The sequence below is a fragment of the Dethiothermospora halolimnae genome, from assembly GCF_037577855.1.
GTDB classification, from domain to species: domain Bacteria; phylum Bacillota; class Clostridia; order Tissierellales; family VENL01; genus Dethiothermospora; species Dethiothermospora halolimnae.
In genome coordinates this window covers 1-48,587 of sequence record NZ_JBAKFX010000030.1, presented here as the reverse complement: position 1 = coordinate 48,587, position 48,587 = coordinate 1, and the positions used below count along the sequence as shown (strand labels likewise).

The window sequence follows — 48,587 nt, the reverse complement described above, 5'->3', positions numbered from 1 at the left end:
ATTTTTGCAAAAATAATATATATTATAAAATAATTTTAAGTATTTTTAAAATTCATCTGTTTAAATTTTCATTTTTTTGTATGCTTGTCCCATTTTAATATATTAAAAATAAATTTCAGTATCTTTCTCTTAATTTTTCACCTTAAAATAAATTTACATTATTAAGCACAGTGCTTTAAAAAATCATCAATAATATTTTTATATTCATTTTTATTAAATAATATTTCTACTCCTAGAGAACATAGGCTAGATACCCTTGATTGAGTTATATTACCAAAATAATTACATACATCCTTAATCTTATATTCACAAAATCTTACCATAAATAACATAGTTATAGCCTTAGCCTCGGTTATATTTCTTACATATTTTATTTTTATCTTATCTCTATCTTCACCTATGTAGTCTGCTACGAATTGAGCTACCTCATCTGCAGTCATATTCCTTACTATAATATTCTTTTCACTTTTATATTGGCATTTTTGATTCATAAATCCATACTCTGCTTCCTGTTGTTTCTCCTCTTCTTCAGAATTAGGTACTAACATAAAGTCTAGATACTCTTTTACGGCTTTTTTCTTATCATTGTTGCTATATAGCTTCAATATAAAATCACAATCTAATATCTCAAAGCTATCATCTAAATCCCCTAAATATATTGGTCCACTGGAATAGGGATACTGAAAAACTTTATCGCTCCATCCCCTTAGTTTTCTAGGGTTCTTATGAATATACTTTGATGCTTGGAGTATATAGTTATCCTTATCTATTATTTCACTTCTAAATCTATCCCCAAATACATGTCCCCTTCTTTTATATCTCCTGTTGTAATACTTAGCATAGGAAAGATTTATGCCATGCATTACTCTGCTTATATCAGATCCAAAAGCATCTATTATCATATGAACATGATTATCCATGAGACAATAAGCATATAATTTAAAACCATATTTTTTCTTATATCTTTTTAGTGTTATTAAGAATCGCTCCCTATCTTTATCGTCTTTAAATAGCATAATACCATCTACACATCTAATCATGATATGATAAACTGAAAAGTTTGTTTTTAATCTAAATGGACGTGGCATAACAATACCCCTTTCGTTAATATATTATGATTTCATTATTAGCAAAAGGGAGATTTTTTATACTGTATTTATAATTTTTTTACTGAACCGGTTTTAAATTTTTTTCATTTTAATTACTCTATTATAAATCATACAACTCTTTATACTTCTTATAGTTGTTTTCAACTATTTCCACATGTTTTTCAGTCTCTTTATATGGAATGTAGTGCAAGGTTACCCCGTCCTTAGAATATTTACTATCCTTTAACCATTTACTAGTAATATTCATCCCTGCATTATATGCAGCTGTAATAGTTTTTCTATGGGGGAATCTCTCTTGTAAGAGAGATATAAAATATATAGCATATTTAATATTTGTATCTGGGTCAAACATATCGTCAAATGTAGTATCTTTATCCCCTAGCCTAAATTTTAACCAGTTAAAAGTATCTTCTGTTATTTGCATTAAACCCCTTGCTTCATCTACCGATACTGCATCTTTATTAAAATGGCTTTCCTGTTTCATCATTGCGTATACTAAATATTTATCTACATTGTATTTTTCAGCATGTTTATTTACATAATTTTCATATTTAATTTCAAAGTTTTCTTTCTTATATTCTTTTTCATTTATGAATACGGCAAAAACTATTGTAATACAAATAATAAATATTAAATTTAAAGAAAGCCTTTTAAAATTTATCTTTATCCTTTTCAAGTTTATCCCCCTCAAAATTGTTTTTTAAATAACATTTTATCTTATAACTAAAATACTTGAATTAATTATTAGTTTAAAATGAAACCTTCAAAGCAATTCGAAGCTACTTATACTCAATTGTAAGTATTTAGTTAGAATATTGTCAGTTCCTTAATAACTCTTATAAAGCTATTTATGCATATGTTTAAACTAAAGGTTTTTATATGTAATTTTAATTATATATTTAATTTACATATGAAAAATATATTCTTTGTAACTTAATTGTAAAATCAATCATTTTTATTGCATCAATCAAAATACCTAAACTCAATATCTTTAACAATACATTTATCGTCTTCAAATCCATATACTATTTTGATTTCACCGAAATATCCAACTAAAAATCCAATATTTAATCCTATTGTCGATACCAACTCTTCACCTTCAACACCAAAAGTTATACGGGTTTTATACATTACCGAATCAGCCCAATTTTTAGGATCCATATCTGTTTGATTTTTAGATACAATATAATTTTTATTATTAACTTCAATCTCAATTTTATCTAAATAAACTTTAGTTTTTACATTTTCTTCATATATATCTAGTGGACTCTCTATTTTTATTTCCTCAAAAGTATTAGGATTTATGATATGTATTTTTTGAATATATACCCCCGTTCCTGTAGCCTCTGTTAATATTATAATTAATTCTTTTTGATCATCATTATTTATATCTTTATATATTAGTTCTGGATAAAATGCACTGGAATAGCTTACACTTTTCCAGCTAAACTTTTTAGAATTTCCTTTTATATTTAACAATAATTCTTTATATACCCCTCCTTCATCTGAAGATTTTATAGGGTATAATGATATATTTTCTTTAGATATAGTAGCAATAGGTTCCATATCTGGTTTCTGTATATTATATCTTGCGTTATTTTCTGTAATCGGTGGTTTTATTATAGTTAAGCTAATAAATATTAAAAATATTTTTTGCCATGTCACTTAAGTACCCCCTTAAGATATATTTAGTTCCTTTTAAACTTATACTAACTCAGTTTTATATGGGTTTCCACTTATATTATTCAATTGAAATTAAATATTTAATTTTATTAATCAGTTTCCATAAAATATAACTCTAATCCAGGATTTTTACTAATATCATCTGCCACAATAGCTATCCCCTCAACCATTGTTCCCCGCTCTAATTTTGGTTGTACCGATGGATTACTTGGATATGTATTACCATCGTATTTAAGAAAAGCATAAAAACTTTTTACACCCCCACCAGCTACATGCATAATAATATCTTTATATCCATTAGTCTTATTATTACTTATAATAACAGGGTTATTTACAAGACTAAACTTTGATAATAGTATATATTCATCATCTTCTTCTCTATAGATAACAGCACTACAGCCACCAGTGCCACAAACTATAGGTCCTACTAGATAAACAAATATTTCATCCTTACCATCACCATTAAGATCTACCTTATTATAATAATATCTTATATTATCCTTGTATTCATATAGTTTAAATTCCCTTATTAAAGCCTTTTCAAGCTTTAAATCTCTTTCCTGTTCAGAACATATATATTCTATAGATGAAAGGTCTATTCCTTCTTCTTTTGGAAGTGGTATATAGTCACATAACTGCGCCTTTAAACTTAATAGCTTTTCTTTAGATGGATATGGATATTCAAATGACAAAGCCTTATCTATTGATTTTAATGCTCCTTTAGTGTCTCCTATTTTTATTTGGGCACTGGCTAGATAATACCAATAGGTAGCTGAGTCCTTTTCTTTTAAAACATTTTTATAATAATTAGCCACCTTTTTAAAGTAGTAGGGATATACATCTAATGCCATGGTAAATTTATACCCTGACCATCTATATACTTCAACTTTATAAGCTTCTCCTGTGTCATGTATCCATAGAGCTATTTCATATAATCCATCTTTCCCGTACTTATTCTTAATATCTTCAACTTCTATCATACTATAATACTTATTTCCATCAATTAAATCTATTATTCCTCTGTATGTCCACTGATAAATACTGAGATCTGACCATATTGAAGCCACTTGCCAACCTACTATTAAGTTGTACTTATTACAACTGGTAATTGGAGCCACATCAAAATAAGTTATATTATACCCTTTTCCCTTTATAGTAGCCATTTTATGCCAAGCTCCACAATAATATTTTAATACAATAATATAATTTTCCCCTTTCCAGTTATAGGCGCCTAATATTTCTAATATGCCATCTCCATCTATATCGGCCATAATTATCGCTGGTCTTTTATAAGGTGAATCTAATATCAGTATTTCAGCCATCGGTGGTAAAAACGTATATATTGTATTTATTAAATCTTTAATGCCCCACATATTATAACCCCACTTTAATTTCATTATAGGATTATTATATGTAAAAATTTTTAATGGGTGTCTACTATAAAAACTTCTAATTAGTGTTACTTTTCTATTTTCATAAAAGACCAATAAATATTTATTCTAATTTATAATAAATTAAGAAAGTTTTTCGATATATTATTTCCCCAAAATATACCCGCTTTTGTTAAAAATATATTATCATCTTTTTTAACCGCTAGACCTTTATCTATGGTATCGTCTATAAAGCTTAATATTTTTTCTTTATTTTTAACTAAGCTATAATCCGTTGGTAGTATACCTCTTTGTATGTCTCCCTTTATCTTTATATATTCATTATATTTAGGATTAAATAACATTCCTTTTTTTTCAGCAAAATTATAGATTGACTCCTTATATTCATCTAAATCTATAGGATTCATTATTAATAAATTATTGAAATTTCCACCAGCTCCAGCTCCTAAAGGTAAAGTATCTTCTCCATTATGTCTGTTTATAATATATTTATATTTATCTCTTTTTGTCATTTTAGTTAGTTCTAAAAAGTTATATCCCTGTTTTTCACTATTATAAGCTATAGTATCAAATAATATTTTATCAATATCTAGGTCTTGTTTTTCAGTTGATTTTAATTTTCCCATGTTAATAAGAGAATATAAAGAAAAACCAGCTAAATCTAAATCATAAATTCTATACAAATCTTCTAAAAGTTCTTCTTTACTTTGATTATTATAATTATATATAATATCTATATTTATATTTTCAAATCCTTCTTCTACTAACTTTTCAAGTTTTTTATATGCTATATCTCCTCCACCTTTTCTTCCAAGTATTTTTCTTCCTCTATCTGAAAAAGTTTGAACTCCTACACTAAATCTATTTATTCCTTCAGTTTTAAACATTTCTATCATGTCATCTGTAAGTTCTGTTATAGTGGTCTCTATAGAAAATTCAGCATCGTCAGTGAAATTTAAATTTTTCTTTAATGCTTTAAGAATTTGTTTTAGAGATTCTTTCTTTAAAGTAGTAGGAGTACCTCCTCCAAAATATACAGCATCAAAAACCCTATTATTTATATAATCTATTTTACTATAGTTTTCAATTTCCTTTATCAAAAGTTTATGATAATCAATAGTAGGTTCCCGTAGATTTCTTCTTAAACTACAAAAGGTACAGATTTTACTACAAAAGGGAACATGTATGTATATACAAGATTTTTTATTTTTTTCACTTATATCAGAAATTTTATCTAAATACTCCAAAACATTTCTTGGTCCCATTGCTAGCTTTCCCATAACTCCCATAGAATCATGATGAGTTTTTGATCTCTTCTTTGTCTGCATAATTTGTTAATTCCTCCTTAAAATATCTATATATTTTATTGACCCCTTTCTGGTATTAAAAATCTAATGTTTGTTTGATATCATAACCCATAGATTTAAATTTGCTATATGTAAATTCTATTTTATTTATCTTAACTTTTAAGATATTTAACATAACAGGCAATTTATCTATTTTTTCCTTTGTTACTTTCTTTAAATGTAATACATCATAGTATTGGCGACTTTTATATTCTACTATAGTAGCTTCCCCAAGAATCTGCATCCCTCCAAGGTTATTCATAGCAGTGAATTGATCATATATGCTTATAGAAATATTATTATTTTGCAATAAGTGAGCAAACTTTTCCCCACCTTCTGTTATAAAGTATAAATGTCCATCTTTATAGTTATATTCTATCGGAGTGCTTCTCACCCTTTTATTAAATCCTGTGGCTAACGTGCATGTATTATGGGTCTTAATAAATTTTTCTGCCTGCTCTTTTATTAATTCTTTAGGAGCTTTAACTATATCTTTATCTTTAATTTTCTTTATATCTAATGCAAAACCAATTATAGTTTCTAAATTTAATTTTTCTACATCTTCTATAGGTTTTTTAATTTTTTCATAAAATTTTTTTATACTATTGTAATCTTCTTTAGATAGCCTGTCTAATATTAAATTTCCATACAGTACTTCATCGTATACTAAATTATTTCCTAGTAAAGTCTTTAACTGATTTAAATACTTACTGCCACACTCTTTTGAAAGGCATGTACAAAAAATAACTACCTTCTTTTCCTTAAGCCAATCTAAATTATTTTTTATAAACTCTATAATCTTTTTATTAATTTGTTCTTTATATACCGGTGAGCCTATAATAACATATTGAAACTCCTTATACTCTTCTTTAAATTCATCTACTTTACAATATCTTGAATGTCCTATTATAGGAGCCATACTTTTCACTATTTTCTCCGTTGAACCATACTTAGATTCATAAATTATTAGAGTATTTTTCATTTTATACACCTCTTTTTTATGATTATAAAGATATAATATTACTTCTATTAATATTTAACATTATATCATATTTATTATTTTTTTATAAATTATTGTAAAAAATAATAAAACTTTCGCTTATAAATAAGCGAAAGCTTTATATAAATTTTGTTCTCTTAAATTAAGTGCCACAAAACGTTCTATAGGGAATATCTGATGGTGGAGGTAGTTTAGTATATTCATTTTGTTTAGATGAATGGGCATAAGGTCTTAAAAGAACTTTAACAAACTTATTCATCACACTATAATCCCCTTTTCCTGCCGACTCTAAAGCTTCTTCTACTCGATGATTTCTGGGAATTATTGAAGGATTAGAATTTCTCATCAATTCATGGGATGAATCTTTTGTTTCTTTTTGTTTTTCTAATCTACTTTTCCACTGTTTATACCATTTAGAAAATTCTTCTTTGTCATGTAAAGGTGTATCCTTTGTATTATCAAAGGTCAAAGCTCTAAACGTATTAGTATAATCCACTTTATATTTATCCATCATACTAAGAAGTTCTTTAATAAACTTTTCATCTTCAGGCTCTTCATTAAATAGCCCCAACTTCCTTCTCATTCCATTTATCCAATTACAATGGTAGATATCATGAAATTCTAAAATAGTATCTTGAGCTAATTTAATAGCCTTTTTTTCATCATCATGTAAAAGTGGCAATAGGGTTTCAGCAAACCTAGCTAGATTCCAAGCAGCGATACTTGGTTGATTTCCATAGGCATAGCGTCCTTGTCTATCAATAGAACTAAATACCGTTTTAGGGTCATAGGTATCCATAAAAGCGCAAGGACCGTAATCAATAGTTTCACCACTTATAGCTATGTTATCAGTATTCATAACACCGTGGACAAATCCAACTAACTGCCATTTAGCTATTAGTATTGCTTGCCTTTTTATTACTTCTTTAAGCAAAGAAATATAAGGATTGCCGTCAGTATCAATATCTGAGAAATGTCTTTTTATTGTATAATCGGCTAGGGCTTTTAGTTCATCTATACTCCCCCATTGGGATATATATTCAAAGGTTCCCACACGAATATGACTAGAAGCCACTCTAGTTAATATGGCTCCCGGTAACTCAGTTTCACGGATTATAGTATCCCCTGTTGTTACAACAGCTAAACTGCGGGTAGTGGGAATACCTAATCCATACATTGCTTCACTTATAATATACTCCCTAAGCATTGGGCCTAGAGCTGCCCTACCATCTCCCCTTCTAGAGTAAGGGGTTCTTCCCGAGCCTTTAAGCTGAATATCAAATCGTTTTCCATCTGGAGTTATCTGCTCTCCTAATAATATGGCACGGCCATCACCTAACATAGTAAAGTGTCCAAATTGATGTCCTGCATAGGCTTGAGCAAGGGGTGAAGCTCCTTTAGGAATTTCATTACCAGCAAATATCGATGCTCCATTATTTTCTAGTGCTTCAGTATTTAATCCTAAAGATTTTGCCAAGGGACAGTTGAGAACAATTGACTTTGGTGATGGTACAGGTGTTGGATTGGTATTGGTAAAAAATAATTGTGGTAAGTGAGTATAACTATTATCTAAATTCCACCCTACTTCCATTCCCGACTTTCTCTCTATCATGTTATCCCTTCTTTTATTTTTTATTTTAATACTATAGTTTTTGATATTAAATATAAGTTTAATCTTTTTTAGTTTTTGTTCTATTTATTTTATTATACTTATTCTTTACAAATACAAAGAGTTAAATATAATCCTGCAGTAAAAAGTATATTAATGGATTATTTATTCTTTATCTTCTATATCTTCTATTAATCTCTTCATTTCATCGATTTCTCTACGTTGAGCTTTTATAATCTCATCAGCAAGCTCTCGAACCCTTGGATCTGATATTTCAGCCCGCTCACTGGTTAATATAGCAATAGAATGATGGGGAATCATTGCTTCCATATAATCAGTATCATCTACAAGATTTTGACTACGTAATAAAAATAGTGAAAGTCCAAATACCAATATGCTACCCGTAACGATCCCTATGTTAACTTTTCGATTTTTTAGCATATGTCTCATGAAAACCAACATAATAATAGCCATTGTGGCTCCCATTAACAATGCCATATAAGCTCTAGTTTCACTAAAAAATATATGTTCATACTTAAATGTACTCCAATATTTAAATATGAACATAACAATAGTGGATACTACAATCATACCTGCAAACTTTATATAGTTTTTAATTCCAAATCCCTCCTCATTAGTCTTTTATTGTGTTTAATAATGTTATACCCTATTATTTTTTCAATATTCAAAATAGAAAAAGCTCCTTTATAACTTAGTATTAATTAATACTAAGTTATAAAGGAGCTTTTTCTTTCATCCCTGTATTACTATTAATTATGCCATTGCTCTACATTCTGCAGCGCATTTACGGCAGATTTCTGCACATTTAGTACAATGGCTAGTATTCATTTCTTCACAAGCTTTAGCACATAGCTCGCAAATTTCTGCACATTCTTTACATACATGCTTTGAATGGGGGCTATTTCTTGACATGAATTTTACTGCTAAATCACATATATCAATACAGTCTCTTAATACTTTAATACAACTAACCATTTTATTAACATCTTCTTCAGTTAAACAAAGAGTTAAACATTCTTCACATGCTTGAAGACATTTTTTACATTCATCAATACATGTCTGCATATTTTCATTTCCTACAGTTCCTACTAAACCCATAAAATCTCTCCTTTAAATTTTTAATATATTTTTGCTCCCGTAATATTATTTACGATTTATTTGGATTTTATAGATTTTATCTTAAGTTTTATAATATGAAGTTCCATAAAACGATATAGTTAATAACGGTTCATTTTACAATATACTAATTTTTATATAAAAATACATGCTATTTTTTTAAATAATTTTATTCATTTTTATTTTTTTCTATCTTAACTTATATTCTCAATATGCTTGTCCCATTTTAATATATTAAAAACAAATTTTAATATATTTTATTTTAATTTTCGCTCTAAAATACCCCCTTATTATTAAGCACACTGCTTTAAAAAATCATCAATAATATTTTTATACTCATTTTTAGTAAATAATATCTCTACGCCTAAAGAACACAAGCTGGATACCCTAGATTGAGTTATATTGCCAAAGTAATTGCATACATCCTTGACCTTATACTCACAAAACCTTACCATAAACAACATAGTTAGAGCCTTAGCCTCCGTTACATTTCTAACATACTTTATCTTTATTTTATTCTTATCTTTACCTATATAATCTGCTACAAATTGAGCTACATCATCTGCATCTATGTCCTTCATTATAATATTCTTCTCACTTTTATATTCACACTTTTGATTCATAAATCCATACTCTGCTTCTAATTGCTCTTCCTCTTCCTTGGAGTTAGGTACTAACATAAAGTCTAAATACTCTTTTATTGCTTTTTTCTTATCATTATTGCTGTATAACTTTAATATAAAATCACAATCCAGTATTTCAAAGCTATCGTTCAAGTCTCCTAAATATATAGGACCACTTGAATAGGGATATTGGAAAACTTTATTGCTCCATCCCTTTAACTTCCTAGGATTTTTATGGATATATTTTGATGCTTGAAGTATATAGTTATCCTTATCTATTATTTCGCTTCTAAATCTATCTCCAAATACGTGTCCTCTTCTTTTATACCGTATATTATAATATTTCGCATAAGAAAGATTTATTCCATGCATCACTTTACTTATATCAGATCCCGAAGCATCTATTATCATGTGGACATGATTATCCATCAAGCAATAGGCATATAACTTAAAACCATATCTTTTCTTATATCTTTTTAGTGTTAATAAAAACCGTTCTCTATCCCTATCGTCTTTAAATAATAAAATACCATCTACACTTCTAATCATAACGTGATAAATTGAAAAATTTGTTTTTAATCTAAATGGACGTGGCATAACAATACCCCTTTCGTTAATATTTTATGATTTCATTATTAACAAAAGGGAAAATTTTTATACTGTATTTATAGTTTTTTAACTGAACCGGTTTTAAGTTTTTAAACTTTTTAAGAATACTTAACTAAATCTTATCAATAGTCTCTCTAGCTTTTTTAATAAGATCATAATCTGCCTGTTCCACTATAAACTCACTTTCTGGGGTATCCATCCTTTCAATACCCTCTCTATATTCCATTTTACTGCCAATATCAATTCTTCCCGATAGATGATATTGGGTACATTTAGTTATTTTATGTATTCTCTCTATATTTTTAGCTTTCACACCACAGCCGGGCATAATAGTTATAAATTCACCAAACTTTTCTTGTAATTTTCCTATATAGTGTGCTCCTTTTAAAGCATTTGACCTTTGTCCCGATGTAAGAATTCTACATATTCCCATTTCAATTAGCTTAGGAATATCCTCCACAGGATTTTTTGCATTATCAAAAGCCCTATGAAGGACTACTTTAAGAGGATTTGCAATTTCTACAAGCTTCCTCATCCGTTGAATATCTATCTTACCATCCCTTAATAAAATTCCAGTAACAATACCATCAAATTCCATCTTTTTTGCAAGTTTAATATCATTTTTCATCGCTTCAAACTCATTATCATCATATAGAAAGTCTCCAGAACGGGGTCTTATCATTACAAAAACTTCTATATCTTCAATTTCCTTTGCCTGCTTCATTAATCCATAACTTGGAGTTAATCCACCTATGTTTAATGCCGAGCATAACTCTATTCTATCGGCTCCAGCATCTTTAGCTATTGACATAGATGTATAGGAATCTACACATACCTCTAGTATCATAGACTTATCCTTCCTTTTCTATTAAATTATTTAAAGCACTATAATTAAAATCCCTATCTAATGGAAATATTGGTCTTTTTACCTTTTTATAATCAAGTTTTTTTAAATCTTCATTTGTACTGCCTTCTGTAAGGACCATTATACTACGTTTAGCTACTAAACTATGGGGGAAAGTAAGGTATCCTAGCTTACAAACTACTATTTCTGCCTCTTTAGGATCTACTCCTAAGTCTGTAAACATCTCGGGTAATGTATATCCTACATGAACTTCTGCTATTACTATATCTACCCCCTGACTGTTAAATAATGCTAAATCCCCCTTAAGCATTCCTCCCCTAGACCAATTCTTAATATATGATTTTACTATTCCCGTTGTAGTAATAGGAGATGACGTAATGGTATCAAATTTGGAGCCAAATGTAAGGGTTATCTCTTTACCTACTTTTCCTTCACACTGTTTTGTAGCTATTGGGTCATATATTCCACCATATATTATAGGCTTTGTAAGATTATCAGTTCTCCTATCAGACATTATTAATTTTAAAAAATTAGTACAGTCCGAGGCTCCACCGGCAGTTGGATTATCCCCAGAATCAGAAATATAAATAGGTAATTTACCCTTTTTTACTCCGTTGAAGGCAACATCTAAAGCTTTCTCTTCATGATATGTTTCTGTATGGAAACAAAAGTCATCTTTTTTAGACCACATAAGCTCTGCTAATCTCACTGCTTCTCTTTGGGCCAACTTAAGGTCACCATCTGCAACTACATAAACAGCAACAGAGCTATCTTCATTATCCGACCAAGGAAAGCCCATCAAGTATGAGGCTGCCATTATATCTTCAATTTTTTCACATTCTTTTAATGCTTTCATTAGGCTTATCATAGGTTCTACATTAGTCGATGATTGTTCTCCAGCTATTAATATAGGTACCTTAACCCAAGCTGATTTAGGATTTCTATTATTCTCAAGAGTATCTATTGTCATCTTTGCAGCATGTTCTCCTGTTTCAAAGCAATCTGTATGGGGAGCACATTTATATCCCACAAATCCATCACAATTATTGTGCATTCTTTGGGTCATAGTAGTGTGCATGTCAAGGGAGGATAAAATAGGTATATTGGGAAATATAGACCTCAACTCTTCTAGAAGATAGCCCTCCGCCTCCCCCTGCCTTTTAACCCTCATAGACCCATGGAGTGAAAGGGTTATGGCATCTATTGGAGCCTCTTTTTTAGCAGATTTTGCTCTTTTTATAATTTCATTTTTTATTTTAGTATAAAAATCATAATCCACTTCACCATTGGGAACAGCTCTAGCAAATACAGTGGGTATTACTTCATACCCTCCCTGCTGCAAAGTCTTTATAATTCCTGTCATAGAGTCATTTTTACGTAAATTATTAAAAATTTCATCTCCATATATTATATTAAAATCCTTTTCTCCGACTATTATGGGATTAAAAGAATTAGATTCATGATGTATTCCTGCCACTAAAATTCTTTTCATTATAATTCCTCCTTCAGTCCTTTAACTACTATAATACAATTTATCTAACTATTCTATATAGATGCTAAAGACTCCTGTTTTTTGCATAAAAGTAAATCTCTAAAGCCAAGTATAAAAAGGTAACAAAATAGACTATCACTTCCTTTAAACAAAGAACATATAATATTATAAAGTTAAATAAAAAGGAAGGAATGAATAATATGTATAATCCTTATAGACAATACCCATGTCCCTATGGAAATATGCCTAGATATAACTATGATAATATCTATTATCCTTATAGAACATATCCTTATACCTACTGGAATACTCCACCGATGTATAGTCCAGACTATTTAGATTATCCTATTGAGTTAAGAGACTATGGTCCAAATCCCTTTGTAATTAATATCGAAAAGGCTACTAAACAAAATGATAATTTTCGTACTGCTTTATGGACAGGAGAATATTTACAACTTACTTTAATGAGTATCGATGTGGGAGTAGATATAGGTTTAGAAATTCATCCTGATCTTGATCAGTTTGTTCGTATAGAAGAAGGTCAGGGACTTGTTAAGATGGGAGATAGCAAAGATAATTTAGATTTTCAAGCCAAGGTATGTGATGACTTTGCCTTTATTATACCTGCTGGAAAATGGCATAACTTAATTAATACAGGTTATAAGCCAATCAAATTATACTCTATCTATGCCCCACCTCAGCATCCCTATGGTACAGTTCATAAAACTAAAGAAGATGCAGAGGCTGATGAATACTCTTAGATTTTTCATCTAGATCGACATAAAAAGGTAGCTATGATTTTATAGCTACCTTTTAAAAATGGAATATACATATAAATTCAAAATTATTTGCTGTCTTTATAGCATTAGCCGTTACAAGCTTTATTATTTTAGGCATTGTACAAGGAAATTTTGAAAGATATAAAAAAAGAAACAACTGTAGAGCATAGATTAAAATTATAACATTTATTTTCCCTATTTTAGGACCTAGTTTATATTTGATATTTAGATATACACACAAGTACAAATTTATATATAAATAGTAGAATAAGGCCAAAACACTTACAAAGATTTGTAAGTATTTTGCCCCATATTTTCCATTGTATATTACACTAATACAAAGCATCTATTTATTTTTTAAATAACAAATACATAAAATAAGGTGCCCCAATTAATGAGACCATAATTCCTGCTGGAATACCACTTGGCTCTACTATATGTCGTCCAACTATTTCAGCAAATAATAATAGCCATCCCCCAATCAATATGGCAACAGGGATAAATAATTGATGTCTATGTCCCACTAAAGCTCTAGCAATATGGGGTGCCATTAACCCAATAAAAGCAATTCCTCCTGTTACAGAAACCGCTGAAGCTGCTAGTGCTACTGCTGTTAAAAGAAGTTGAATACGCTCTTTTTTTATTGATATCCCAACACCAGTAGCCATAGGTTCGCTAAGTCCAAGAATGTTTAAACGATTGGCTTTATATAGTGTAAAGGGAATGAGTATAACTAGCCATGGAAGTATTGCCCAAATAAAAGGCCAATCGGTTCCCCATATATTCCCAGCTAGCCATTTAGCTATAAAATCTACTTTTGTACGTTCAACAGATGATATGATTACGATCATCAAGCCTGAAAGTGCAGTCGAAAACCCCACTCCAATAAGAACTAGTTTTGTAGGTTGAAGTCCCCCATGCTTTTGATATGAAAGTGCATAAATTATACATACTGTAATAAAAGCACCAATGAATGCTACAAACGGGAGTAAAAAAGTAAATGAATTTGCATCTATAGGAAAAAATAAAAAATAAATGGTAATAGCAACACCAGCTCCCGAATTAATCCCTATAATCCCTGGGTCAGCTAAATCATTTCTTGTAACTCCCTGTAATATTGCTCCAGATAAGGCAAGGGCCATACCTGACAATAATGTAATTAAAATTCGTGGTAGTCTTATAGAAAATAAGACAAATTCCTCTTTAGCGCTTCCTTTACCTATTAAGGTTTCAATAATTCTATTATAGGATAGAGAAAAGTCTCCCATGCCAATCCCAACAATAATAGTCCCAGTGATTAGTATTAATAAAGCCAATATAATCTTTCGCTGTTTTTTAATTAAGCTTGGTTGAATCATGATAATGTTTTTCCCCCTTTATGTACAATAAATAGGAAAAATGGTAGACCCATCATAGCAATAATTGCCGCAACTGGTGTTTCATATGGAGTATTTATAGTACGTCCAATGGTATCAGCTAAAAGCATTAAAGTAGATCCTAAAATGGCCGATACAGGTATTACAAATCTATAGTCATTTCCTACTATAACCCGAACTATATGGGGAATCATTAGACCAATAAAGACCATATTTCCAACAAGGGCTACAGATGCACCGGACAATAAAACAATTACTATAAAAAGTATAATTTTAATTTGTGTTGTATTTTGTCCTAAGCCAACAGCAACCTCTTCACTTAAACTAAGAATAGTAAGTTGTCTTGAAAGAAAAAGAGCAACAATAATACCAATTAAAATAAAAGGGGCAATTATTTGAACTTGTTTCCAAGATGTACTGACCAATCCCCCTGCTGTCCACATGGATACTTCCTTTGAAAGTTTATAGTAAATAGAAATCCCTTCTGCTAATGCATATAAAAATGTTGAAACTGCTGCACCGGCTAAAACAACTCTAAAGGGAGTAAAACCTCCTCGTTTAATAGAACTAATTCCAAAAACAAGCATAGCCCCGATGGCTGCCCCTATAAAACAGGCAATTATAATTCCATAGTAACTAACAAAAGGTAAAAAAGCCATAGTAATAGCAAGGGCAGCATTTGCTCCTGCGGTTAATCCGAGCAATCCAGGATCAGCAAGGGGATTTCTAGTCATTCCTTGCATAATGGCACCAGATACCGCTAGTGCTGAGCCAACTAAAATTGCTCCAATTTCCCTTGGCAAGCGAATTTCACGGATAACTAATAGTTTATCTCCTGTTTTGTTAGTTGTAAGAGCTGTCCATACCTCCTTAAAGGAAATATCTGCAGCTCCTAAAGTCATGGCAAAAATGAACATTCCTCCAAAGGCAACTAGCATCAATAGTAGCTTATATGTAAATGGGATAAAACTTTTATTTTCCTCCATTGTCAGTATCTCACCTCTCTTATAATAAGAACTAAAATGAAAGAAGAATTCTCATAATAAGAATTCTTCTTATCCACATTATTCACCCAAGAAACTTTTCTTAATGAAATCCAATTGATAATCTAAGGTAATAGGATCATTAAAATAAAACTCTTTAGAATTAGCTTCAAATACACGATTATTCTTAACAGCAGGAATATTTTTATAAGTATCTGTTTCTTGGAAAGAGTGATTTGCATCTGGGTTTTTACTAAATATTATATAGTCTCCTGCATATTCCGGAAGAACCTCAGGAGACATTGCATAATAACCATCTTCTAATGCCATCTCTTTTACCTTTTCTGGCATCTTTAAATCCATCTCTTGATAAATGATTTCTGTTGCTCTGCCCCAATTATCTCCAAATACATAAAGTTGTTTCTCAAAGCTTTCTATAACAGAAACCGTTGCATCGGCTCCGATTTTTGATTTAATTTCTTCTCCTGCCTTTTTGGCTCTCTTCTTAAAATCATCGATCCATTCTTGGGCTTCCTTTTCTTTGTTTAGTAATTTACCAATTTCTAAGAATTTCTCTAAATATCCTAGCTCTCCATAGGTATAATTTACTGTAGGAGCTATCTTTTTTAGTTTATCTATATTTTTACTGGCCGATGGCACTATAATTAGGTCAGGTTCTAACTCAATAATTTTTTCTAAACTTTCATCAGATACTTCTACAGCATCTTTAATATATTTTTCATATCTGGGATTTCCCTTAGACCATTCATCTATTCCTACAATATTTCCGTCAAGGGCCATAACACCACCGGACATAAAGGAGTTTAAAACTACAATTCTTTGTGGATTAGCTGGAACCTCAACTGGTCCATTTTCAGATTCATATGTAATAGTTTCAGATTTCTCATCATTAGTGATTGAACCGTCTTCTTTTTGTACTGTTTCACTATCACAAGCACTAAAAATTAGCGCAAACATTATTAGAAATATAATCGTTACTTTTTTCATTTTTAGATTCTCCTCTCATTAAATTATATGTTATGCACATAGGCTTATTAGTTCTAGGGTCTATACCTACTTCTGCATCAATTTGAAAAACTCTCTTTAGTATGCTTTTATTAATAACCTCTTCACAGTTCCCAGCTTTTACTATCTTGCCATCTTTTAAAGCAACTATATAATCAGCAAAGCGGGCTGCTTGATTTAAGTCATGTAAAACCATAATGATGGTACGTTCCTGTTCAATATTTAGCCTTTGTAAAAGTTCTAATACTTCAAGTTGATGGGCCATATCCAAATAAGTTGTGGGTTCATCTAGAAAGATTATTTCAGTTTCTTGTGCAAGGGCCATTGCAATCCAAACCCTCTGACGCTGTCCACCTGATAGTGCATCAACAAGTCGAAACTTAAACTCCTTTGTCCCAGTAACCTCTAATGCCCAATCAATTGCTTCATAATCTTTTTTCGTTAATCTTCCAAACCCCTTCTGATAAGGAAATCGACCGTAGGATACCAACTCACCTACCGTTAATCCCTTGGTTCCTTCATTTTTCTGTGGAAGGACTGCCATCTTCTTAGCCAATACCTTTGTATCTTCTTTTAATATATTTTTCCCATCTAAAACAACTGAACCCCCTTGATGGGAAATAATACGAGTAATGGCTTTTAACAATGTAGACTTTCCACAACCATTTGGTCCAATTATAGTAGTTATTTTTTTATTTGGAATTTCTACACTAAGATCTTCTACAATCAGACTGTCATCATATCCAATACTTATACCATCTGTATAAAGACGAGACATAATTTAACCTCCAAGCTTTTAAATTTAGAACGTTTTTCAAGTGATTATGATTATCATTACCGTTATATTATAGTATTCTCTTTAGTTACTGTCAATAGTTATTTTGAGAAAATCTAAATAATTCAATAGATATTTGTATACATAAATAAGAATATACTTTATTGAATTATTTAATTAAGTATAATATAATTTATATTAGTAAATACTTAATTAAATATTTATATTAGGAGGTTATTTCATGGAAATAGTTAAGCAGTTAAAAGCTCTCGGAGATGAAACTAGACTTAAAATTATAATCCTTCTTCTTAACAAAAAATTCTGTGTTAGATCATTAGCAAAAAAATTAAATATATCACAATCTGCAGTTTCTCAACATCTTAAGTTACTAAGGGATTGTAATCTAGTTCAAGGGGAAAAAAAGGGTTATTGGGTACATTATGACGTAAAAAAACAAGAACTTAGTAATCTAGCTAAAAGTATTAACAAGCTTATTAATTTAGACATAAGTTTAAAGGATGAAATCCAATCCTTTATAGATATAAACATTTTAGAAGAGTGTACTAATAAGTGTAAGAAAAAACAAAATAACTGCTGTTCAAAAGATTTTATCTAATAGAAAATAGGTGCATAAATGATATATTTATATATATTAACAGGAGCCTTATTTATTATTTCTCTAGTATTTGATAAGGAAAAGAGTTTTAAGGCCTTAAAGGTAGCTTGGAAGAAATTAAAGAAAATATCACCATCATTTATAAAAATGTTAATATTAGTTTCAATCACACTATATATGTTTCCTGATAAAACAATAGCTAAATATCTAGGGGGAAATGGTTTATTTACAGGAACTATTCTAGCATCTGTTCTAGGCTCTGTGACAATCATGCCTGGTTTTATAGCTTTTCCACTAAGTGGTATACTTTTAGAGAAAGGAATAAGTTATATGGTCATCTCATCTTTCTCTTCTACATTAATGATGGTTGGGATACTAACCTTTCCAATTGAAAAGGAGTATTTTGGGGCTAAATTGGCTGTAGTTCGAAATATCTCAAGTTATTTTATCTCTTTAATTATTGCTTTAGCTATTGGTCTATTTTATGGGGAGGTTATACTATGAAAAAAAAGATATTTAATATCATATTACCTATTTCGTATTTAATTTTTTTACTGATATCTTGGGTATTCAATTTTTCCACTGGTATTACAATAGGAAAAAATTTTTATAGTTTTGTACTAAGTATGCTTAAAGTCTTACCCTTTGCTTTTATTTTAATCGGTCTTTTTGAGGTGTGGGTCAAAAAAGAAACGGTGGAAAAACACTTTGGTAATGCCTCTGGATATAAGGGTTATCTGTGGGCAATAATTCTTTCAAGTACAACAGTTGGTGGAGCCTATGTTGCTTTTCCTGTTGCATATTCTTTATATAATAAAGGGGCTAAGCTAAGTATTGTTCTTACATATATAGGTGGATCAGCATTGACAAGGATTCCTATGACAATATTTGAAGCATCTTTTTTAGGTATTAAGTTTTCTATTATAAGATTACTTATATCTATTCCTTTAGTAATATTGTCTTCTATCTTAATCAGCAATTCTTTTGAGAAAAAGTCAGACTCTAAAACAAAATATCAATAGCTTTATTGAACTATATTTAACCATAGAATTTATAAATAAAATTTTTCTTAAAAAAACGACGAAAATCTATTCGCCGTTTTTCATATGATGATTAAATCAATTAGTTATATAATCCATTGATTTATTGCAACTTCATCCTTCCATTTCTTGAACAAACTTAACAGTTCCTAAAACTGTATTATGGGACTTTACTGTTTCTATTTTAGATGATAAACCTAAGTCCTCTATGGTAATTACTTTATTTGTATCAATTTCACTTAAATCAAATCCAACTGTTTCCGGTATATCTTTAACTTTACCTGTAACTTGAATCTGATCAAACTCAGTTTCAAATACAAGTCTTTTTTTCTCTAATTTTTCTCTCCCCGTAAAATTAATTGGTATCTCCCAATTAACCACCTCATTTTCTGTTACAAGCTGAATATCAACATGTTCTATTTCATTGATAAAGTTTCTACTAACCTCTTTTATAATACCTATTTGATTCCTATCTTTGTAGGAAACCTTAATTTTAGCTCTCTCGCCACCTGTTCTTAATACCTTAATAAAATCTGTTTCATTAAACTTAATTGGTTCTCCTTTGGCATTCCCGCCATATATAACAGCTGGAATGAAACCTTGTTTTCTTACTTTTTTACCTTTTTCTTCTCTGTTACAAACTTTAAGTGCTTGTGTACTCATCACTCTTCCTCCTTTTATCCTATTGTTTATAAGTCTATAATAAAACTAAGGAACCTTATATATAAATATAAGATCCCTCAGCTACAATATAACATATATAGAAATATATCTCAAATATATAATTGATTTTTACACTTTATTAACTAACTACCTTATAATTTACTTACCCACTAATCTTATTTTTAATAAAATTTTCTTCTTTTATTAAAACTTTTATCTTATCTACATCACTATTCTATTGTAATATTAGTTTAAGAATTATAACTCCCTAAATAACTAAAAAAACTGTAAGAAGATAATTTCCTCCTACAGTTTAAAATACTTAATTAATACTAAAAAGAACATTAGGTATATAACTAATAATTATTTACTTATCCATTCAGTAGCCGTAGAGAAAGGTCTTAGACCAATGCTATAATAAAACTGTTGTGACGAGCCTACCAAAACTTTTTTTGCTCCAAGTTCTCCAACACGACGTATTCCTTCAAGGACTGCTGCCTTGCCAAGTCCGAGTTTTCTATAATCAGGATCTGTTGCCACCGGTTCTATTACTGCGTAGTCTATCTTCTTGTCATACCACATCCCACAGTAAGATACGAAATTTCCTTTAGGGTCAACAACGGCTATTTTTAAATCTAAATCCACATTGGGTCGCTTCATCTGAATATGTCCTGATTTTTCTTTTTCCTCTGAAAAAGTAAATTCTCCTTCACCATTTAACTCATGGTCGAATCCTTTCCATAGGACACGATAATATTGATAAAGATCATAAGTTTCCTTTATAGTAGTTATTTTAAAGCCTTCTGGCAGAGAATAATCTGTAGATGTTTTATCTAAATAAAAAATGGCATCACTTTCTTTATTAGTAGTAGGTATAAACCCAAGGTTAGCAGCAATATCTTGAAAATATAAATCTGTATCTTGAATTACCACCCCAAACTTACCATCTTTAAAAAGATTCTCTTTTGCATATAATAACATCTCTTTTTTCAAGTGGACATATTGGGGAAAAGTCAAGCAGTAGGCAGTTCCTAAGCCCACATCAAAGGTTGCCACTCCTACAAGCTTACCACAATCTTCCCATAAACCAATCTTGCCTATTGAAGCTTTATCTAAATAACCGTGGGTTATCATCCAGTCCCATCTAGCATATGTAAACTCTGTATAACCTAAATCTATAAAAAAATCTCTCACTTTATAATAATCATCAGTAATACCTGCTTCTTCTGTATAATTTCTAAATTTTATAGACATATCCACATCCTCCTTTAAGAATATTATAACCTTATATGAAAAAATAAAAATTCCGACTTTATATATAATCATTTTATACCTAAAGTAACGACGAGGATATTATTTTCTATATACAATCTTTCTCACAGTTTCATATGATAATCCATATTGTTTTGATATTTCTTCATTTCCATAACCCTCTTTATATTGTCTTTTTATTTTTTTATTTCTATTTGTATAATATTTTTTTGACCCATTTTTTTCTCCCCATCCTACATTATTACATTCACTGGGTATATAGAGAGTGGTTCCACTAATATGTTTCTGAATCTCAGTTAATAAATTCTTTGGTAATACCTCTGCTGCATTTATATATTTCATTATCATCCGCTCCTTATCTATTATTAATAAATAAAGTGCAGAGTTCAGCAGATAGTTAGTCCATTAATCCCACACAGATATAACTATACTATCTCCTACTCTGCATGGGATAAATCTTGGTCTAGACTATTTCTAAGAACGATTCTTTTTAACATTAAATTTTCACCTCCCAATTTCTAATTAGTGCATAGGCATAAGAAAATGATATCAATTAAAAGAAATATAATCAATAAATAATAATATTAAACTACTATTACCTAACCTGTTATCTTCCTATACCATGAGAATAATTCACAATCAATACTATCATGGAAATCTTTTTTTACTGGCTTAAGCATACATCCCCTACTCCTAAGTCCGTTAATCCCTAGTTCCTTATCGGATTTAAAAATTACTGTAGAAGCAGAATTTTTGTAAACAGGTTTTTTATCTAGATATTCTTTAGTATAAAAATTAAGTTGTATATCATCCTGGGTTTCATATTCAACTATTGCTAGATTCATGTCTTTAGGACAAATTTCTTGAAAGGACTCCATATACATCTTTTTCATTTCCTGAATTTTTTCCTTTGGAAGACTTTTTATATGTTCACTATTAAACTCTTTATCTATATGTTCCCAAATGTTATAATGTATTACCCTATCAATATTTCTTCTTTAGGCAAAATCATATTTTTCTTTAAATTTTTTAAAATCATATCTTTTCTCCTTTATATTTTTTACTATACTCTATTTATCCTTTAGCTTATATTGTATATATTAATAAATCTTACATATTTATTCAATATTTTTTATATCAGTGCCTTGTCTCAATGTTTAACATACTATGGTATAAAACAAAGAGCCCCTCGACGATAATTTTAAAATCATCATCAAGGGGCTCTTTGATCTTTGTACTGATTTAAGAACTTTTACAACTTTCCTTGTTTATTCTTTAGAATCAACCATACTTTCTAATTTCTTCGTTAGCTCTTCTAATGACTTGAAACTTTTTATAATATCTTCAATTCTATTATTCTGTTCATTCGCACTTGCAGTAACTTGCTCTACAGATGCTGAATTCTCCTCTGTTATACTTGCTATAGATCCTACCTCGTCCATAATAGTCTCTGAACGCTCCTTTAAACCTTGAACCATATCATCCATGTTATTAGCCTGATTAAGTACATTATCTGTGTTTTTATCAATCTCTTCAAATATATTATTAACCTTTTCTATTAGTTCCTTACTACCTTCAAATCGTATTTGAACTGTTCCTACTTTTTCTGTTACCTGTTGAGATTTTTCTTGAACTTCCAATAATATTTTAGCTATCTCATCTGTAGAATTTGTAGAATTTTCTGCTAATTTTCTAATTTCATCAGCAACTACGGCAAAACCTTTACCATGCTCCCCTGCACGGGCAGCTTCAATAGATGCATTTAGAGCTAATAAATTGGTTTGTTCTGCAATATCATTTATTGAGTTTACAATATTTCCAATTTTTAAAGACTTATCATTTAATTCCTCCATAAGGTTTACCGTATCCAATATCCCTTCATTAACATAAATTATCTCTTCATTTAAGCTACCAATACTCTTGTTACCATCTTGATTTACTTTAGAAGTTGCATTAGATAAATCCCTCATATATATAGAGCTTTGTTTCAGTGTTTGAACTTCTTGATTATTGTTTTTCATAGAAGTATTTATGTCCACAATGCTACTAGCCTGACTTTCTACACTATTTGCTATTTCTGAAAAAGCAATGGTCAATTCATTTGATATTTCTCCCATAGTCGATACATTTTCCATAAGATTTGTACTAAAACTACTAAGGGTTTGAATAGCCATCTTTACTTCTTTTAATAAGTTCTGAACCTTATTTTTATCCTCTTCCGCTGATATGCTACTCTTTTCTAAATCTGACCTCATGCCACTTCCAATTCTACTTTGAAATATTAATACAATACATATTAAAATTATAGTTAAATTAAGAGTTACCAAACCTGCACTTGTAAATTCTTGAAACATTGAATTTCTATATGTAAAAAAGTAATAATTTGTTAGAGCTAGATTAATAGCCCCTACTGCAATAATAGGTCTATAATCATGATATAAAGTAATAATTGCAATATTATAATAAACACTTAGATAAGATGCTATATGGGGTTTTGATATTACCGAAAAAAAACTTAGTAGTGATAACCCTATTATTGCTACATACTTTATATAACCCTCAAAGATCCGTTTATAAGTTAAAAGACTAGTTAAAATACAAGTTACTCCTCCAGCTATTAATGCTTCGATTGGCGTCTTACTAGCCACAGAAGCTAAGGCAAATAAAAGAAAAGAAATCCATAATACTATAGAAATTAGTTTATTCCCTTTGTAAGTTCGATCCATTTTTTATACCCCTTTCATAAATTTTTATTTTAATATATCTTAAATTATAACATGTTTTTAGTCATTTTAATACATTTTTCGACATTTTAAATTGGATTTCTATATTTATTATAATTTAAGATATATTTATTTCCTTTTACTTAATTAATTTAGTGGGTATAAATTTTTTATCATAAAGTACTTTTGAATGATTTCTTTTTATCAAAGTTTTATCAATTAAATTACCTGTCCTCTTATCTACTTTCTTTCTATATATTTCATTGTTTCTATAATAGTTATCCTTTTCCTTAGTAAAATGCTTATTTTCTTCTACTATGTGATATGAATACTTAAGACTTTTTTCACTTCTCAATTCTCCACAAAGATATTTATCTGTTGTATAAATAATTAATTGAAATGCTTGATCAGTATTGTTCACAAATTGATAGTCTAAATAATTATACATCACTGAAGTGCCTGTCCCAAAGGGGACCTGTCTTCCATAGTCGGGAAACATATCTATTTGATTATGATGATGATGTTCTATAATCTCCAATGAACTATGCAAAATCATCCAATGGATTAGATTTGTAAATTGGCATAGTCCACCACCTATACCTCTACTTGATTTTCCTGATTTTATAACTAAACCTTCTTTATATCCCTTTAACTCTGTACAATTACCTACTAATTTCCAAAATGAAAATACTTCTTTGGGTAATATAATTATTCCATTTATCTTGGAAGCTGCTAATTTTAAATTAACAGCTTTGTTCTCCTGTAGTTTCATGTTTACGTTTCCCAATTTTCTTCTTATTAGAGATTTATGGGTATATACCTTGTTGGATAATTTTTTAGTTATTATTGTATTGGCATAGTTATTATTGTCAATTATCCATTTTAATCTTCTTATTAATATTTCTTTGGTAACAGATATTCTATAGGTAAAGGGAGATAATTCACAAAATAATTTTCTAGACATAAATTTTCACCTCTATATATTTTCTAATACTAGAGTTATTCTTTTTAATATTCTATGTTTATACAATAAATCCCTTTTTCTCTTAACTGTATGTTATATAGAAAATTATACCCAAAATATACCAGCAAATAATTTCATCTATATTTTTGACAAATTATATGGTGTGGAAAAATCAAGTTCTAGGAAAAAAGCTGGTACAAACCTTAATCTTGCAATTGTAAAAAGTATTGTTGAAATACACAGGGTGAAGTTAGTGTTAAGAATAATAATAGAAAAACTGTTTTTGAGATAAGACTAGGTACCATAAATTAGTATATGAATAATTATATTAACAGAAGTAATTATCTTATTAAACTAATCTTAACTAATCCATTTTTCCCCATAATTAACTAAATCATATTAATATGGAGATATTTCAGAGTGTCCCCATATTAATATGATTCCCCACATATTTAAATTATTCCTTACTTAGAACCTTATTATGGAATGAAGGGGGAATTGTAACTTTTATAATATTCTTTATTGGCTTTTAATGTATTAATTAACCTAATGCAACATCTAAAATCATCATAACAGTGAAACCAAGCATACACCCAATAGTTGCAATGTCTGTTTTTACTGCCCCTTCATTCGATTGCCCTTCAGGAATTAACTCCTCTACAACCACATAAATCATTGCCCCTGCTGCAAAGGCCAATGCATAGGGTAATAATGGTCGCATTGCCACAACCGCTAGGGCTCCAATAACCCCTGCTATAGGCTCAACAATTCCTGATGCCTGCCCTAATAGGAATGCCTTTCTACGAGAAAGTCCTTCTCGTCTAAGGGGAATAGAAACTGCTGCTCCTTCAGGAAAATTTTGTAATCCAATACCTATTGCCAATGCAACAGCTCCTGACAGGGATGCTGATGGTATGCCATAGGCAACTGCACCAAAAGCTACTCCCACTGCTAATCCTTCCGGAATATTATGTAGGGTAATAGCTAATACAAGAAGAACACTCCTTTGCCAGCTTGTTTTAATACCTTCTGCTTCAGAACGATCAAGCCCTCGATGTAAATGGGGTAATATCTTATCTACAGCAAATAGAAAGGCTCCACCACCTAGAAAACCAATAGCAGCCGTTAGCCAAGCTATTTGATTTAACTCTTCTGCCATTTCAATCCCCGGTGCCAATAGAGACCAAAAACTTGCTGCAATCATTACACCTGCTGCAAACCCTAACATACCATTTAAGAAGTTTTTATTAATCTCCTTAAAGAAAAACACCAAAGAAGCACCTAATGCCGTAACTGCCCAGGTAAATAATGTGCCGATTAATGCTTGATTAACTGCTGAAAATTGTGATAACCATTCGATCATTGTCTTCTCTCCTTTACAATATAATTATTAATTCAGTTATAATATACCCAAACCTTCATGGTACTAACTTATATATAATAAAGATAATTCTTTAGAAAACTAAGAACTTGCTTTTCCATTTTCAATTTATTTATCATATAATACTTTCTGCATATCTACTACTCCTTAAACAAAAACTCTTCCTTGATTAATCATTTAAATACATAGCAGCAAGTGAATCTCTAACTTTTATATTACTATTTATAAACTGAAACAGGCTTATACTAAACAATCCCCACATGGTAATATATTTATTGTATGTAAAAATATATCATGATATAATTAAAACACAAACTGCCTATTAAAAATATCTAAAGGGGGGGAGTAGTGGATATGTATAAGATTAAAAAATGCTCAGAAGTATCAGATTCACAAATTTTTAGAGCTTTTACAGAAGGATTTTCAGACTACATAGTCCAAGTTCAAATGGATGAAGCTTCATTCGTTAATAGGTTCTTCGGACCAGAAGGTAATGATAGAAATCTTTCATACATTGCTTTTAAAAAAGATACACCTGTAGGTGTTATTCTATCAGGCATTAAACTTAACGAAGATTTTAAAACTCTAAGATGTGGAGGCATGGCAGTGGTTCCCACAGAAAGGGGAACGGGACTTGCCCAGAGATTATTTAAACTACATGAAAAAACTGCAGTGGAAATTGGATGTAGACAATTATTCCTTGAAGTTATTAATGGTAATGACCGTGCTATAAAATTCTATAAAAATATGGGATATGAAAAAACATATGATTTAACTTACAGAACGTGGAATCTAGATGGTAGAAATCCACTAACTATAGATAGGGATTATCTAGAAAAAAAAGTACAGCAAATGACTTATGATGATATTTACTCATTGCGAAGGGTAGATCATTCCCATCTTCCTTGGCAAGGGGCATTTCCATACTTTAAATCTATCCCTTGTCATTTTTATGGTATAAAGGACAATGATAATATTGTCGCAGGTATTGTTGCTACAAACAATCGAGTGTTCTATTTGTGGGTTCATCCTGAAAAAAGAAATAAGGGTTATGGAAAAGCATTACTAAATAGAGTCATTACAGACTTAAAACCTGAAGTACTAAATATTATGTATTCTAATAATCATCAAATACATACATTTGCTAATCACTATAATATGACCATTGCACCAATAAATCAATTAGAGATGTATAAGTGGTTAGGATAGTTGCATTATAACAACCCGAATAAATATTTATTCGGGTTGTTATAATCGTTGATGGGATGCCTAATCCCCACAACTAATTTATTATTTAAAATTGTTATACTACTTTTTAGTATTACAACTACAACTTTTTTCACTGGTTCCGCCATGGGGACACCCAATACATTTAACTCCTTTTTTCTTTTCAATAATAATTTTTGCTACTGCTCCACATACTATTGCTAATATTATTAAAATTACAATTATATCTCCCATAATCTCCTCCTAAGAACTTAATGCTAACTTACTCTGGGCCTTTTTATCACCTTTTTTCATAAGATACACAACACAACCAATCATTGCTGCCACAGCAATTAATCCTGGTATAAAACCACTACCTAAAGCACCTGTTGTTACCAGTGTTCCTAGTTGATAAGTAATAAATGCAACTGTATAGCCCATACCAAATTGGAAGGCAATGCCACCCCATAACCACTTTTTATTCTCCATTTCAGAGTTCATAGCGCCAATAGCAGCAAAACAAGGTGGTGTAAATAAATTGAACATTAAGTATGCTAATGCCGCAACTGATGTTAAGCCCATTACCTCAGCAACATCTGAGCTTCCAGAAACAAGGGCAAATTCCTCCGTATCAATAAAGTTTGTAATACCATATACTACAGCTAACGTTCCTACTACATTTTCCTTTGCTATGAAACCTGTAATCGCTGCTGCCGCTAATTGCCATACACCAAATCCTAAAGGTACTAATAGAATGGCGAATGGTGATGCGATACTTGCCAAAATACTTGTATCCTGTGCCCCTTCGGCAACGACTTGGAATTTCCAGTTGAATGTCTGCATGATCTGCACCGCTGCATTACACAGTAATATGATGGTACCAGCTTTAATTATAAATGCTTTGGCTCTAGAAAACATTGATATTATAGCCCTTTTGATACTTGGAAATCTATACTCTGGTAATTCCATAATAAAGAATGATCTTGCATGTTTCTCTCCTGTTATTCTTACTACCGTTAAAGCTCCTAAAATAATAATGGCAATACCTATAAAATACATAGTAACTCCTACCCATGCTGCATCATTAAAGAATACTCCTGCAAACAGTGCTATAACAGGTAATTTAGCTCCACATGGCATAAAGGGTGTTAGCATTGCAGTTGTTCTTCTTTGTCTTTCGTTTTTAATTGTTCTCGTTGCCATAACACCGGGAATAGCGCATCCAACTCCTATAACCATAGGAATAATTGATTTCCCTGATAAACCCACACGCTTAAAGAAACGGTCCATAACAACAGCAACACGGGCCATATAGCCACAATCTTCAAGTAATGCTAATAGGAAAAATAATACCATAATAAGGGGTAAGAAACCAACCACAGCTCCAACTCCACCAATAATACCGTCCAATAAGATTGAAGAAAGTACAGGTGATACTCCATCCCCAAGTAATCCTTCTACCCAAACACGGAACGAATCAATCCAACCGCCAAATGTATCTGCTATAAATGGTCCTACATGGGTTTGTGAAATTGAGAAAACTGCCCACATAACTATTGCAAAGATGGGAATTCCTAACCATTTGTGGGCTAAAATTCTATCAACTGCATCCTGCTTGGTTTGACTGTTGCTACTTACTTTTCTATCTTCTACTTTTGAAACAATTTCTTTGACAAACTTATATCTTTTTTTATCAGAAGCTTCCACCGCACTTTTATCTTTCATATTTACCCCTTTACTGTCAAAGGGTGCAGTTTGAGTCTTATCTTTTACCTCTCCCACTTTAGAAATAAGCTTTTCTAAGCCGTTGTTGCTTCCCTTCGTTGATACTGTTTCCACCACAGGACAACCTAAGCTCTTAGATAATCGATTTACATCTATAGTTGTCTTTTTCTTTTTATTTAGATCACTTTTATTTAGGGCAACAACAACTGGTATACCTAGCTCCAAAAGTTGAGTTGTAAAAAATAAACTTCTACTTAAGTTAGTAGCATCAACGATATTAATAATAACATCTGGATTTTCCTCTCTAACAAAATCACTGGTTATACTTTCCTCCGAAGTAAAAGGTGACATTGAATATGCCCCTGGAAGATCTACAGCTGTAATTTGAATACCTGTCTTATTAAGACTTTTCTTAATCTCCCCTTCTTTTTTGTCAATAGTTACACCTGCCCAGTTCCCTACATGGGCAATTTTACCTGTTATTGCGTTAAACAATGTTGTTTTCCCACTATTTGGGTTCCCTGTTAATGCTACTTTCATGTTTCTCTCCATATTCATGGATATTTACCTCCCTATTTTTTATAATCATTAACTTTAACTAACTTTCTGTGAGTAAAGCCCTCCCACAGAATCCATCAAAACATATGTAAAGTTAACCGAAGTTAACTTTTGACCAAATAGAACTAAATGATAATAGCTTCAGCCAAATCCTTATCAATACTATATCTTGCATCCTTCACTGTGATTACATAATTCTCTGCAAGTACAGATATTACAGTCACTGATTCCCCTTCATAACATCCTAATGTAAATAAAAAGTTCTTTAGTTCTTCATCATTTGTTTTAATATCTTTTATGATATATTCTGTATTAATACTTCCCTCTGCTAAATTCATCGCTGAACCACCTAATCTACTTTTTTTATTTAAGTTTCTAGTTATAGATTTATTGCTTATGATATTTTCCATATATACACCCCCAAAAGTATATTTACTTATTTAATATTTTTTATGTAAAGATACACTGTTACTTTATATTATGAAAACTTTGCAAACATTAATCAATGGATATTGATTATTTTTAATAAATGATAATAATTATCATTTCATTTTGAATTATATCATCTAATTTTTAACAATGCAATAGTTTTTTTTAATTTATTTCTATTATCTATTATTGTCATTAGAAATTTTCGTTACAAAATAAAAAAACACATATACACCGTTAATGGTGAAGATGTGTTTTTAACTACTTGTTATCCATTTTAAATTCGATTATAATATTATTACTAACTCTTAAATAAGATTAACCTTATAATCAAAATGAATTCTAATAATTCTTAGTTGTAACTTTCATTCCTAAATCTTTTAAAACCTTTAAATAATCCCTTGATGCCACAACATGTCCCATAAAATTACTCCCTACTTCCACGTTACCTTTAAAGATTTGTAATACTGCGGCAACCACAGGGATAGCTGTTGCCAAATACATATCTGTATGTTCCAATAAAATTGAAGACTCTTCTACAACTCCTTTTTTCTCGCCTATAGCCTCAATCTTTAAAGCTAATCCAAAGGGGGGATTGGTGAATTTTTCATTTCCCCATGAAAACAAATTTACACCTAAATTCAAAGTACTTTCAAAATGGCTCAAGTTTAAAACCTTCCAGATAAAATAAAGTCCATCGACAAAGGGATTTATTCCTGCTTGATATGCTTCTAGCTCTCTAAGATTAAATTTCTTCGGGATTTCTTCTAATTCTAAAAGATAAATAGGAACTCCTATCCTTGACTTAAATTTATCATGAAAATTTAATCTATCTATCATGAAAGATGAGGATTTCTCCCAAGCACCTTTCCTGTAAGTGAAAGCTGATTTCCCAGCATGTGACATAATATCATAAACTCCTCCAGAAGGAATATTTTTATCACGATATAAAGAGCTAATCTTTATCTTCTCTATGGAATCATAGTAATTTCCTATAAGATGAGATAACATCGCAGGACAACCAGGAATAATACCTGCTCCGGTTAAAAATATTAAACTTTGTTCTTCTATCTTTTCTGAATATTCTCTTAATACTTGATATTTATCAGTATCAGCATTTAAATCAATATAATTAATCCCTGCTTCTACTGCTGATTTTATTACCAGCTTTTCTTGACCATTCTTGTAAGGAAAAGAAACTATAACTAAATCACATAGTTTAAATGCATTTTTTAGATCTTGAAAATTTCCAGCATCGACCTTAAGTGCAGATACTCTATTTTCATAGAATTTATTATTTAATTTTCTAGTTTCTATTTTTGCTTTGTTAAGATTTCTTCCAGCAATAATAATTTTTACATTTGTATTTGACAATAATAACTCTGCTATATAACTTCCTGCTTTACCATATCCACCTAGTATGAGAACTGTTTGTTCCATTTATGATACCTCCATGTTTTATTAACCTAACTAAACTAAACATTCAATATACTAAAATTGTATAAATTTTAATTCATCTCCAAAAAGAAGCTCTTGACTTAGAAACAGTTTATAATCCGTCATAATCTGGACCTGCTTCTTAAAAAGCTTATCTTAATCATTAATTTTATAAATATATAAGAGGTTATGTAGATATTATTCGAATACATATGAATGTATGCTCATATATTCATTGTATAACTTATACATCATAAAGTCAACAAAAATATAATTTTATCTATATTGAATTCAATTATAAGTATATGTATGGGGAAATCTATAGTAAAAATATTTTTTCACTCCTATGTAAGGTATTACTAGAATAATATTCTGAAGCTCTTCTCTTATCTAATTACCATTTGAATTTTCCATTATTGTCTTTATAATTTTTTTCCCAATCCTTGATAATCTTTATTGCATCATAAGGTGCTTTCTCAGTATCACCATATCTTTTATCATTATTTTCATCATCAATCAGTTTTCTTATTTTATAGTGATGATCACAGTAACTATCTCCTACCCCTTTGCAGTGATTCCTACTGAAGTATAGCTCAGGTGTATTGTTGTCAAAGATGATATGGTCACAATAGCAAACCATCGATGCTGCATAATCCATTCCATATGCCTGTAGAATTTCAATATACGCACATCTTGTAAACCGATAAACCACTTCCTGTTTATCTAAAGATACCTTCTCTGTCCATTCAAACCCAATACCATTGCCAAGATAATTGGTCATGTCTTGCCTGAACTCATCAATGTCTGTTATATTAGGCTTTGCCTTGAAAGTTTTCCCTAAATAAGGTACAGATGCAGGAACACTTAACTTAGCCATAATAATCTGAACTTTGTCTTTGTTATACTTCTTTTTTAACCTTGTAAATAAGCATATAAAGGGTGTTAAATCTTCAAATTTCTTTTGATAAACCTCTTTTACTTCATCATTTGGTAAATCGAACAATTCTGGTTTCCAGACAGGTCTATTAAAGATTGGGTCCCATATAAATGATTTTAAAAGCATAATAATAGCTGTAAGTTTCCCAATTTCATTGCCTAGGATATGTTTCATACCTATTAGAATATCTAATTGTGCTACTGAATCCATTTCACCGTTTTGTGGTTCCAACCTTTTAGCTTCATAAAATTCCATTCTGAGTCCTCCTATCTTTATTAACTAACAATCTACACATTTTTATTAGTTTTACATTTATAAATATTTCTACAACATATTTCCATGAACAATAAATCGAATTTCTTTTCTTATTGCTTCGATCAGCTCTAAATATTGCCAATTATCACTATAGGTATAATGCATAAACTGCTTTATAACACAACCATATATTATTTCAACAGCTAAATCTACGTCGAATTCTTTTATCTCTTTATATTGTTCTTTTAGTTGATGTAATAATTGTTTTGAATCTTCAATTATCATTCTATCCATTTTAAAAATACTCTTTCTTGTTACTAAAGTCTCTGAGATATCTGTACTAAAAATAATGGAAAAATACTCTCTCAATAAACTTTTATCCACACTCGCCATTTTTTTAATATGAAACTCAATGAATTTAACAATTTCATTAACTAGCATGTTCTCATCTATTTTTTTTGGTAAACTTATTTGATAGGTCTCTAACTTAGAATCTATAAAAACAGATTGTATAAACAATTCGCCCTTTGTTTTAAAATAATTGAATAGTGTACCTTCTGCAATATTTGCTCCTTTTGCTATTTCAGAAGTTTTTACTTTACTATATCCCTTTTCTTTAAATATTTTCTCAGCATATTCTAATATGTTTTTTCTAGTATTCTTCTTTTTTACTTCCCTTAATCCCATCATCTCTACCTCCTAATTATAAGTAAATTCGTTTATAATAACATTAAATTCATTTAATGTTACAAATAGAAAATAAACATAACTACTAAAAATTAGTTTTTTTAATCTCTACAATTTCTATTGTTCCACAACCATATGGTGCTTGCCACATTAGGAATCAGCATAAATCAGGTTCCAAATTTTACTTATCTTATATTATAGATATTAATAATCATAAATATGAGTCTACTCATTTATGATTATACTCATATTTTATTCTTTCTTTATTTATTTGTCAATAATTATTATTTATATATTTAGAAAATCTAATAATTGTTTTAATTACATATACGAATAAGTATTATTTCTTGAATTTGATTTTGTCGTTTTACAATCTTTAGATGTCGACATAATTAACAAACATATAAAAAATGCCTCCATCTATTAAATATGGAGACATTTTTAAAATAATATTTTAATTCAATAGAATTTCCTTTTCCCAAAACACTCTCACGCTTACTTACCCCATCCACACTTTAGTTATTCTTATCATGTAAAGTCTGATCTATAACTATAACAAGGGATAAAATAAATCCTTGATCCTCGTCATCTGCAATATCTACTCCATAGGTATCAGAAAATGCAAACCACTCTTTATTTACCACTGCAACAGGTTTTCCATTTTTTAATATATTAAAATCATGGGAGATAACATTCCCTTCTATAGAATAATTTCCTGTACTACTCTCTATGGAAAACTTAGGTTTAAAGAAAGAAAGTTCTTTCTTAACAGTAGCTCTAATCTGGTCATTTACATATATATGATACTTAGGTAAAAAACTCATTAATTGCTGTTCTATATTGGCCACTTCATTTCCTTCCATATCGGTAACCTTTAACTTATCCCCTAAGGAAAAAACCTTTCCCTTTACTATAAACTGGTCATAATCATTGCTATCTTTAATTGTAAAATCATCTCCGAAACTAAATACCTTTTGTTTTACTTTATATCTCACTTTACGCTACCTCCTCTTTATTTTTTTAAAAATACATATGTATTTTCATCTGATAATTCATCTATAAAAGCATAATTTAGTCTATGAAATTTTTTAATATTTTCCACATCTTCAATCTGTTCTTCTGCCATAAAGCGTACCATTTCACCTCTGGCCATTTTTGCTAATGTACCTTTTTGAACTACCTTTTCTCCAACCATTTCACCAAATACACAAGTTATAAAACGTGTTTTTTTATCTAAATACTTAGAAATGCATTTACTGTACTCTTTAGATGCCAAATTTATAATACAATTACTTTCTGAAAAAAGATTATCTGCCAGTTTGCTACCCCAAAAATCATACAGGGAATTTAAATCCTCACCTTTAAGTTTCGACTGCATCTCCAACCTATAAGGAACAACACCATCAAAGGGGCATAATATACCATAAAATCCAGATAAAATTCTCAAGTGGCTCTGAAGATATTGAAACTCATCAACATCAAACACTCCTGAACCCATATACTGATATTGAATACCTTCAAATGAAAGGATTGCTGGGGTTAAATTTCTGTATAAATCCATCTTTTGAATCCGTTCATAGTTTAAAGTGGCTATTTTATCGCTACATTTCCATATTGATTTTAACTTTTCATAACTTAATTTCTTCAAATATTCTAACAAGACCTGTGTATCCTCTATAAATTCAGGAAGCTGATTATAATCTAATGAATCTGTATCTACCTTCATCTTCTTTGCAGGTGAAATAATGATTTTCATAAAAACCTCCTTACACTTTACAATTTCTATAATACCAATTTTTCTAATAATAAGATTTTACTTTTATATAACTTTTATTATTCTAGATTACATTAATTTCTTTTAAGTTATTATTACTATTTATATTATACTATTTATAATCTATACTACAACTATTGTAAAAAAAGTTTGACCCAGATTCTTGATAGAAAAGGTAAATACAATTGACATTTGATTATAGTCGTGTTATAGTATATTCAAATTTGAATATTTAAATTTGAATATACCTTTGAAGGAGGAAGTAATTTGATAAAATTAATGCTACTAGGTTTATTACAACAAAGAGATTTGACAGGTTATGAAATAGTACAATATTTAAATTTGAGTCATGCAGAAAGCTGGGCAGGTATTAAAGTAGGCTCAATTTACTATGCTCTCAAAAAAATGGACGAGAAGAGACTAGTAAAGATTCAATCTGTTGAAAATGTTGGAAATCGTTCACGAACAATTTATTCAATTACTGAAAAAGGCAAGGACTTTTTTGAAAGAAAACTAGAAGATACTCTTAGTGAAGTTGACCTTAATTTTCCTAATTCTTTATACACCGCTGTAACTTTTTTAGGAGAATTACCCTATGAAAAAGCAATAAAAGCTATTGACACTCACATTAACAACTTGGAAAAAGAGCTAAGAATTTGGGAAACTGCTGAGACAGAAAAGGAAAAAGTACAATCTAAAACATTGCCTAATTACATGAAAGCTCTACTGAAAAATGGTTGTACTCATATACAAGCAAACATAAAATTCTTAAAAGAGATAAAAGACTTATTATCTAAAGAAGCATTTGAGGTTCACTTACCTCCATTAAATAAAATTATAAAAGGAGAAATTAATGATGAATCCTAAAATACTTTTATCTTCAACTAATCAACTAATCGACCAAAGTCTAAAACTTGAAGTTACAGGATTGAAACCTAACCAAAAGGTACAGATACAAGCTGAAATGCAAGACGATATGAAAAGAACATGGTATTCCTTTGCATCCTTTATAGCCGATCACGAAGGAAAGATTGATTTAGATAAAACAATACCTAAAGAAGGCTCTTACACCAACTGTGATCCTAACGGTTTACTATGGTCTATGCATCTAAAGGACAATAATACTAATTTTCCTCCTATATTTTTTAAAATGAGTACCCAAACTCATAAGGTGATTTTCTATTTGTTAATAGACGATGAAGTAAAAGATAAAGAAGAAATACAGATTAACTTTACTAATTCTGATACGGAACAAATCATTGTTGAAAATCCAATAGTAGGAAAACTCTTTAAACCTAAAGAAGATAGGAATCTGCCAGCTGTAATCATTGTTGGAGGCTCTACTGGTGGACTCTTTTGGACAGAACAAATGGCTGCTTTACTTAGCACAAAAGGATATGCAGCCCTTGCCTTGAATTACTTTGATGTTGAAAGTGACAACTTACCAAGTGAACTCATTGAAATTAAAGTAGAATACTTTAAAAAGGCACTTGACTGGCTTAAAACTAATTCTGCAATTGACAAAAATAATATAAGTATGATGGGAATTTCTAAAGGTGGCGAACTATCATTATTATTTGGTTCGTATTTTTCTAAGGATTTAGCTTCTATAATTACTTATGTTCCTTCTTCCCATGTGTTTGAAGGAATTTCAATGGGGAAACATCAATTGAAATCCTCATGGACTTATAAAAACACTCCAATAGACTTTATACAATACCCAGTGGATTCAAAATTTTCAAAAGATATGAATCCAATTGACATACGTAAAATTCATGACATTGCATTAAATACAGCTACCTCTAGACAATTAAAGAGAGCCCGTGTTCCAGTTGAAACTATAGAATGTCCTATTCTTATGATTTCTGGAGAAAAAGATAACACTTGGCCATCGTCAAGTATGTGTAGAGATATGATGCAGACTTTAGAGGAATATAATAATCCTTATAAATCAAAACACCTTAATTTTAGAAATATGGGGCACACTTTCTTTCTCCCTAATATACCTCCTATCATTGACCACCCAACGGTCACAGCAGAAAATGCTGCAAATGCTAACAAAAAAGCTTGGGAGACAACATTGAAATTTTTGGACGAACATTTCAATTAAATTGATATATAAACACAAATCCCGATTTTTAAAAATCGGGATTTTTATCAAATTATCTAATGCTAAATATCATTAAATAATTCCATATTCTTTTAACAACTCTTCAACTTCTGTTCCTTTTACTTTCTTTGAAATTTTACGTCTAGCCATTAGTGATAAATCAAGTTCTGGTTTTTCCCCATCTAATAAAGCTTTACTTGCATTTAATAGATAGCGAATGTCATACCTAGAAGCAAATACTTCAGGTACACCCCTTTCAACTCCAGTTAATACATATACTGCTTCCATTGCTGTACGTCCTGAGTACTCTATAGTGAATACAGTATCTCTCCCTGGATCATCCAATGTTTCAGCAAATTGTCCAAGGAAAGCAAAGTTTACTGCCTTTTTGGGTACAACATAAGGACGATCTCCAAATTCACGGGGCATAAATTGTGATGTGATAAATGGCATCATAACAGGAATTGCAGTACAGCTTTCCGCTAACTTCTCTATTTCCCCTTCAGGAACACCTATATGATATAACCACTCTTTTGTAATTTCTTTACCAGTACAATCCCTCATAGTTTTCTTAATGTAGTCTCCAGGAACATCGGAAAACAAACCATATACCCAAACCACAACATCCTTTTCAGGTTGTCCATAATACTGTTCTTGTCGGTTTACAGTCCAACTCATTAACCATGAAGAGTCAAGAGCTGTAACTATCCCCCCTGTTACAGTACTTTCATTATATGGAGAACGTTTTGTAATCTTTTCAATATAGTTAGGAACCTGTTCGTCATGACAAGTTACTGTACAGGACTCCCAGTTAGATTTTTCTGGGTCTCCACAGAACTTATCGGGATTTCCAAATTCATCGCATTGTGCTGCTATATTTCTCCACAATTTCCAACAACCCTCTGGCTCCTTATTAAATGTGGCAGGTGTATTGTCATCCCCATATCCAGAACCTTCAGTCATGGAACCATTGGTGATAAATACTAAGTCATTTTCTGTTAAATCAATAGAAACATCATTTCCATCTTTATCCGTCGCCTCTATTCTTTTAGCAACCTTTTTATCATCCGAAATCGAAAACTCAACATTATCAACAGTAACTCCATACTCAAATTTAGCACCATGATCTTTTAGATATTTGACCATAGGTTTTACAAATGAAGTATACTGATCATGTCTTGAAAATTGTAAAGCTGAAAGATCTGGTAAACCTCCAACATGATGGATAAAACGATTCATATATAGTTTCATCTCTAGGGCACTATGCCAGTTCTCAAAGGCAAACATTGTTCTCCAATATGTCCAAAAGTCACTATCTAATAGTTCTTCAGAAAAAATATCTTCAATAGATTTATTTTGAAGGTCTTTATCTGGAGTATTTACAAAAGCAACTAATTCTTTTGCCAATTCTTGACCTAAATTGAATTTCCCATTATCATAACGTTCACCTTGATCCTTAGTAATACGGCAATTACTAAAGTTTGGATCATCATAGTTTGTATAATAGAAATGATCTAAGACAGTCATATTCGGATCCTCTGTAGATGGTAAAGAACTAAATAAGTCCCATAGAACCTCAAAATGATGTCCCATTTCACGACCACCACGGGCAACATAACCCTTATTTTGACGAATCTGACCATCCAAAGATCCTCCAGGAATATCTAACTGTTCTAAAAAAGTAATCTTACTACCATCCATATGGGCATCACGGATTAAGAAACAACCAGCAGCCAAAGCACCTATTCCAGTACCAATTAAATAAGCCTTTTTATCCTCAATTCCCTTTGGCTTTCTTGTATTTACCAAAGAATGATAATTTCCGTTTGTAAGGGTAAGTCTATCATCATGTGTCTTTATTTTCATTTTATTTTCCCCCTCTTTTTTTATTATTCAAAATCGAACTATTATATTTAGAGTTTTTTATTTTTACTCTAATATTACTCCAATATGGTGTAATATATAATAATCCCTCCTTTGACTCTATAGTTATACATCTTTTATAAAATTTCCTTAATTTCATTATATAATCCTTTTATCCATTTTTCATTAGACAAATAAACTGGAGTGTTTGAATTTCAAACACTCCAGTTTATTTGTCTATCTTTTAAATACCAATATTAAAATGTCTAATAAGAAAAAAATCTCCTGTGATCTTTCTCCCAGATATCCTCTAAATCAGCACTTCGCTTAAGAGATAAGGCTATATTACCATTAAAAAGCTTACCAATTCGTCTAATTATAGTATCAGGGTCTTCCTTCATTCCAGTAGCAATCCAACGTAGTACCATTTCAGTAAGGGCACACTGATAAAAGGAAGCAATCAGTTTTTTATCTCCTGAAGAAGCTGAAATACCATCGCTTGCTTTTTCTATATAACGAATCATGATATTTCCTGATGTATTATATATATAATTTTCCAACTCCTCCCTGTGCATAGAATTATACACATGATAAATAGCCTTTCTATTTTCTAAAGTAAACTTAGCAGCCACAAGGAAACTCTCTTCCCAAGAAAGAGTGTCATTATATTCATCAATAACTATCTGAAGTTCCCGTTGAAAAAGTTCTGACAAGAGTTCATATATATCTGTATAATGATAATAAAAAGTATTCCTATTAATCTTACATTCTTTAGCAATATCCTTAACTGTAATCTTGCTAAGGGGCCGATCATTTAGCATCATTATAAAAACTTCACGAATCATATTCTTGGTATATTGTTCTGCCATAAGGCTACCTCCTCAGTGATTTACCTATATTTAAAATTATAACATATTGTCAAGTAAGTTACACTAAAGGGTACGAACCAAAAATGTTACTATGCAATAAAAAGCATAAATCCCTAAAACATTAACTTATTAATTCTGTTGAAGATACTTTGCTTTTATTTCAGAAAAACTCATATTACAATGTAGATAATTTTTCTTTAAAATAATCCTTATTTCCTTTTCCGTCTCCTTTTCATTTAAGTTTTTATTAAATATCTCCTGTATTTCAGAAGATATTTTCTCATTCATACCACCTTTAATTATTTTTATAATACCAGATTCTCTATCGCTATATCCATATTTTAATGGGAAAATATAGGCATTTTTAATGTCATTTTGAATCACATAAGTGTTTAACCCTGAAAACATAAGACTATTATCTATTTCATGTTCTAAATCTTGATTACTCATAAAATCTTTTTTTTCAATAATTCTTATAATACTATTCTTGATTGTATTTTCTATATTAGTTTTAGGCAAAACTAATTTTTTAAATAATTTATCATATAACTCTTGTTTTAAAGAAATATCACTATCATTATATTCTGCATATATATCCATAATCTCGTCTTCATCGACAAGAGGATATAACATATTATCATCTAAAATATCTGCTATTCTTATTTCTTTATCCCTATAACCTGGATTACTTAATTCATCCATAAAATCAATAAACCAAATAATATCTTCTTTCTTAGATTCAATTATACCGTCAAGGATTAGATTTACTATAATAGTATCCATATTTTCTGGTTTAGAATTTATTATCTCGGTAATTTTCGGTGTATCTAAGTACTCTTCATATTCACTTTCATTATTTAAATAAATTGTTAAATTTTCAATTATAACTGGTAGACTATACTGACTCTCTTCAACAATCTTTAAAATACTATCATCCAACTCACTTTTATTTAGCACTTCTCTTAAGTGATTTACAATGGCCTCTAAAGCAGTATCATATCCTAAATCTTCATATTCATAGTAAACATAAGCTATATCTTCAGGTATTACATATTGTTTAATATCCTTTATTTTATATTCATAAACAATATCTAAAAATTCTTCATATATTTCATCGGAATTTTCTCTACTGACCCTTTTATAATTATTTTCATCTTCAACCACAGCTTCAAGTATAGAAACTATCTCTTCTAATGTAGAATTTATCTCTTCTTTGGAGTATGAAAACTTTAGCTTAGTAAAAATTTCCGACTGTATTGCTTCTTGTTTTGTCTTGTACCCTTGGTCAGCATATTCAAAAACATTAAGTATACCTTCCTCTAAATCCCAATCATATCCTATCCCATTATTCTTTAAAATTGTAATTATACTATCTACACAATTATAATATTTATTATAATCTAACTCATCAATAATTTCATATGCGATATTTTCTACTCTTTCTTTAAAGTATTGTTCATTTTTCTTTATAATTATTTCATCAAATAATAACTTTACCCTTTTATCGTTATCTTTTGTTTTCTTTATTATTTTTACTAAATCATTAGAATCTATGAGAGCATCTAGTTTTTGAGCCATAAGATATTTATCAAGTATTGTTTTTATATGGTCATAATCTTGAGAATTATCTATTCTATCCACCACATTATTAATAGAGAAAGCTAACTGCTTTTTAACATTATATTTTTCTATTATATCCGATATCTGTTCATATATATCTATAGAATCAAACCTATTATCTAGCTTCATTATTTCATACTTGCTAATTTCATCATCAAGCTTATAGAATTTTAGTAAATCCTCTATTTTATTAATTCTATTTGTCGGATTCTTCTCTTTAAAACATATATCTTCTATTTTTATTTCTATAGTATTTACCAACTCATCCGTAATGATGTGCATCAATCGCTCTCTATGTTTATAACTGCCAATATCAATTAAAAACTTTGGAAGTTCCGTCTCATCTTCATTTAGTTTATATTTATTAAATAAATTTTCAAGTTTTTCTTCTTTCTCTGTGTCTTTCATAGAAGAATTTAATATATCCATTACACTATCATATATACTTGTATATAATTCAATAAATTCACTTTTTTCAAAGATCTTATCAGACGTTTCGTCCTTATCTGCAAAAACGCTATAGGGTATTAAATTAATGATAAGTATAGTTGCCAGCATATAACAGGTTCTTTTCATAATATCTCCTCCAAATATAAATTTTGTAATTTTTATATTAATAATTATACCATAATTAGACTATAATTATAATGTTTTAAGTTGAGGAACGTAAAAATATTAGCACGTTCTTCTTTGAAGTATATTATAATTTTTTAAAGCTAATCATACTTCTGTTTGTTCCGTCATTAGCTCCCATCTCATGCCGAATTTATCAATAAGTGATACAAAGCATGATGAATATGTAGTACTTTGCATAGGCGATAATACATTTCCCTCTTTTATTAAAATTTCGTATGCTTTCTTAACATCCTTTGCTGTATCAAATGTAATCACAAGTGAAATGGAATTTCCTTCTTTATGCTTGTGATCTTCAACTATATCTGACATCATGATCCTTGTTTTACCAATAATCATTTCTGCATGATATACAAGTGAGGATTGATTTATATCAGAAATATAATCAAGGGGATTGGCATCTTCATTTTTAAATAAACAAAGTATTTTGGCATTAAACACCTTTTTATATAATTCAATCGCTTCAGAACAATTTCCCTTAAAATGAAAATTAGGTGTAACAACTATACTCATTATTTTTCACTCCTTTAGATTATTAATATAATAATTAAATATTATTTATCCTTTCTATACCTTCGCATACCTTTATACAATATAACCTAACATTTCGGTATGCTCATCTCTCAAACTACTTACGAAAGGGTATAACACTTTATATAGCTATAATTTCGTCCATTGGCTTTGGTTATCTAGTCTTTTGATGATATCAGCAAAAGATTAGATAACCACCACTCTCTCTTAGGCGCCCTTATAATCAATTTTTTATTAAAAATTACCTCATTATATATTTTTTTAATTTTTATGTAAATAATGTATCACAAAAATTTCTTAATAGCAATATATACATCTTATTAGTTATCGTTAAACAATCGTAAAAAAACTTCTCTAATTTAAAATAACTGTCTATTATTTTTATAAAAATAATAGACAGTTATTTTAAATAGTTAAGGCTTAAGAATTACTTTTATACAATCATCCTTCTTCTCATCAAATATTTTATAAGCATGTTCCCCTTTATTTAGAGGTAATTTATGTGTGATAATATCTGTTGGATCAATCTTTTTAGATTTTATGATATCTAATATAGGATCTACATATGAATGGACTGGACATTGTCCCATTTTCAGTGTAATATTTCTAGCAAAAAAATCACCTAATGGAAAGGCATTATATCTTGCTCCATACACTCCTACAATAGAAACTGTACCACCTTTCCTTACTGCTTGAGTGGCTATTTCTATAGCTGATTTAGATCCTCCTTGAAGTTTAAGTAATGTCTCTACCTTTTCTACACCTGTCATTTTCCCATCCATTCCAACGCAATCGATAACTACATCTGCCCCTCCATCTGTTATATCCTTAATATACTCACCTGTATTATCATAATCTTCAAAGTTTATTATTTCTACATCATTAAATTGTTTGGCATGTTTTAATCTATACTCGACTCTATCAACTGCTATTATTCTACTTGCTCCCATATAGGCGGCCCATTTTTGGGCTAATAATCCCACTGGACCACATCCTAAAACTACTACAGTATCTCCTATTCTAACACCTCCATTTTCAACTCCCCAATAGGCTGTAGGTAGTATGTCTGTTAAAAATAATACCTGTTCATCCGTCAACTCTTCTGGAACAATAGTTGGACCTACATTAGCATATGGCACCCTTAAATACTCTGCTTGACCACCATCATATCCTCCTAATGTTTCACTATATCCAAAGATAGCACCTGCTTCTCCATTGGGATTTGAGTTATCGCATTGACTCCATAGATCATGTTCACAGTACCAACAATGTCCACATGAAATTGGAAAAGGCACTATAACTCTATCACCTTTTTTTACCTTCTTAACATCTTTCCCTATTTCTTCAACGATACCCATTGTCTCATGACCAATAATATAATCCTTTGGTGTATTCGGTATCATCCCATGTATTAAATGTAAATCTGAACCACATATTGCAGTTGAAGTTACCTTAATAATAATATCATCTGGGTTCTCGATTTTAGGGTCTCTTACATCTTTAACTTTGACATTTTTCATTCCCTGATAAGTTATAGCTTTCAATTTTTTCCCTCCAAATATAATTATAAATTGCTTTATTAATTTTATTTGTCTAATAAAATTTTTGTAAATATAATATCTACTTATATATTTTTAGCATTTAGCTATTTAATATAACTAAAAAATTATATCTATTAACTTATCACTTATTATTGAGTATTGAATATACTAAATTAAGAGAATAATATGACCCAACAATAAAGTGAGGTGAAATCATGGGATTTGGATTTGATACATGTAGAAATGACGAAATTATTTTATTTTTGTTAGTATGGGGTATTCTTGGTTATTATATTTACCCATACCTCTTTGACTGCTAAACTACCAGTATAATAATTATAATCTGTAACCCAATAAAAAAACTAGCATAAAAATCAAAACCTACTGAAAGATTCAGTAGGTTTTGATTTTGGCTGATTGTCATCAGTATGACTATAAACTAGATTTCTTTATCTCATAATCCCACCATATACAGAGCTCAAACTTGTCTTCAATGACATCTTACCCTTTATTCACAACCTTTTAACCTTTGCATATTATAAAACAAAAAAATTATTTCAAGGAGTGTTTCTTATGCAAAAATGGATTCAACAACCCAGTGACTCTTTATTGATGTTGGGAGACTTCAATGCTAGTTATTATGTTTTTCCATATGAAGTGAATCCTGATACTGAGATTGTTATTAAAGGACAGTTCTCCTATGCAAGATATATGTCTTTTACTTTAATTGGACAAATTGATACTGTTATAGCTACCGCCCCCGATCAAGCATTAATTCCAGACCCTGGGAGTACCAATCCTTTTTTACCTGGTGCCAATTGGAATGCAAACAATCGCAATTACACTATAAAAATCCGTCCTACTGCTCCACCACAGGGTTCAGAACACTTTGTTCCAGAAGCAGGTAATAATACCTTTTATGCAGGAAATTTAAAAGATGGTTCCCCAAATAGATTCGGACTCATTGGGCTTCGAATTTACGTCCCAAGCCTCGGCTATGACAAAACAGGCGGTGTAGAACTTCCTAAGATCACTTATTGTGCTGTAGAAAGGGATTACAGAAAAACAAAACTAGCTAGGGTTTTCCAAAAAAACGAATTGCCAGAAAATCCATTAAACTCGATAAGTATTTTAAACAAAAAAACTTCAATCCATCATTGCAGTGATATAGTTGGACAAAACTGTGATTTAACCTGGAGCCGTATAGGTGTCATCGCAACAAGAATTTTACAACCTGATTTAAATACGGTCTATATAGTTTCAGAGCAAATAAAAAGAGATCCTGGTAAGTTGTTATTTATTCGATGGAAAGCCCCCACATTTCCCGACACCTATCACAATATTGGAATCTTAGGCAATGAGAACATGAGGTATTGGAGTATGTCTTTTATAACAAGAGTGGGATTATTGGGACTTTACACCCTTAGTGATTTTCAGACTATTGTAGATAAAAAAGGATATGTTAATCTTGTTATAAGTTTTGGAGCATCACGTCCATCCTATGTGACACCGGAAAATGGTTTTAATTGGATTGATGCCAGTAATCTACCATTAGTTCCACTTACACTTTTCTATAGAAACAATCAAGTGTCTCAAGGCTTTCCTTATTCAGCAAAAAATATACCTGAAGGCGAAATCGTTCCTCCGGAAGTTATGGGGAAATACTACCCCTGTGGTAAATATGTGGATCCTCTCTATTTTAATTCATGTTGCTTGGATTATAATGATAAACTTAACAAGGATAATTGCTAAAGCTTAGATGGAGTGGAAGAATATAAGAACTAAGAGGAAGTCATTTTGACTTCCTTTTAGATATCATTTATTTCAATAAGTTTCCACTCCATTGTTCCAATCCTACTTTCTCTATAATCTACCCTTGCCATAGTAAGACATATTTTCACTTCAATATATTATCCTGCTAAAAACTTAGCTCTATTCCCTAATTTATTTAATACTCTGTAAACCTGATTTCATAGCGAACTTCCTAAGCAATGGATTATACATGGCTGGGGATTTTAAATTTTTAATTAGTAAATTTAACTTTATCTTTTTTATCTTGTATTTATATTTTTCTAAAAATCCATTTATGCCTTCTTCAAGACTCTGAGCTAAATATAAAGAACTCTTAAATGCATAGCTGATTCCTTCTGCAGAACTAGGGCTAATAGCCCCTGCGGCTTCTCCAACTAGAGCTATACTATCCCTCCCTGGATAAAACTGTGATAATTTCTTAGGTCTATAGATATACGCACCTTCTGTTTTTATTTTATTATCAAAGTTAAAACCTAGCTGTGTTAGTTTTCTTTTCAACATATCGTACTTTTCTCTAGTGTCATTTTTAGGTCTAAGGGCCGATCCCAATAATAGATAATTCTCCTTTGGTATTATCCAAGAGTAGAAATCACTTATTTCTTCATCAAAAATTGCTGTAAAATAAGGTATATGACATGAACATTCAAACCATTCTTGAATTGAGATATACTTTTTAGGAGTATCTATATCTTTATTAATAAACTTTCTTACTCTCGAATAGGCCCCATCAGCACCTACAATAATCCTTGTCTTTGCAGATTTCCCCTGGCCATTACAAGTATATCTAATTTCATATCCTTCTGGTATTTCATTGAAACCTTTAAAAAGAGAGTTAAAGCTTTTATCAACTTTAGCTGGAATTAATGAAACTAACCATCTATCAAATTTTTCCCTATCCATATTAAAATAGAATCTCTGATATAACCTTTCTAGATTATTAGTTAAATCAATGGTCCTTACAGCAAAAAGTTGAGGATTAACCAAAATATCTTTAGGTATCCCTAGACCTAACTTTGCGATCATCTTTTGAGCATCCGGTGCCAGTAAGCCTCCGCAACATTTATTTGATAAGTTTTTAGGATTATCATCTTCTAAATCCCGTTTATCTATTAACAAAACCTTGTATTTATCTCCAATCAATCGTGCAAGATTAGATCCTGCGGGACCTGCCCCTACAATAACAATATCATACATAAATTCACCTCATAAGTTCTAAGTATTTTTATTTAATTCTAACAGATTTTTTATCGTTTTACAATAAACTTTTATTGTTTTATAGTATATTTTTATTGTTAATAGGTTTTTAGAGCAAAAAAAGTGCCGGTTAAAATGAATTTTCATTCCAACCGGTTTAATTTGGATACAACTCTTACTTTATGTCTTTAGATTTCATCTTAATTTAACTTGTTTTCCATTTATACTTAAAGATTCTATCATTGTACTATCAACTGGCAACTTAGTGAGATACTTAAGGTATATTTTCCCTTCCTTATCAAAAGAAGTAGCAAAGTCTACATCCCTTGTAGTTCCATCTATCATATTAATATGAATTTTAAGCTGATTTCCATCATATTCTCCTGTTCCTAGTAGTGTAACTCCTAATTGTGAAGCATAAATATGATTTCCTTTCCATGTTCCAAAATCCAATTTACACCTAGCTTCTTTTTGTTCTTTCACAGATTGAAGCTTAAACTTAACTTTCCAATCCCCTTTTATATATTCATCACTGGATACAAAATATCCCTTTAATAAAGCTTCTTTAGTATCAATATCTTTCAAATCAAAGAAATACTCAATATATTCTCCCCTATCTTTTGTATTTCCCGATTCATCTATTCCAAAATGAACGGTTGATGGATTGATATCTAACTTATTATTTTCTGTATCAGTAAAATAAAAATATCCATGATCATCCTTGCCATTCCCTACCCATTTTGTTTGGATATGAAGCTTATCACCTATATATCCTATATTTGAAATATACATAAAGTCAATATTAGTAAGTAAGATTTCACGGGAATCGCATGAAGATTTATTCAAACCAAAACTTTCATCCGAAAATTTTTAAAAGCGACTAGCGTCGTATAAATATGAGATAAGATGTTAACTAATTTTGAAAAGAAGTATAATGTCTAACC

General features: G+C 30.3%; 46 protein-coding genes. 8 read left to right on the top strand and 38 right to left on the bottom strand.

Going from position 1 to position 48,587, the window contains the following annotated elements:
• Positions 1 to 161: 161 nt before the first annotated feature.
• The 12 genes from V6137_RS12495 to V6137_RS12440 all read right to left on the bottom strand — a co-directional run bounded on the left by V6137_RS12495 (position 162) and on the right by V6137_RS12440 (position 12,864).
• A complete protein-coding gene (locus V6137_RS12495; protein WP_425448278.1) occupies positions 162 to 1,088 on the bottom strand; it encodes a transposase in 927 nt (308 codons plus the stop codon).
• Between the two features lie 121 nt (positions 1,089 to 1,209).
• Positions 1,210 to 1,785 (bottom strand): lytic transglycosylase domain-containing protein, encoded by a 576-nt coding sequence (locus tag V6137_RS12490; RefSeq protein ID WP_425448277.1) that lies wholly within the window; start codon positions 1,783 to 1,785, stop codon positions 1,210 to 1,212.
• 287 nt (positions 1,786 to 2,072) lie between these two features.
• Positions 2,073 to 2,774 (bottom strand): hypothetical protein, encoded by a 702-nt coding sequence (locus V6137_RS12485; protein ID WP_425448276.1) that lies wholly within the window; start codon positions 2,772 to 2,774, stop codon positions 2,073 to 2,075.
• A gap of 107 nt (positions 2,775 to 2,881) precedes the next feature.
• Positions 2,882 to 4,189, bottom strand: a complete 1,308-nt coding sequence (locus tag V6137_RS12480) for a hypothetical protein (RefSeq protein WP_425448275.1) — start codon at positions 4,187 to 4,189, stop codon at positions 2,882 to 2,884.
• Positions 4,190 to 4,296: 107 nt separating this feature from the next.
• Positions 4,297 to 5,511: a coproporphyrinogen-III oxidase family protein gene (locus V6137_RS12475; RefSeq protein ID WP_425448274.1), complete on the bottom strand. Its 1,215-nt coding sequence runs from the start codon at positions 5,509 to 5,511 to the stop codon at positions 4,297 to 4,299.
• Positions 5,512 to 5,566: 55 nt separating this feature from the next.
• On the bottom strand, positions 5,567 to 6,511 hold the full coding sequence (locus V6137_RS12470; RefSeq protein WP_425448273.1) for a flavodoxin domain-containing protein: 945 nt from the start codon (positions 6,509 to 6,511) through the stop codon (positions 5,567 to 5,569).
• A 160-nt stretch (positions 6,512 to 6,671) separates the two neighbouring features.
• The gene (locus tag V6137_RS12465; RefSeq protein WP_425448272.1) at positions 6,672 to 8,141 is read right to left on the bottom strand and encodes a protein adenylyltransferase SelO; all 1,470 of its coding nucleotides are present in this window, start codon (positions 8,139 to 8,141) and stop codon (positions 6,672 to 6,674) included.
• Between the two features lie 162 nt (positions 8,142 to 8,303).
• Positions 8,304 to 8,729 carry a DUF305 domain-containing protein gene (locus V6137_RS12460; protein WP_425448271.1) on the bottom strand — a complete coding sequence of 142 codons (426 nt, stop codon included), beginning with the start codon at positions 8,727 to 8,729 and terminating at the stop codon, positions 8,304 to 8,306.
• Between the two features lie 183 nt (positions 8,730 to 8,912).
• Positions 8,913 to 9,224, bottom strand: coding sequence for a four-helix bundle copper-binding protein (locus V6137_RS12455; protein ID WP_425448270.1), 312 nt, complete (start codon positions 9,222 to 9,224; stop codon positions 8,913 to 8,915).
• Positions 9,225 to 9,568: 344 nt separating this feature from the next.
• Complete coding sequence (locus tag V6137_RS12450) at positions 9,569 to 10,495, bottom strand: transposase (protein ID WP_425448269.1); 927 nt, start codon at positions 10,493 to 10,495, stop codon at positions 9,569 to 9,571.
• Positions 10,496 to 10,619: 124 nt separating this feature from the next.
• Complete coding sequence (locus V6137_RS12445; protein ID WP_425448268.1) at positions 10,620 to 11,354, bottom strand: copper homeostasis protein CutC; 735 nt, start codon at positions 11,352 to 11,354, stop codon at positions 10,620 to 10,622.
• 4 nt (positions 11,355 to 11,358) lie between these two features.
• On the bottom strand, positions 11,359 to 12,864 hold the full coding sequence (locus V6137_RS12440) for a M81 family metallopeptidase (RefSeq protein ID WP_425448267.1): 1,506 nt from the start codon (positions 12,862 to 12,864) through the stop codon (positions 11,359 to 11,361).
• Between the two features lie 191 nt (positions 12,865 to 13,055).
• Here V6137_RS12440 and V6137_RS12435 point away from each other — a divergent pair, with 191 nt between their 5' ends.
• Complete coding sequence (locus V6137_RS12435) at positions 13,056 to 13,625, top strand: cupin domain-containing protein (protein WP_425448266.1); 570 nt, start codon at positions 13,056 to 13,058, stop codon at positions 13,623 to 13,625.
• Positions 13,626 to 13,993: 368 nt separating this feature from the next.
• On the opposite strand, the gene V6137_RS12430 is transcribed toward V6137_RS12435, so the two are convergent.
• From V6137_RS12430 to V6137_RS12415, 4 genes are all read right to left on the bottom strand, one after another.
• Positions 13,994 to 15,001 (bottom strand): FecCD family ABC transporter permease, encoded by a 1,008-nt coding sequence (locus tag V6137_RS12430; RefSeq protein ID WP_425448265.1) that lies wholly within the window; start codon positions 14,999 to 15,001, stop codon positions 13,994 to 13,996.
• A complete protein-coding gene (locus V6137_RS12425; protein ID WP_425448264.1) occupies positions 14,998 to 16,005 on the bottom strand; it encodes a FecCD family ABC transporter permease in 1,008 nt (335 codons plus the stop codon). The genes V6137_RS12430 and V6137_RS12425 overlap by 4 nt, the downstream gene beginning before the upstream one ends.
• A gap of 78 nt (positions 16,006 to 16,083) precedes the next feature.
• Entirely contained in the window at positions 16,084 to 17,010 is a 927-nt protein-coding gene (locus tag V6137_RS12420) for an iron-hydroxamate ABC transporter substrate-binding protein (RefSeq protein WP_425448263.1), read from the bottom strand.
• Positions 16,961 to 17,806 carry an ABC transporter ATP-binding protein gene (locus V6137_RS12415; RefSeq protein ID WP_425448262.1) on the bottom strand — a complete coding sequence of 282 codons (846 nt, stop codon included), beginning with the start codon at positions 17,804 to 17,806 and terminating at the stop codon, positions 16,961 to 16,963. The genes V6137_RS12420 and V6137_RS12415 overlap by 50 nt, the downstream gene beginning before the upstream one ends.
• A 238-nt stretch (positions 17,807 to 18,044) precedes the next feature.
• Between V6137_RS12415 and V6137_RS12410 the strand changes: the two genes are divergently transcribed.
• From V6137_RS12410 to V6137_RS12400, 3 genes are read left to right on the top strand one after another with little or no spacing between them, the layout of a single operon-like run.
• A complete protein-coding gene (locus tag V6137_RS12410) occupies positions 18,045 to 18,419 on the top strand; it encodes an ArsR/SmtB family transcription factor (protein WP_425448261.1) in 375 nt (124 codons plus the stop codon).
• Positions 18,420 to 18,437: 18 nt separating this feature from the next.
• Entirely contained in the window at positions 18,438 to 18,923 is a 486-nt protein-coding gene (locus tag V6137_RS12405) for a hypothetical protein (protein WP_425448260.1), read from the top strand.
• Positions 18,920 to 19,441, top strand: a complete 522-nt coding sequence (locus V6137_RS12400) for a permease (RefSeq protein ID WP_425448259.1) — start codon at positions 18,920 to 18,922, stop codon at positions 19,439 to 19,441. The genes V6137_RS12405 and V6137_RS12400 overlap by 4 nt, the downstream gene beginning before the upstream one ends.
• Positions 19,442 to 19,573: 132 nt before the next feature.
• On the opposite strand, the gene V6137_RS12395 is transcribed toward V6137_RS12400, so the two are convergent.
• The 7 genes from V6137_RS12395 to V6137_RS12365 form a co-directional block, all read right to left on the bottom strand.
• Positions 19,574 to 20,122 (bottom strand): 50S ribosomal protein L25, encoded by a 549-nt coding sequence (locus tag V6137_RS12395; RefSeq protein WP_425448258.1) that lies wholly within the window; start codon positions 20,120 to 20,122, stop codon positions 19,574 to 19,576.
• 363 nt (positions 20,123 to 20,485) lie between these two features.
• On the bottom strand, positions 20,486 to 21,376 hold the full coding sequence (locus V6137_RS12390; RefSeq protein WP_425448257.1) for a GNAT family N-acetyltransferase: 891 nt from the start codon (positions 21,374 to 21,376) through the stop codon (positions 20,486 to 20,488).
• Between the two features lie 99 nt (positions 21,377 to 21,475).
• A complete protein-coding gene (locus V6137_RS12385; protein ID WP_425448256.1) occupies positions 21,476 to 21,736 on the bottom strand; it encodes a CD3324 family protein in 261 nt (86 codons plus the stop codon).
• Positions 21,737 to 21,993: 257 nt separating this feature from the next.
• Positions 21,994 to 22,287: a hypothetical protein gene (locus V6137_RS12380; RefSeq protein WP_425448255.1), complete on the bottom strand. Its 294-nt coding sequence runs from the start codon at positions 22,285 to 22,287 to the stop codon at positions 21,994 to 21,996.
• Positions 22,288 to 22,662: 375 nt separating this feature from the next.
• Positions 22,663 to 24,120: a methyl-accepting chemotaxis protein gene (locus tag V6137_RS12375; protein ID WP_425448254.1), complete on the bottom strand. Its 1,458-nt coding sequence runs from the start codon at positions 24,118 to 24,120 to the stop codon at positions 22,663 to 22,665.
• Positions 24,121 to 24,256: 136 nt separating this feature from the next.
• Positions 24,257 to 25,081 (bottom strand): VanW family protein, encoded by an 825-nt coding sequence (locus tag V6137_RS12370; RefSeq protein WP_425448253.1) that lies wholly within the window; start codon positions 25,079 to 25,081, stop codon positions 24,257 to 24,259.
• Positions 25,082 to 25,622: 541 nt separating this feature from the next.
• Positions 25,623 to 26,444 (bottom strand): ZIP family metal transporter, encoded by an 822-nt coding sequence (locus V6137_RS12365; RefSeq protein ID WP_425448252.1) that lies wholly within the window; start codon positions 26,442 to 26,444, stop codon positions 25,623 to 25,625.
• Positions 26,445 to 26,816: 372 nt separating this feature from the next.
• Between V6137_RS12365 and V6137_RS12360 the strand changes: the two genes are divergently transcribed.
• Positions 26,817 to 27,671, top strand: coding sequence for a GNAT family N-acetyltransferase (locus V6137_RS12360; RefSeq protein WP_425448279.1), 855 nt, complete (start codon positions 26,817 to 26,819; stop codon positions 27,669 to 27,671).
• Positions 27,672 to 27,770: 99 nt separating this feature from the next.
• On the opposite strand, the gene V6137_RS12355 is transcribed toward V6137_RS12360, so the two are convergent.
• The 8 genes from V6137_RS12355 to yaaA all read right to left on the bottom strand — a co-directional run bounded on the left by V6137_RS12355 (position 27,771) and on the right by yaaA (position 35,452).
• Positions 27,771 to 27,923, bottom strand: a complete 153-nt coding sequence (locus tag V6137_RS12355) for a hypothetical protein (RefSeq protein WP_425448251.1) — start codon at positions 27,921 to 27,923, stop codon at positions 27,771 to 27,773.
• A 9-nt stretch (positions 27,924 to 27,932) separates the two neighbouring features.
• Complete coding sequence (gene feoB, locus V6137_RS12350; RefSeq protein ID WP_425448250.1) at positions 27,933 to 29,951, bottom strand: ferrous iron transport protein B; 2,019 nt, start codon at positions 29,949 to 29,951, stop codon at positions 27,933 to 27,935.
• Between the two features lie 125 nt (positions 29,952 to 30,076).
• Positions 30,077 to 30,361 carry a FeoA family protein gene (locus V6137_RS12345; RefSeq protein WP_425448249.1) on the bottom strand — a complete coding sequence of 95 codons (285 nt, stop codon included), beginning with the start codon at positions 30,359 to 30,361 and terminating at the stop codon, positions 30,077 to 30,079.
• A gap of 361 nt (positions 30,362 to 30,722) precedes the next feature.
• Positions 30,723 to 31,820: a saccharopine dehydrogenase NADP-binding domain-containing protein gene (locus tag V6137_RS12340; RefSeq protein ID WP_425448248.1), complete on the bottom strand. Its 1,098-nt coding sequence runs from the start codon at positions 31,818 to 31,820 to the stop codon at positions 30,723 to 30,725.
• Positions 31,821 to 32,211: 391 nt separating this feature from the next.
• Positions 32,212 to 33,009 carry an L-2-amino-thiazoline-4-carboxylic acid hydrolase gene (locus V6137_RS12335; protein WP_425448247.1) on the bottom strand — a complete coding sequence of 266 codons (798 nt, stop codon included), beginning with the start codon at positions 33,007 to 33,009 and terminating at the stop codon, positions 32,212 to 32,214.
• A 69-nt stretch (positions 33,010 to 33,078) separates the two neighbouring features.
• Complete coding sequence (locus V6137_RS12330; protein ID WP_425448246.1) at positions 33,079 to 33,696, bottom strand: TetR/AcrR family transcriptional regulator; 618 nt, start codon at positions 33,694 to 33,696, stop codon at positions 33,079 to 33,081.
• 515 nt (positions 33,697 to 34,211) lie between these two features.
• On the bottom strand, positions 34,212 to 34,691 hold the full coding sequence (locus V6137_RS12325) for an LURP-one-related/scramblase family protein (RefSeq protein WP_425448245.1): 480 nt from the start codon (positions 34,689 to 34,691) through the stop codon (positions 34,212 to 34,214).
• A gap of 17 nt (positions 34,692 to 34,708) precedes the next feature.
• Positions 34,709 to 35,452, bottom strand: coding sequence for a peroxide stress protein YaaA (gene yaaA, locus V6137_RS12320; protein WP_425448244.1), 744 nt, complete (start codon positions 35,450 to 35,452; stop codon positions 34,709 to 34,711).
• Positions 35,453 to 35,737: 285 nt separating this feature from the next.
• On the opposite strand from yaaA, the gene V6137_RS12315 reads away from it, so the two are divergent.
• Complete coding sequence (locus V6137_RS12315; RefSeq protein WP_425448243.1) at positions 35,738 to 36,337, top strand: PadR family transcriptional regulator; 600 nt, start codon at positions 35,738 to 35,740, stop codon at positions 36,335 to 36,337.
• Complete coding sequence (locus tag V6137_RS12310) at positions 36,327 to 37,580, top strand: acyl-CoA thioesterase/bile acid-CoA:amino acid N-acyltransferase family protein (protein WP_425448242.1); 1,254 nt, start codon at positions 36,327 to 36,329, stop codon at positions 37,578 to 37,580. Before V6137_RS12315 ends, V6137_RS12310 begins: the two co-directional genes overlap by 11 nt.
• A gap of 72 nt (positions 37,581 to 37,652) precedes the next feature.
• On the opposite strand, the gene V6137_RS12305 is transcribed toward V6137_RS12310, so the two are convergent.
• The 5 genes from V6137_RS12305 to V6137_RS12285 all read right to left on the bottom strand — a co-directional run bounded on the left by V6137_RS12305 (position 37,653) and on the right by V6137_RS12285 (position 44,640).
• The gene (locus V6137_RS12305; protein ID WP_425448241.1) at positions 37,653 to 39,446 is read right to left on the bottom strand and encodes an oleate hydratase; all 1,794 of its coding nucleotides are present in this window, start codon (positions 39,444 to 39,446) and stop codon (positions 37,653 to 37,655) included.
• 263 nt (positions 39,447 to 39,709) lie between these two features.
• Positions 39,710 to 40,312 (bottom strand): TetR/AcrR family transcriptional regulator, encoded by a 603-nt coding sequence (locus tag V6137_RS12300; RefSeq protein WP_425448240.1) that lies wholly within the window; start codon positions 40,310 to 40,312, stop codon positions 39,710 to 39,712.
• A gap of 129 nt (positions 40,313 to 40,441) precedes the next feature.
• Complete coding sequence (locus V6137_RS12295) at positions 40,442 to 42,508, bottom strand: hypothetical protein (RefSeq protein WP_425448239.1); 2,067 nt, start codon at positions 42,506 to 42,508, stop codon at positions 40,442 to 40,444.
• Positions 42,509 to 42,652: 144 nt separating this feature from the next.
• On the bottom strand, positions 42,653 to 43,078 hold the full coding sequence (locus V6137_RS12290; RefSeq protein ID WP_425448238.1) for a VOC family protein: 426 nt from the start codon (positions 43,076 to 43,078) through the stop codon (positions 42,653 to 42,655).
• A 431-nt stretch (positions 43,079 to 43,509) separates the two neighbouring features.
• Complete coding sequence (locus V6137_RS12285; protein ID WP_425448237.1) at positions 43,510 to 44,640, bottom strand: zinc-dependent alcohol dehydrogenase; 1,131 nt, start codon at positions 44,638 to 44,640, stop codon at positions 43,510 to 43,512.
• A 570-nt stretch (positions 44,641 to 45,210) separates the two neighbouring features.
• Between V6137_RS12285 and V6137_RS12280 the strand changes: the two genes are divergently transcribed.
• Positions 45,211 to 46,389, top strand: coding sequence for a hypothetical protein (locus V6137_RS12280; protein WP_425448236.1), 1,179 nt, complete (start codon positions 45,211 to 45,213; stop codon positions 46,387 to 46,389).
• Between the two features lie 192 nt (positions 46,390 to 46,581).
• Here the strand turns inward: V6137_RS12280 and V6137_RS12275 are convergent, their stop codons facing one another.
• Together V6137_RS12275 and V6137_RS12270 are read right to left on the bottom strand one after the other, a co-directional pair.
• Entirely contained in the window at positions 46,582 to 47,643 is a 1,062-nt protein-coding gene (locus V6137_RS12275; protein ID WP_425448235.1) for an FAD-binding protein, read from the bottom strand.
• A gap of 195 nt (positions 47,644 to 47,838) precedes the next feature.
• Complete coding sequence (locus V6137_RS12270) at positions 47,839 to 48,489, bottom strand: hypothetical protein (protein WP_425448234.1); 651 nt, start codon at positions 48,487 to 48,489, stop codon at positions 47,839 to 47,841.
• Between the last annotated feature and the right edge of the window lie 98 nt (positions 48,490 to 48,587).

What these genes read in the sequence shown, in the direction of transcription:
- V6137_RS12495 (WP_425448278.1), bottom strand. Translation starts at nt 1,088, where the DNA reads ATGCCACGTCCATTTAGATTAAAAACAAACTTTTCAGTTTATCATATC.
- V6137_RS12480 (WP_425448275.1), bottom strand. Translation starts at nt 4,189, where the DNA reads ATGAAATTAAAGTGGGGTTATAATATGTGGGGCATTAAAGATTTAATA.
- V6137_RS12475 (WP_425448274.1), bottom strand. Translation starts at nt 5,511, where the DNA reads ATGCAGACAAAGAAGAGATCAAAAACTCATCATGATTCTATGGGAGTT.
- V6137_RS12470 (WP_425448273.1), bottom strand. Translation starts at nt 6,511, where the DNA reads ATGAAAAATACTCTAATAATTTATGAATCTAAGTATGGTTCAACGGAG.
- V6137_RS12465 (WP_425448272.1), bottom strand. Translation starts at nt 8,141, where the DNA reads ATGATAGAGAGAAAGTCGGGAATGGAAGTAGGGTGGAATTTAGATAAT.
- V6137_RS12460 (WP_425448271.1), bottom strand. Translation starts at nt 8,729, where the DNA reads ATGATTGTAGTATCCACTATTGTTATGTTCATATTTAAATATTGGAGT.
- V6137_RS12455 (WP_425448270.1), bottom strand. Translation starts at nt 9,224, where the DNA reads ATGCAGACATGTATTGATGAATGTAAAAAATGTCTTCAAGCATGTGAA.
- V6137_RS12450 (WP_425448269.1), bottom strand. Translation starts at nt 10,495, where the DNA reads ATGCCACGTCCATTTAGATTAAAAACAAATTTTTCAATTTATCACGTT.
- V6137_RS12445 (WP_425448268.1), bottom strand. Translation starts at nt 11,354, where the DNA reads ATGATACTAGAGGTATGTGTAGATTCCTATACATCTATGTCAATAGCT.
- V6137_RS12440 (WP_425448267.1), bottom strand. Translation starts at nt 12,864, where the DNA reads ATGAAAAGAATTTTAGTGGCAGGAATACATCATGAATCTAATTCTTTT.
- V6137_RS12435 (WP_425448266.1), top strand. Translation starts at nt 13,056, where the DNA reads ATGAATAATATGTATAATCCTTATAGACAATACCCATGTCCCTATGGA.
- V6137_RS12430 (WP_425448265.1), bottom strand. Translation starts at nt 15,001, where the DNA reads ATGATTCAACCAAGCTTAATTAAAAAACAGCGAAAGATTATATTGGCT.
- V6137_RS12425 (WP_425448264.1), bottom strand. Translation starts at nt 16,005, where the DNA reads ATGGAGGAAAATAAAAGTTTTATCCCATTTACATATAAGCTACTATTG.
- V6137_RS12420 (WP_425448263.1), bottom strand. Translation starts at nt 17,010, where the DNA reads ATGAAAAAAGTAACGATTATATTTCTAATAATGTTTGCGCTAATTTTT.
- V6137_RS12415 (WP_425448262.1), bottom strand. Translation starts at nt 17,806, where the DNA reads ATGTCTCGTCTTTATACAGATGGTATAAGTATTGGATATGATGACAGT.
- V6137_RS12410 (WP_425448261.1), top strand. Translation starts at nt 18,045, where the DNA reads ATGGAAATAGTTAAGCAGTTAAAAGCTCTCGGAGATGAAACTAGACTT.
- V6137_RS12405 (WP_425448260.1), top strand. Translation starts at nt 18,438, where the DNA reads ATGATATATTTATATATATTAACAGGAGCCTTATTTATTATTTCTCTA.
- V6137_RS12400 (WP_425448259.1), top strand. Translation starts at nt 18,920, where the DNA reads ATGAAAAAAAAGATATTTAATATCATATTACCTATTTCGTATTTAATT.
- V6137_RS12395 (WP_425448258.1), bottom strand. Translation starts at nt 20,122, where the DNA reads ATGAGTACACAAGCACTTAAAGTTTGTAACAGAGAAGAAAAAGGTAAA.
- V6137_RS12390 (WP_425448257.1), bottom strand. Translation starts at nt 21,376, where the DNA reads ATGTCTATAAAATTTAGAAATTATACAGAAGAAGCAGGTATTACTGAT.
- V6137_RS12385 (WP_425448256.1), bottom strand. Translation starts at nt 21,736, where the DNA reads ATGAAATATATAAATGCAGCAGAGGTATTACCAAAGAATTTATTAACT.
- V6137_RS12380 (WP_425448255.1), bottom strand. Translation starts at nt 22,287, where the DNA reads ATGAAAAAGATGTATATGGAGTCCTTTCAAGAAATTTGTCCTAAAGAC.
- V6137_RS12375 (WP_425448254.1), bottom strand. Translation starts at nt 24,120, where the DNA reads ATGGATCGAACTTACAAAGGGAATAAACTAATTTCTATAGTATTATGG.
- V6137_RS12370 (WP_425448253.1), bottom strand. Translation starts at nt 25,081, where the DNA reads ATGTCTAGAAAATTATTTTGTGAATTATCTCCCTTTACCTATAGAATA.
- V6137_RS12365 (WP_425448252.1), bottom strand. Translation starts at nt 26,444, where the DNA reads ATGATCGAATGGTTATCACAATTTTCAGCAGTTAATCAAGCATTAATC.
- V6137_RS12360 (WP_425448279.1), top strand. Translation starts at nt 26,817, where the DNA reads ATGTATAAGATTAAAAAATGCTCAGAAGTATCAGATTCACAAATTTTT.
- V6137_RS12355 (WP_425448251.1), bottom strand. Translation starts at nt 27,923, where the DNA reads ATGGGAGATATAATTGTAATTTTAATAATATTAGCAATAGTATGTGGA.
- feoB (WP_425448250.1), bottom strand. Translation starts at nt 29,951, where the DNA reads ATGAATATGGAGAGAAACATGAAAGTAGCATTAACAGGGAACCCAAAT.
- V6137_RS12345 (WP_425448249.1), bottom strand. Translation starts at nt 30,361, where the DNA reads ATGGAAAATATCATAAGCAATAAATCTATAACTAGAAACTTAAATAAA.
- V6137_RS12340 (WP_425448248.1), bottom strand. Translation starts at nt 31,820, where the DNA reads ATGGAACAAACAGTTCTCATACTAGGTGGATATGGTAAAGCAGGAAGT.
- V6137_RS12335 (WP_425448247.1), bottom strand. Translation starts at nt 33,009, where the DNA reads ATGGAATTTTATGAAGCTAAAAGGTTGGAACCACAAAACGGTGAAATG.
- V6137_RS12330 (WP_425448246.1), bottom strand. Translation starts at nt 33,696, where the DNA reads ATGGGATTAAGGGAAGTAAAAAAGAAGAATACTAGAAAAAACATATTA.
- yaaA (WP_425448244.1), bottom strand. Translation starts at nt 35,452, where the DNA reads ATGAAAATCATTATTTCACCTGCAAAGAAGATGAAGGTAGATACAGAT.
- V6137_RS12310 (WP_425448242.1), top strand. Translation starts at nt 36,327, where the DNA reads ATGAATCCTAAAATACTTTTATCTTCAACTAATCAACTAATCGACCAA.
- V6137_RS12305 (WP_425448241.1), bottom strand. Translation starts at nt 39,446, where the DNA reads ATGAAAATAAAGACACATGATGATAGACTTACCCTTACAAACGGAAAT.
- V6137_RS12300 (WP_425448240.1), bottom strand. Translation starts at nt 40,312, where the DNA reads ATGGCAGAACAATATACCAAGAATATGATTCGTGAAGTTTTTATAATG.
- V6137_RS12295 (WP_425448239.1), bottom strand. Translation starts at nt 42,508, where the DNA reads ATGAAAAGAACCTGTTATATGCTGGCAACTATACTTATCATTAATTTA.
- V6137_RS12290 (WP_425448238.1), bottom strand. Translation starts at nt 43,078, where the DNA reads ATGAGTATAGTTGTTACACCTAATTTTCATTTTAAGGGAAATTGTTCT.
- V6137_RS12280 (WP_425448236.1), top strand. Translation starts at nt 45,211, where the DNA reads ATGCAAAAATGGATTCAACAACCCAGTGACTCTTTATTGATGTTGGGA.
- V6137_RS12275 (WP_425448235.1), bottom strand. Translation starts at nt 47,643, where the DNA reads ATGTATGATATTGTTATTGTAGGGGCAGGTCCCGCAGGATCTAATCTT.